This is a genomic window from Streptomyces sp. NPDC127108 (assembly GCF_042677545.1).
Lineage (GTDB): Bacteria > Actinomycetota > Actinomycetes > Streptomycetales > Streptomycetaceae > Streptomyces.
This window is the reverse complement of sequence record NZ_JBHXTE010000016.1, coordinates 115343-171860: the sequence shown is the minus strand read 5'-3', so window position 1 is coordinate 171860 and position 56518 is coordinate 115343. Positions and strand designations below refer to the sequence as shown.

50 protein-coding genes and 4 pseudogenes (2 of these 54 cut by a window edge) are annotated in these 56518 nt (G+C 70.7%); 31 read left to right on the top strand and 23 right to left on the bottom strand.

What is annotated here, in order from left to right:
• Together ACFVHO_RS15810 and ACFVHO_RS15805 are read right to left on the bottom strand one after the other, a co-directional pair.
• Nucleotides 1–1350 carry the 5' portion of an amino acid permease gene (locus tag ACFVHO_RS15810; protein ID WP_385713873.1) on the bottom strand. It extends 177 nt beyond the left edge of the window, so 1350 of the gene's 1527 nt are visible here — the first part of the coding sequence; it begins with the start codon at nt 1348–1350; its stop codon lies off the left edge, out of view.
• A 109-nt stretch (nt 1351–1459) separates the two neighbouring features.
• Nucleotides 1460–2467 carry a hypothetical protein gene (locus ACFVHO_RS15805; RefSeq protein ID WP_385713872.1) on the bottom strand — a complete coding sequence of 336 codons (1008 nt, stop codon included), beginning with the start codon at nt 2465–2467 and terminating at the stop codon, nt 1460–1462.
• 331 nt (nt 2468–2798) lie between these two features.
• Here ACFVHO_RS15805 and ACFVHO_RS15800 point away from each other — a divergent pair, with 331 nt between their 5' ends.
• Nucleotides 2799–3299, top strand: a complete 501-nt coding sequence (locus tag ACFVHO_RS15800; protein ID WP_385713870.1) for a DUF2637 domain-containing protein — start codon at nt 2799–2801, stop codon at nt 3297–3299.
• Between the two features lie 256 nt (nt 3300–3555).
• On the opposite strand, the gene ACFVHO_RS15795 is transcribed toward ACFVHO_RS15800, so the two are convergent.
• Nucleotides 3556–3918, bottom strand: coding sequence for an ANTAR domain-containing protein (locus ACFVHO_RS15795; RefSeq protein WP_385713868.1), 363 nt, complete (start codon nt 3916–3918; stop codon nt 3556–3558).
• A gap of 701 nt (nt 3919–4619) precedes the next feature.
• Between ACFVHO_RS15795 and ACFVHO_RS15790 the strand changes: the two genes are divergently transcribed.
• The 6 genes from ACFVHO_RS15790 (at nt 4620) to ACFVHO_RS15765 (ending at nt 8816) form a co-directional block, all read left to right on the top strand.
• Nucleotides 4620–4988, top strand: a complete 369-nt coding sequence (locus tag ACFVHO_RS15790) for a VOC family protein (RefSeq protein WP_385713867.1) — start codon at nt 4620–4622, stop codon at nt 4986–4988.
• 210 nt (nt 4989–5198) lie between these two features.
• On the top strand, nt 5199–5660 hold the full coding sequence (locus ACFVHO_RS15785; protein ID WP_385713865.1) for a monovalent cation/H+ antiporter complex subunit F: 462 nt from the start codon (nt 5199–5201) through the stop codon (nt 5658–5660).
• Nucleotides 5661–5687: 27 nt separating this feature from the next.
• Entirely contained in the window at nt 5688–5957 is a 270-nt protein-coding gene (locus ACFVHO_RS15780; protein ID WP_385713863.1) for a Na(+)/H(+) antiporter subunit B, read from the top strand.
• Nucleotides 5954–6715, top strand: a complete 762-nt coding sequence (locus ACFVHO_RS15775) for an MnhB domain-containing protein (protein ID WP_385713861.1) — start codon at nt 5954–5956, stop codon at nt 6713–6715. The genes ACFVHO_RS15780 and ACFVHO_RS15775 overlap by 4 nt, the downstream gene beginning before the upstream one ends.
• Nucleotides 6712–7062 (top strand): sodium:proton antiporter, encoded by a 351-nt coding sequence (locus tag ACFVHO_RS15770; RefSeq protein ID WP_385713859.1) that lies wholly within the window; start codon nt 6712–6714, stop codon nt 7060–7062. The genes ACFVHO_RS15775 and ACFVHO_RS15770 overlap by 4 nt, the downstream gene beginning before the upstream one ends.
• A complete protein-coding gene (locus ACFVHO_RS15765) occupies nt 7059–8816 on the top strand; it encodes a complex I subunit 5 family protein (RefSeq protein WP_385713857.1) in 1758 nt (585 codons plus the stop codon). Before ACFVHO_RS15770 ends, ACFVHO_RS15765 begins: the two co-directional genes overlap by 4 nt.
• A 61-nt stretch (nt 8817–8877) precedes the next feature.
• Here the strand turns inward: ACFVHO_RS15765 and ACFVHO_RS15760 are convergent, their stop codons facing one another.
• Nucleotides 8878–9204 carry a plasmid stabilization protein gene (locus ACFVHO_RS15760; protein ID WP_385713855.1) on the bottom strand — a complete coding sequence of 109 codons (327 nt, stop codon included), beginning with the start codon at nt 9202–9204 and terminating at the stop codon, nt 8878–8880.
• 84 nt (nt 9205–9288) lie between these two features.
• Nucleotides 9289–9651, bottom strand: a pseudogene (locus ACFVHO_RS15755) (polysulfide reductase); the annotation flags it as partial.
• A gap of 247 nt (nt 9652–9898) precedes the next feature.
• On the opposite strand from ACFVHO_RS15755, the gene ACFVHO_RS15750 reads away from it, so the two are divergent.
• Nucleotides 9899–10534, top strand: coding sequence for a chemotaxis protein CheB (locus ACFVHO_RS15750; RefSeq protein WP_385713854.1), 636 nt, complete (start codon nt 9899–9901; stop codon nt 10532–10534).
• A gap of 260 nt (nt 10535–10794) precedes the next feature.
• Nucleotides 10795–12618 carry a thiamine pyrophosphate-requiring protein gene (locus tag ACFVHO_RS15745; RefSeq protein WP_385713852.1) on the top strand — a complete coding sequence of 608 codons (1824 nt, stop codon included), beginning with the start codon at nt 10795–10797 and terminating at the stop codon, nt 12616–12618.
• A 791-nt stretch (nt 12619–13409) separates the two neighbouring features.
• On the opposite strand, the gene ACFVHO_RS15740 is transcribed toward ACFVHO_RS15745, so the two are convergent.
• The gene (locus tag ACFVHO_RS15740; protein WP_385713850.1) at nt 13410–13826 is read right to left on the bottom strand and encodes a CBS domain-containing protein; all 417 of its coding nucleotides are present in this window, start codon (nt 13824–13826) and stop codon (nt 13410–13412) included.
• Nucleotides 13827–14138: 312 nt separating this feature from the next.
• Between ACFVHO_RS15740 and ACFVHO_RS15735 the strand changes: the two genes are divergently transcribed.
• Nucleotides 14139–16241: a catalase gene (locus tag ACFVHO_RS15735; RefSeq protein ID WP_385713848.1), complete on the top strand. Its 2103-nt coding sequence runs from the start codon at nt 14139–14141 to the stop codon at nt 16239–16241.
• 237 nt (nt 16242–16478) lie between these two features.
• On the opposite strand, the gene ACFVHO_RS15730 is transcribed toward ACFVHO_RS15735, so the two are convergent.
• The 5 genes from ACFVHO_RS15730 to ACFVHO_RS15710 form a co-directional block, all read right to left on the bottom strand.
• On the bottom strand, nt 16479–16937 hold the full coding sequence (locus tag ACFVHO_RS15730) for a GNAT family N-acetyltransferase (protein ID WP_385713846.1): 459 nt from the start codon (nt 16935–16937) through the stop codon (nt 16479–16481).
• A gap of 163 nt (nt 16938–17100) precedes the next feature.
• Nucleotides 17101–17487 carry a hypothetical protein gene (locus ACFVHO_RS15725; protein ID WP_385713844.1) on the bottom strand — a complete coding sequence of 129 codons (387 nt, stop codon included), beginning with the start codon at nt 17485–17487 and terminating at the stop codon, nt 17101–17103.
• A gap of 118 nt (nt 17488–17605) precedes the next feature.
• Nucleotides 17606–18397 carry a SigB/SigF/SigG family RNA polymerase sigma factor gene (locus tag ACFVHO_RS15720; protein WP_385713842.1) on the bottom strand — a complete coding sequence of 264 codons (792 nt, stop codon included), beginning with the start codon at nt 18395–18397 and terminating at the stop codon, nt 17606–17608.
• A gap of 167 nt (nt 18398–18564) precedes the next feature.
• Nucleotides 18565–19230: an HAD family hydrolase gene (locus ACFVHO_RS15715; protein ID WP_385713840.1), complete on the bottom strand. Its 666-nt coding sequence runs from the start codon at nt 19228–19230 to the stop codon at nt 18565–18567.
• 390 nt (nt 19231–19620) lie between these two features.
• Complete coding sequence (locus ACFVHO_RS15710; RefSeq protein WP_385713838.1) at nt 19621–19776, bottom strand: DUF6131 family protein; 156 nt, start codon at nt 19774–19776, stop codon at nt 19621–19623.
• A 194-nt stretch (nt 19777–19970) separates the two neighbouring features.
• On the opposite strand from ACFVHO_RS15710, the gene ACFVHO_RS15705 reads away from it, so the two are divergent.
• Complete coding sequence (locus tag ACFVHO_RS15705; protein ID WP_385713837.1) at nt 19971–20384, top strand: hypothetical protein; 414 nt, start codon at nt 19971–19973, stop codon at nt 20382–20384.
• Nucleotides 20385–20468: 84 nt separating this feature from the next.
• Nucleotides 20469–21158 (top strand): DUF6766 family protein, encoded by a 690-nt coding sequence (locus ACFVHO_RS15700; RefSeq protein WP_385713836.1) that lies wholly within the window; start codon nt 20469–20471, stop codon nt 21156–21158.
• Here the strand turns inward: ACFVHO_RS15700 and ACFVHO_RS15695 are convergent.
• The gene (locus ACFVHO_RS15695) at nt 21128–22411 is read right to left on the bottom strand and encodes a cytochrome P450 (protein WP_385713834.1); all 1284 of its coding nucleotides are present in this window, start codon (nt 22409–22411) and stop codon (nt 21128–21130) included. The two genes, ACFVHO_RS15700 and ACFVHO_RS15695, sit on opposite strands and share 31 nt — an antisense overlap.
• Before the next feature lie 1022 nt (nt 22412–23433).
• Here ACFVHO_RS15695 and ACFVHO_RS15690 point away from each other — a divergent pair.
• Together ACFVHO_RS15690 and ACFVHO_RS15685 are read left to right on the top strand one after the other, a co-directional pair.
• The gene (locus ACFVHO_RS15690) at nt 23434–23853 is read left to right on the top strand and encodes a CBS domain-containing protein (RefSeq protein WP_385713832.1); all 420 of its coding nucleotides are present in this window, start codon (nt 23434–23436) and stop codon (nt 23851–23853) included.
• 69 nt (nt 23854–23922) lie between these two features.
• Nucleotides 23923–24483, top strand: a complete 561-nt coding sequence (locus ACFVHO_RS15685) for a hemerythrin domain-containing protein (RefSeq protein ID WP_385713831.1) — start codon at nt 23923–23925, stop codon at nt 24481–24483.
• A 121-nt stretch (nt 24484–24604) separates the two neighbouring features.
• Here the strand turns inward: ACFVHO_RS15685 and ACFVHO_RS15680 are convergent, their stop codons facing one another.
• Nucleotides 24605–24847 carry a DUF6479 family protein gene (locus ACFVHO_RS15680; RefSeq protein WP_385713830.1) on the bottom strand — a complete coding sequence of 81 codons (243 nt, stop codon included), beginning with the start codon at nt 24845–24847 and terminating at the stop codon, nt 24605–24607.
• A 162-nt stretch (nt 24848–25009) separates the two neighbouring features.
• Between ACFVHO_RS15680 and ACFVHO_RS15675 the strand changes: the two genes are divergently transcribed.
• From ACFVHO_RS15675 to ACFVHO_RS15665, 3 genes are all read left to right on the top strand, one after another.
• Complete coding sequence (locus tag ACFVHO_RS15675; protein ID WP_385713829.1) at nt 25010–25237, top strand: DUF5133 domain-containing protein; 228 nt, start codon at nt 25010–25012, stop codon at nt 25235–25237.
• 117 nt (nt 25238–25354) lie between these two features.
• Complete coding sequence (locus ACFVHO_RS15670) at nt 25355–25756, top strand: VOC family protein (RefSeq protein ID WP_385713827.1); 402 nt, start codon at nt 25355–25357, stop codon at nt 25754–25756.
• A gap of 9 nt (nt 25757–25765) precedes the next feature.
• Complete coding sequence (locus ACFVHO_RS15665) at nt 25766–26299, top strand: DUF6328 family protein (RefSeq protein ID WP_385713825.1); 534 nt, start codon at nt 25766–25768, stop codon at nt 26297–26299.
• Between the two features lie 105 nt (nt 26300–26404).
• Here ACFVHO_RS15665 and ACFVHO_RS15660 read toward each other — a convergent pair whose 3' ends face one another.
• From ACFVHO_RS15660 to ACFVHO_RS15650, 3 genes and pseudogenes are all read right to left on the bottom strand, one after another.
• Nucleotides 26405–26848, bottom strand: a complete 444-nt coding sequence (locus tag ACFVHO_RS15660) for a DUF2267 domain-containing protein (protein ID WP_385713823.1) — start codon at nt 26846–26848, stop codon at nt 26405–26407.
• A 70-nt stretch (nt 26849–26918) separates the two neighbouring features.
• Nucleotides 26919–27313, bottom strand: a pseudogene (locus ACFVHO_RS15655) (DUF2267 domain-containing protein).
• Between the two features lie 103 nt (nt 27314–27416).
• Nucleotides 27417–27848: an Hsp20/alpha crystallin family protein gene (locus ACFVHO_RS15650; RefSeq protein WP_385713821.1), complete on the bottom strand. Its 432-nt coding sequence runs from the start codon at nt 27846–27848 to the stop codon at nt 27417–27419.
• A gap of 128 nt (nt 27849–27976) precedes the next feature.
• Here ACFVHO_RS15650 and ACFVHO_RS15645 point away from each other — a divergent pair, with 128 nt between their 5' ends.
• From ACFVHO_RS15645 to ACFVHO_RS15625, 5 genes are all read left to right on the top strand, one after another.
• Nucleotides 27977–28606 carry a type III effector protein gene (locus tag ACFVHO_RS15645; RefSeq protein ID WP_385713819.1) on the top strand — a complete coding sequence of 210 codons (630 nt, stop codon included), beginning with the start codon at nt 27977–27979 and terminating at the stop codon, nt 28604–28606.
• Nucleotides 28607–28981: 375 nt separating this feature from the next.
• Complete coding sequence (locus tag ACFVHO_RS15640; RefSeq protein ID WP_385713817.1) at nt 28982–30448, top strand: aminotransferase class I/II-fold pyridoxal phosphate-dependent enzyme; 1467 nt, start codon at nt 28982–28984, stop codon at nt 30446–30448.
• A 674-nt stretch (nt 30449–31122) separates the two neighbouring features.
• The gene (locus ACFVHO_RS15635) at nt 31123–32079 is read left to right on the top strand and encodes a TIGR03557 family F420-dependent LLM class oxidoreductase (protein WP_385713815.1); all 957 of its coding nucleotides are present in this window, start codon (nt 31123–31125) and stop codon (nt 32077–32079) included.
• 471 nt (nt 32080–32550) lie between these two features.
• On the top strand, nt 32551–32982 hold the full coding sequence (locus ACFVHO_RS15630) for a flavodoxin family protein (RefSeq protein ID WP_385713814.1): 432 nt from the start codon (nt 32551–32553) through the stop codon (nt 32980–32982).
• Nucleotides 32983–33022: 40 nt separating this feature from the next.
• A complete protein-coding gene (locus ACFVHO_RS15625; protein WP_385713812.1) occupies nt 33023–33589 on the top strand; it encodes a type 1 glutamine amidotransferase domain-containing protein in 567 nt (188 codons plus the stop codon).
• Between the two features lie 985 nt (nt 33590–34574).
• On the opposite strand, the gene ACFVHO_RS15620 is transcribed toward ACFVHO_RS15625, so the two are convergent.
• Complete coding sequence (locus ACFVHO_RS15620) at nt 34575–34721, bottom strand: hypothetical protein (protein WP_385713810.1); 147 nt, start codon at nt 34719–34721, stop codon at nt 34575–34577.
• 13 nt (nt 34722–34734) lie between these two features.
• On the opposite strand from ACFVHO_RS15620, the gene ACFVHO_RS15615 reads away from it, so the two are divergent.
• Nucleotides 34735–34914 (top strand): hypothetical protein, encoded by a 180-nt coding sequence (locus tag ACFVHO_RS15615; RefSeq protein WP_385713809.1) that lies wholly within the window; start codon nt 34735–34737, stop codon nt 34912–34914.
• A 265-nt stretch (nt 34915–35179) separates the two neighbouring features.
• Here the strand turns inward: ACFVHO_RS15615 and ACFVHO_RS15610 are convergent, their stop codons facing one another.
• The 4 genes from ACFVHO_RS15610 to ACFVHO_RS15595 all read right to left on the bottom strand — a co-directional run bounded on the left by ACFVHO_RS15610 (nt 35180) and on the right by ACFVHO_RS15595 (nt 38632).
• Nucleotides 35180–36367 carry a serine hydrolase domain-containing protein gene (locus tag ACFVHO_RS15610; RefSeq protein WP_385713807.1) on the bottom strand — a complete coding sequence of 396 codons (1188 nt, stop codon included), beginning with the start codon at nt 36365–36367 and terminating at the stop codon, nt 35180–35182.
• A gap of 20 nt (nt 36368–36387) precedes the next feature.
• Nucleotides 36388–37194 carry a DUF6545 domain-containing protein gene (locus ACFVHO_RS15605; protein ID WP_385713806.1) on the bottom strand — a complete coding sequence of 269 codons (807 nt, stop codon included), beginning with the start codon at nt 37192–37194 and terminating at the stop codon, nt 36388–36390.
• 166 nt (nt 37195–37360) lie between these two features.
• Entirely contained in the window at nt 37361–37699 is a 339-nt protein-coding gene (locus ACFVHO_RS15600; RefSeq protein ID WP_385713804.1) for a hypothetical protein, read from the bottom strand.
• Nucleotides 37700–38206: 507 nt separating this feature from the next.
• Nucleotides 38207–38632, bottom strand: a complete 426-nt coding sequence (locus ACFVHO_RS15595) for a helix-turn-helix domain-containing protein (protein ID WP_385713802.1) — start codon at nt 38630–38632, stop codon at nt 38207–38209.
• A 737-nt stretch (nt 38633–39369) separates the two neighbouring features.
• Here ACFVHO_RS15595 and ACFVHO_RS15590 point away from each other — a divergent pair.
• The 4 genes and pseudogenes from ACFVHO_RS15590 to ACFVHO_RS15575 form a co-directional block, all read left to right on the top strand.
• Nucleotides 39370–40446, top strand: a complete 1077-nt coding sequence (locus ACFVHO_RS15590) for an alanine dehydrogenase (protein ID WP_385713801.1) — start codon at nt 39370–39372, stop codon at nt 40444–40446.
• 219 nt (nt 40447–40665) lie between these two features.
• On the top strand, nt 40666–42105 hold the full coding sequence (locus ACFVHO_RS15585; RefSeq protein WP_385713799.1) for an FGGY family carbohydrate kinase: 1440 nt from the start codon (nt 40666–40668) through the stop codon (nt 42103–42105).
• Between the two features lie 155 nt (nt 42106–42260).
• Nucleotides 42261–43631, top strand: coding sequence for an FAD-dependent oxidoreductase (locus ACFVHO_RS15580; protein ID WP_385713891.1), 1371 nt, complete (start codon nt 42261–42263; stop codon nt 43629–43631).
• A gap of 34 nt (nt 43632–43665) precedes the next feature.
• Nucleotides 43666–44643: pseudogene (locus ACFVHO_RS15575) on the top strand (FAD-dependent oxidoreductase); the annotation flags it as partial.
• A gap of 53 nt (nt 44644–44696) precedes the next feature.
• Here the strand turns inward: ACFVHO_RS15575 and ACFVHO_RS15570 are convergent.
• Nucleotides 44697–45008, bottom strand: a complete 312-nt coding sequence (locus tag ACFVHO_RS15570) for a hypothetical protein (RefSeq protein WP_385713797.1) — start codon at nt 45006–45008, stop codon at nt 44697–44699.
• A 154-nt stretch (nt 45009–45162) separates the two neighbouring features.
• On the opposite strand from ACFVHO_RS15570, the gene ACFVHO_RS15565 reads away from it, so the two are divergent.
• On the top strand, nt 45163–45981 hold the full coding sequence (locus ACFVHO_RS15565) for a BTAD domain-containing putative transcriptional regulator (protein WP_385713795.1): 819 nt from the start codon (nt 45163–45165) through the stop codon (nt 45979–45981).
• Nucleotides 45982–46011: 30 nt separating this feature from the next.
• On the opposite strand, the gene ACFVHO_RS15560 is transcribed toward ACFVHO_RS15565, so the two are convergent.
• Nucleotides 46012–47538: an AMP-binding protein gene (locus ACFVHO_RS15560; protein WP_385713793.1), complete on the bottom strand. Its 1527-nt coding sequence runs from the start codon at nt 47536–47538 to the stop codon at nt 46012–46014.
• A 358-nt stretch (nt 47539–47896) separates the two neighbouring features.
• Here ACFVHO_RS15560 and ACFVHO_RS15555 point away from each other — a divergent pair, with 358 nt between their 5' ends.
• From ACFVHO_RS15555 to ACFVHO_RS15545, 3 genes and pseudogenes are all read left to right on the top strand, one after another.
• Complete coding sequence (locus ACFVHO_RS15555) at nt 47897–48910, top strand: 4-aminobenzoate N-oxygenase (protein WP_385713791.1); 1014 nt, start codon at nt 47897–47899, stop codon at nt 48908–48910.
• Nucleotides 48911–48961: 51 nt separating this feature from the next.
• Entirely contained in the window at nt 48962–50026 is a 1065-nt protein-coding gene (gene aroF, locus ACFVHO_RS15550; RefSeq protein WP_385713790.1) for a 3-deoxy-7-phosphoheptulonate synthase, read from the top strand.
• Nucleotides 50027–50306: 280 nt separating this feature from the next.
• Nucleotides 50307–56518 (top strand): annotated as a pseudogene (locus ACFVHO_RS15545) (type I polyketide synthase); its annotated part runs 88 nt beyond the window's last position; the annotation flags it as partial.

Below are 56518 nucleotides of genomic sequence, written 5' to 3'. Positions count from 1 at the left end.
GAACAGGACGGTCACGAAGCCGACCCAGACCACCGCGATCCAGCCGACCGGCTTGCTCCACTTGCCGAGGTTCCACGGGCCCGGCTGGAAGCGGTCGCCCGCCCGCAGGCGCAGGAGGACCGGGATCGCGTACGCGGGCGTGATGCCGATGACGTTGATGGCCGTGACCGCGCCGTACGCCGTCTTGGAGTACAGCGAAGGCAGCGCGATGACGGCGGCGAGGCCCACCGACAGCCACACGGCGGGCACCGGCGTCTGCGTCTTGGGGCTGACCTTGCGCCAGAGCTTCGAGCCGGGCAGGGCGTTGTCACGGCTGAACGCGAACACCATGCGGCTGGCCGCGGCCGTCTCGGCGTTGCCGCAGAACAGCTGCGCCACGATCACGATGAGCATCAGGGCGGTGGCGCCGGACGTGCCGAGCCCGTCGATGAAGATCTGCGCCGGGGGCACGCCGGTCGCGCTCTCCTGGGTGCCGACGTAGTCCTGGATCGCGAAGGTGAGACCGGCGAGCAGCACGAAACCGGCGATCCAGGAGACCCAGATGGCCCGCACGATGCCCCGGGCCGCCGTCACCGAGGCGTTGGAGGTCTCCTCCGACAGGTGCGCCGACGCGTCGTACCCGGAGAACGTGTACTGCGCGAGGAGCAGACCGATCATCGCCACGTACATCGGGCTCGACCAGCCCGTGTCGTTGACGAACTCGCCGAAGACGAACGACGGCGACTGGTGGCTGTCAGGGACGATCGCGAGGACACCGACGATCACCGCGACACCGGCCAGGTGCCACCACACGGAGATGGAGTTGAAGAGGCTGACCAGGCGCACGTTGAAGAGGTTCAGGAGCGCGTGCAGGAGCAGGATGCACAGGAAGATGACGAACGTGGATCCGGCCGTCGGGGTGAAGTCCGTGTGCATGCTCAGCAGCGCGCCGCTGAACAGGGCCGCGCCGTAGTCGATGCCGGCGATCGCGCCGAGCAGGCCGAGCAGGTTCAGCCAGCCCGTGTACCAGCCCCAGCGGCGCCCGCCGAGCCGGTCCGCCATGTAGTAGAGCGCACCCGACGTCGGGTAGGCGCTGGTGACCTCCGCGAGGGCGAGACCCACGAACAGCACCATCAGACCGACGCCCGCCCAGCCCCACATCATCACCGCGGGGCCGCCGGTGCCGAGGCCGAACCCGTACAGCGTCATGCAGCCGGACAGGATGGATATGACGGAGAAGCTGATGGCGAAGTTGCCGAACCCGCCCATGCGGCGGGCCAGGACGGGCTGGTAGCCGAGCTCTCGTAGCCGTTGTTCCTCGTCGGGGAGCGCTGGCGCCGGGACGGAGCTCGACACGGTGGTGCGGGACACGGGTGAACCTCCGGGGGAAGAGCGGGGGGTGCGGGGGTGCGGGGGGTGGGGTCTCTGCGAATGCGCGGGAGGGGAGGAGGGGGAATCGACCGAGGGGCAGCCGGGAGGGTCAGCCGTGCGGGCCGGTGCCCGGGCCGCGCGCCGCGTGGTAGCAGCGCACGCGGGCCTGGACGAAGGCCTCCGCCGCCGCGTCCGCGTCACCGGGCGCCTGCGTGCGGTACGTCCACGGCACGGTCGTGTAGAAGGGGTCGAGCGCCTCGAACACCCGGACCGCGTCGTGGAACTGGTGGGCTCCCCACAGCGCGTGCGCCAGGTGGTTCAGGTCGAGCAGCGACGTCGACTCCGGCCGCGCGTGGTCGAACCACAGCTGGAGCGCCCTGAGCGCGCTGCGCGTGGCGTCCTCCCCGACCCAGTGCAGGTCCAGGGCACGCTCGTTGCCGCCCTCGCGGCGGTAGCGCTCCACGCGCGCGTACAGCGGCAGCACATGCAGCGCCGAACCCGCGGGGGCCGCGGCGGACGCCCAGTGCACGAAGTTCACCGCCTCGGTGAGCGGCGCCCCGGGCCTGCGGTTGTACGCGAACTGGAGCATGCGGTGGTACGCCTCGCGGTTGCCGGGGTCGCGCTTCTCGGCCTCGGCGAGGATGTGCCAGGGGCCGGGGAACAGCATCGGCTCCGGCGCGGCCACCCGGTGCTCGTCCCACCGCTGGCCCTCGTCGAGCTGGGCGAGGGCGAGCAGACAGATCCACGGGACGGGGTCCTCCGGCGTGGTCTGCGAGGCGACCCGGCAGGCGTCGTTGGCCTCCCGCCACAGCTCGTTGGTGTGGCGGTGGCCCGCGCGGTGCGCGCGCAGGGCGCGCTCCACCGTGACGCGGGTGTGCAGGACCGTCGCGGCGACGCTGCGCGGCTCCTCGGCGAGCCAGGCGCGCACCACGTCGGAACCGGCGACGGCCGCGGCCAGGATCTGCGTCCGCTGCGTCCACAGTCCCCAGTCGGGGGTCTCGGTGAGCAGGTTCCTCGTCGACACCCAGCGGCCTGCCTTGAGGTCCTGGAGCACGGCACGCAGGGGAGCGTCGTGACCGGCCGGGTGATACACCGGGCGGGCTAACGGCATCGGCATGGGTCCTCTGGGCTCTGGCTGAGCGGGTGGGGGGTGTTCCGCGACGGACGAAGGGGTGAACGGGGAGTTAACGCGGTGTACGGGGCGGGGCGGATGCTGTTGTGGGGGTGTACGGGTCGGTGAAGTGGTGTGCGAGTTACTGATGTTGCTCGGCGGTCAGTGTAGGGCGGAGTCTTCCGATTACCGGTCGGTCCCCGGATCTTTCTTGACCAAGTTGTGTCAACACGGCGCGCCGGTGTGAACGTTGCGTACCTTGTGGGTCGTTTGCGTCGGCGGCACCGCGCTACTGGCCCCCATTCATGACCAGTTGGAGAGGAAGGAGGAGCCACGGATGACGATCGCCGAGCACGACCGCACGCTGCCGTACGTCAGCATCCGCGGAGTGACCGACTTCCGAACAACAGGACGTGGTGGGGGACCGGTTGGGAGATCCACTCCCGTGCCGGGGAGGAACGGGTCGGCGAAGGAACTTCATGTGGACTCTCGGGTACTCCCGCCCCAGCAGCCTGGGGGACTTGCCCTGGAGTCATGGCTTCGGCGCCTGTGTGCCTTAGCCGTGGTGACCGTCGCCGCCAACGCCTCGTACGTTCACCAACGGGAGTTTGCCGTGCAGGCCGGGGCGGATGAGGTGAGTGCCGCGTTGTGGCCGCTCTCGGTCGAGCCGTTGGCTCATCGGCAGGACGGCGGCGGGCCGCCTGTGGGCGATGAGGCGGAGGCGCGGGGACAGGCCAGTGGGAGCGAGCGGCAACGAGGTGACCCGCTGCTCGATCAAGCCCGGCGTTTGGAAGCACAGATGAGCCGACCACGAGGGCCTGATAGCAAGGTGGTTTAAGGAGCGAGTGGGGGTAGTGATGGGGGCCCGAACAGCCCCGCAGCAAGGTGTCACGTATGGACCCCGGATTCGGCAGCGGCCCCGGGGACGACCCCGAGGTGTACGAGCCCAACCAACCCGCGGTCGAGGCCGCCCCGCCGTACGTTTTCTGTTGGTAGTCGATGGCGAGATGACTGCGACTTCGCTTGACGGCAGTACCGGCCTTGCGGTGGCGAAGGTCACGCGTCGCATACGCATCTGCGAGCTGTGTCCGTGATCACTCGCTGACCTGCGACCTGTCCTGTGCCGCCCGCTCCCTCTTGCGCACGTCGAGCTGGCGCTCCAACTCGCCGCGCAGCGCATCATCAAGGCTCCCGGTCCGCCCCCACTCGACGATGCGCTCGGCAACGATACGGAGTTTGACGTTGGTTTGCATGGAGACCTCTCGCAGGACGTCCCATGCTTCGGCCGGCGACAGCTGGCCAAGAGCCAGCACGACGCCGATGGCCTGGTCGACCGTCTCGTGCGAGGTGACCGCATGCTTGAGATGCTGGACCTCGTCGCGGAGTTCCACGACCTGCTCGGCCGTGACTTCGTCCTTGTTGGAGCCATGTCCAAGGTGGCCGGCATCGGTAGGCAAGGAGGGCCTCCACGGGGACTGGGGGGAAGCGGCCTGCATCCACAGAATCCTTGATCAACGAACCCAGTGCAACACTCTTACGCTGCATCGAGGAGAGTCCTTCCCCGTGGACGCGTCTGTTGGCTGATTGTTCGCTGTGCGGTTCTCTCCGTGACCCGCCGTAGTGGTGTGCGACCCTGCGGCGGTGATCCGGGCGCCTCCTGTATGGCTCGTCCGTAGCGGGGCACCCGGGAGGTGCATCACAGGTTTGGGCGAGCCCTGCCCGCCTCCGTGAGCTAGGGCGCTGTCGACCCCTGTGCGGTCCGGCTCTTGTCCGCGTACGTCTCGGCTCCGCAGAGGCCGGTGCCGTCGTGGAGACGGAACTGGACGTGATCGCGGAGTGGTTGTACGTCACACAGCGGCTAGTTCCTCTTGGCTGTGAGGCGCCTATCCGCTGGGACGACTTCCTCCTTCCGCTCCTGGACGGATCCTGAGCACCTTTCCCAAGGACCCGCCCGATCATCGACACGCAGGCGTCCGGGTGGGGCCGTTGAAGTGGGAGTACGTGGAAGAGTGTGTTCTCGGCAGCCGCCCGCGCAGGGTCTGGAAGCGGCTTTGACATGGTGCCTCGGTTTTCGCATCGAACCGCTGTGTGCGAGCCCCGGCTCAGGGCACCCGTAGCCGGCGAAAGACGTGTCACAGACGTGGACAAGGAGAACACCGTGCCCGTAGCCACATACTGTCTCGTCGCTGTGGACTGCCCTGATCCTTCTGCCCTGGCGGCCTTCTACGCCGCCCTCCTCGGGGGAGAGATCAAGCAGGACGGGGAAGATTGGTACGACCTGTACGTCCCGGGCGGCCATCGCATCGCCTTCCAACGAGCCGAGGGGCACCAGCCGCCCCAGTGGCCCCGCGCGGACGACTCCCAGCAACTGCATCTCGACTTTCACGTCACGGACATGGCAGCGGCAGAGAGCCAGGCACTGTCGCTCGGCGCCATGCCACTGGACCTGGACGACCAGGACGGGCAGCGCGGTTTCCGCGTCTATGCCGACCCTGCGGGCCACCCGTTCTGCCTGTGCCGCGCCTGACACCCTCCCCGCGTACGACATGAGAACGGCGTGGTGGCGCGCCGGAGCTCTCCGCACCGGTGCGGAGTTCCTGTCCTGGTGGGTGGTTCTTGTCGCACTGTGGATCGTTCTGATCAGTGGCGTCGATGTGATGGAGCTGACAGTCGGGGTCGGCTGCGCACTGGCCGGGGCGTCGGCAGCCACAGCGGCTCGGCGTGCGGCGGGCTCCGAATGAACGCCTGGCTCTGGTGCGGGGCCGCGCTCCTGGGAGCGGGGGTGCCCGCCGTGGTCTGGGGGGTGGCGTCCGGCCCGCTGGCCCGCCGGGTGCTGGTCCAGAACGCGGGCAGCACCGTCGTCGCACTCGCCTTCCTCCTGATCGCGCAGGGCTACGGGCGCCCCTCCTACGTCGATCTCTCCCTGGTCCTGTCCTTGCTCGGCCCCGCGGGCACGCTCGTGTACGTGCGTCTGCTGGCCGACGACTTGCCCGTCGGCAGGCCGCGCGGGGCTACGGCGGTGACGGCTCTGTGCGTGGCGGGCTCCCTGACGGTGACGGTCGCCGTGTGCGCGGCGACCCCCTTCGGCAGGCCGATGCTCAAGCTCCTTCTCATCGGGACCCTGGTGTCCTTCGGCAACGTGATCGCCTCGCGGGCGCTGTCCGTGGGTGTGGTGAAGAAAGCGGACGCGGCGCGATGAGCGGCGCGAACTCAGAGGTGAATCGTTTTGGGCAACGATGTGATCGTCTCCCTGTGTCTCTTGCTGGTCGCCGCGTCGGCGACGGTGGCGGTCGCGGTGCGGGAGCCGGCCCGGCAGGCGCTGGTGCTCGCGGTGCTGGGCCTGTCCCTTGCGGCGCTCTTCACCGTCCTGCAGGCACCGGACGTGGCACTGTCCCAACTGGCCGTCGGGTCCGTGCTGACGCCCCTGATGATCCTGCTGTCCGTCCGTAAGGTCAGACGCCGTGGGCACCCGGCCGGTGACAGGACCGAGCGGTGAGCATCCGTATGCGGCGGTGGGTCCTGGGCATCGGGGGGATCGGTCTGGCGTCGCTGCTCGTCGCCGCGTTCGTGCGACTGCCACGGTTCGGTGGCGATCGACACCCGTACGGTGATCGTGCGACCGGCGAAGCCCTCGGCCGACGCACCGCGAACGTGGTCTCGTCGGTCAATTTCGACCTGCGTGCGTTCGACACGTTGGGCGAGCAGTCCATCCTCTTCGCCGCCGTCCTGGGGACCGTCGTCCTGCTCCGTCAGACCCGCGACGAGGACCGTGTGCCGCCGGGCTCCGTCGCCGTCGACCGTTGGGTTCGGCGCTACGCGCTGGTGGCCCTCCCCATGGTCCTGGTGGTCGGTCTGTATGTGGTCGCCCACGGCCAGTTGAGCCCGGGCGGCGGTTTCCAAGGAGGCGTGATCGTGGCCACCGCCGTCCACCTTCTTTACGTCGGGGTGGACTACCGGGCTCTCGAACGGATCCGGCCGGTGGCCCTGTACGAGGTGGGTGACGCGGTCGGCGAAGCCGCCTTCCTCCTCGTCGGCGTTGCCGCCCTGATCGGAGGTTCCGCCTTCCTGGCCAACACCCTTCTGCCGTACGGGACGTTCAACACCTTGTCGTCGGGCGGGATCGTGCCCCTGTTGAATCTGGCAGTCGGCATCGAAGTGGCCTGTGCGGTGGTCGTGTTGGTGTCCCGCTTCCTCGACCAGGCAGTGGAGATCACCGATGCCCCCTCCCACGCGGGGGAGACGGGCACGGCGTGACCCACACATGGCCCTACGTGATCGCCGGGTGGATCTTCCTCGTCGGCTGCTACGGACTGGCCACGAGCCGGCACCTGGTGCACGCCGTCGGCTGCCTGACCGTCTGCCAGTCCGCGACGTACGTGCTGCTCCTGGCCGTCGGCTACCGCGAGGGCGGCACCGCACCGGTCCACTCCGACATGGCTCCGCGTTCGCGCCCGCTGGTCGATCCCGTGGTGCAGGCGCTCGCTCTCACCGACGTGGTCGTGGGAGCCACGGTCACCGCCCTGCTTCTGGCGCTCGTGATCCAGGTGGCCAAACGGCACGGCACCACCGATCCGGACGAACTGTCCGAGCTGCGCGGATGAGCCGACTGCTGCCTCTGCTCGTGGTCCTGCCGCTGCTGGGCGCCGCCCTCCTTGTCGCGGTCGGCCGCCTGCTGCCACGGGCCGTCACCGACGGGATCGCCGCCGCGGTGGCCCTCTCGACCGCGGTGCTCGCCGCCCTGCTCCTCAAGGACTCCTCACCGGGCGTCACGGAATGGGGCGGGGGATGGGAGCCCGTCGACGGGAAGAGCGTGGGCATCGTGCTGGTCGGCGATGCCCCGGGCACGGGACTCGCCACGCTCGTCTCCCTGCTGACCGTGGCCGTACTCGCCTACTCCTGGCACTACTTCGACGAAGTGCCGAAGGGGCACAAGGGAGCATTCCCGTCGCTCGTGCTGCTCTTCCAAGCGGGCATGTGCGGATTCGCGCTGACGGGTGACCTCTTCAACGCCTTCGTCTTCTTCGAGTTGATGAGCGTCGTCGCGTACGCCCTGACGGGCTACCGGGTGGAGGAGCCCAAGGCCGTTCAAGGAGCCCTCACGTTCGGTGTCATCAACTCCCTGGGCGCGTACGCGACGTTGATGGGGATCACGATGCTGTACGCCCGCACGGGCGAGCTGGGCATGCGGCAGATCGGCGACGCGCTCCGCGGCACAGGCCCCCCGGACGCACTCGTCCTGGGCGCGTTCGTTCTGGTGATGACCGGGCTGCTCGTGAAGGCCGCTGCCGTGCCCTTCCACTTCTGGCTGCCGGATGCCCACGCCGTGGCGCCGACTCCGGTCTGCATGCTGCTGTCCGGAGTCATGGTCGAACTCGGCGTCTACGGTGTCTGGCGCGTCTACGCCACCGTCTTCGCGGGGCCCGGTGGGCTGCCCGCGGCCGACTTCACCCATTGCCTCGTCGGTCTGGGGACGGTCACGGCCCTGCTCGGTGCGCTGCTGTGCTGGCAGCAGCACCACCTCAAGCGACTGCTCGCGTACTCGACGATCGCCCACACGGGGCTCTTCCTCGTGGGGATCGGTCTCCTGCGGCCCGAGCCGACCGCAGGAGTCGCCCTCTACGTGCTGGGACACGCGGGCGCCAAGGCTGCGCTGTTCGCGTGCACCGGCATCCTGTTGGACCGGTACGGCAGCGTGGACGAACGTGAACTGCACGGCAAGGGGAAGGAGTTGCCGGTCGTCGCCGCGCTCTACGGCATGGCCGCGCTGGCCCTGACGGGCTTGCCGCCCTTCGGTACAGGCCTGGGGAAGGGCGTGATCGAGGAGGCCTCGGGGGGAGCGGCCACCGTGCTGTTCCTCGTTGTCTCCGTCGTCACGGGCTCAGCTGTGCTGCGCGCCGGGGCGCGGGTGTTTCTGGGCGCGGGCCCGCGGCCGGACCCCTCGTCGTCACCCGCGTCCACCTCCGGGGACGAGGAGCCCGAGACACGCGCACCCCTGGGGCGGCGGGTTCCTCTGCCGATGGTGGCCGTGCCCGGAGCGCTGCTGGCGGGCGCGCTGGCCGTGGGGCTCGTGCACGCCGTGGCCGCAGGGGCCGGCCAGGCGTTCGGCGGCCCGCAAGCCCCCGTACCGCACTGGACGCCCGCCACCCTGCTCAGCGGCGCGCTGTCCACGGCGTGCGCGGCAGGGTGCGCCGCCCTCGCCGTGCGGCGGACGGTGCCGACGGAGCCGTACGCGTGGGCAGCACCTCTGCGGCGACTGCACTCGGGGCACATCGGGGACTACGTCGCCTGGTTCGTGCTGGGCACGGCCGCACTCGGCGCGTTGGCGCTGCCGGGCATCGTGGGCCTCCAGCCCTGAGGCGGTGGCCTCGGCGAGCCGGGGCCGGGTCGTGGGCGTGCACCCGCGCGGCATGCTGCGCTCAGCGGTCGACGGCCTTGGCCAGTTCCGCCTTGTTCATCGACGAACGGCCCTTGACGCCCTTGCGTTGCGCCTCGGCGTAGAGCTGGTCCTTGGTGGGCCCCTGGGCTCCCTGGTGTGAGCGTTCACCGCCGCGCTGTGATGCCGACTTGGGGTCTTTGGTGGAGGTGCAGCTGGCCGTGCGGGATTCACCGGCACGGGCCCGTTCCTTGTTCACTGTGCGCGCGGCGATCTCCTTGGCCCTCTTCGTGGATTCGCCCCGCTGCTGCGCGCTTTCCTTGATGTGCTCGTACTGACGTTCCCTCTTGCGGTTCGATCCTGCGGGCATGACACGTCCTTCCGTCGAGTGATGCTCTTCTCCAAGGGGCTCACAGTGCGGGGCTCCGCGCTACGTGACTGCCTGTAGCGGCGGTCACGGTTCGCGCTGTTCCCTGCGTGCGCGCTGTGGTTCCACGGTGTACTTCGGGTCCTGGGCGGATGCCACTCCCGCCGCGAACACCCCGAAACGCGTGCACGCGGAGCCCGTGAGAAGCGCCAGGCCCGAGGCGATCGCGGCCGGTCGCCGGCCGCCAAGGACGGCGGCGAGCGACGCCCCCGCGAGGGTGAGCGCCTGGGCCGTACGCAGGAGAGTGCCCGCCCTGCCCTGCCGATATGTCGCGGCGACCGCACCGAGACGCCGCTCGGCCGCCTTCGTCGCCACGGTGTCCGCGAGTGCGGCGAGCCCGGCGGCGCTGCGGGCCGGCGTGTTCTCCCGGACCGGACCGACGACCAGAGCCGTGTGCGCTCCGATGTCACGGCGCTTCCACTACCGTGCCCTTCCGCACGCCACGCGACCGCGCACTGGGTACCTGGCTGGGCACGCGCCAAACGCGCGGGGGCCTCTGAAAAAGTCCGGCCCAGCTCAGAAGCACCGCGCGACGTTCGTTCACGCAGAGCCAGGGAGCGTCTCACTGACGTTTATGTGGCCCGTCCCGCGGTAGTCGGACGCGAACGGCCGGACCTGTGGGGGTGTGAGCAGCGCTATGGACGAGGACAGCCAGGGAGCGTCGGAGGACGACGCCCGCGCCCCCTTCGCCACCGTGCTGGTGGCCTCCTCCGCCGGGGGCATTCCTGCCCTGCGGACCCTCCTGGGCGGGCTGGATGCCGCGCTGCCGGTGCCCGTGCTGGTGGCCCAGCACCTGCACCGTTCCCGTGAGACCCGCATCACCGCCATCCTGTCCCGGGCCACCGCCTTGACCGTCACCTTGGCCCAGGGCGGGGAAACTCCCCTGGCCGGGACGGTCTATATCGCCCCGCCCGACCGGCACCTGTGTGTGCGCAGCACCGGCAGACTCGGCCTGACGCAGGAGGGCCGGGTCCACTCCGCACGCCCGGCCGCCGACCCCCTCTTCGCATCGGCCGCGCAGACGTACGGGCCACGCGTCATCGCCTGCGTCCTGACCGGGGCCGACGATGACGGCGCCCAAGGCGTGAAAGCGGTCAGGACGCAGGGCGGCACCGTCATCGTGCAGGACCCCGAGACGGCCGAATTCCACGGCATGCCCCGCGCCGCCATCACAACGGGCCAGGTGGACCACGTGCTGCCTCTGGACGCCATCGCACCGGCCCTCAGCCGTCTCCTCCGCATCCCCGGCCCCGAGCGGCGCCTCCCTTCGTGAGCAGTGGTGCCGCCCGATGCGTGGCGCGCATGGGGCTCGGTGTGCGGGGTACCGGGCTCAGGACGCGCTACCCGGGCGGGTCCCCCTAGCGGCAAGAGCTCGCCGCCCGGACCCTCGCCCCGACCACCGCGGGGCGTCCGGTCATCGCCCGTGCCGCGGCCGCCGCCGTCGGCACTGCGGCCCTCGCCGTCCGTGCCCGGCGGCCATCGAGGAACGACGGCGCACCCGCCCCGATCCCGCTGGACAGAAAGGTGATTTCTGTGTCGACAAAAGTCTCCGACTACCTGCTGCAACGCCTGCGGGAGTGGAACGTGGAGCATGTCTTCGCCTACCCCGGCGACGGCATCAACGGACTGCTCGCCGCCTGGGGCCGCGCGACGAACACACCGCGGTTCATTCAGGCCCGGCACGAGGAGATGGCCGCGTTCCAAGCCGTCGGCTACGCCAAGTTCTCCGGCAGGGTGGGCGTCTGCGCGGCGACCTCCGGGCCCGGCGCCATCCATCTGCTCAACGGGCTGTACGACGCCAAGCTCGACCACGTCCCGGTGGTCGCGATCGTCGGACAGACCAACCGCAGCGCGCTGGGCGGCTCCTACCAGCAAGAGGTCGACCTGCTCAGCCTCTACAAGGACGTCGCGGGCGACTACTGCGAGATGGTCACCGTCCCCGAACAGCTCCCCAATGTCCTGGACCGGGCGATGCGCACCGCCTACGCCCGCCGCACCGTCACCGCGGTCATCGTCCCCGCCGATGTGCAGGAGCTGGATTACTCCCCGCCCGCGCATGCCTTCAAGATGGTCCCCTCAAGCCTGGGCATGGCCGAGTACGCCCCCGTCCCGGCGGACCACGCGATCACCGAGGCCGCCGAGGTCCTCAACGCCGGCGAGAAGGTGGCGATCCTCATCGGGCAGGGCGCGCGAGGCGCTCGGGCCGAGGTCGAGCAGACCGCCGACGTCCTGGCGGCCGGGGTCGCCAAGGCATTGCTGGGCAAGGACGCGCTCCCCGACGACCTGCCGTATGTGACCGGCGCGATCGGCCTGTTGGGGACCCGGTCCAGTTACGAGATGATGCGGGACTGCGACACGCTCCTGGTCATCGGATCGAGTTTTCCCTACACCCAGTTCATGCCCGATCTGGACCAGGCCCGCGCGGTCCAGATCGACATCGATCCGCACCTGGTCGGGATGCGCTACCCCTTCGAGGTCAACCTGGTCGGTGACGCGCACGAGACCCTCAAGCGGCTGCTGCCCCGGCTCACGCCGAAGAAGCACGGAAAATGGCGGCGGAAGATCGAGAAGGACACCGCACGCTGGTGGGAGGTCATGCAGCGGCGCGCCGCTGTCGACGCCGACCCCGTCAACCCCGAGTACGTCGTGCACGCGCTGGACTCCCTACTGCCCGATGACGTGATCCTGACTGCCGACTCGGGCTCCGCCGCCAACTGGTACGCCCGCCACCTGCGGCTTCGCGGTGCGATGCGCGGCTCGCTGTCCGGCACCCTGGCCACCATGGGGCCCGGCGTCCCGTACGCCATCGGCGCCAAGTTCGCCCACCCGCAGCGGCCGGCCATCGCCCTCGTCGGCGACGGCGCGATGCAGATGAACGGCATGAGCGAACTGATCACCGCTGCCAAGTACTGGGAGCAGTGGGAGAATCCGCAGCTGGTCGTGGCCGTGCTGAACAACCAGGATCTGAACCAGGTGACCTGGGAGATGCGGGCCATGTCGGGCGCCCCGCAGTTCCTGCCGTCCCAGGGCATCCCGGATGTCCCCTACGCCGATTTCGCCCGGTCCATCGGGCTTGGCGGCCTCCGCGTGGAGAAGCCCGGTGATGTGGCGGACGCCTGGCACCAGGCGCTGTCCGCCCGTCGGCCCTTCGTGCTCGACTTCCGCACCGACCCCGCCGTGCCGCCCATTCCGCCGCATGCCTCCCTCGATGAGATCGAGGCCGCGGCCACCTCCATCCTCAAGGGGGACAGCGACCGCGCAGGCATGGTCCGGCAGGGCTTCAAGGCCAAGGTGCAGGAGATGCTGCCGGGCGGTCGGCACCGGCCCGAGCGGCCGGGCGCGGACGAGGGCCAGTGAACCGCCGGGCACGGACAGAAGGGAAGCGCGACGGGGCCGACTGACGGCCCATCCGGCACGCCGCCCGGCACCGGACGTGCTGTCCGGCCCTCCGGCAGTCGAGGAGCGGCCGGTCACGGCGACAGAGGAATTCGGCAATGTCGCAGACCGTGGTCATCACGGGCGCGAGCGTCGGGGGCAGCCGGGCCACGGCCCGCCTCTTCGGTGCCCGAGGGGCCCGCATCGCCTTGCCGGCCCGCGGGAAGGCGGGCCATCCCGCTGCAGTCCGCCTACTGCGGCGCCGAGCACGCCATCAACGGCTTCACCTCGGCGGTGCGCACAGAACCCCCGCGCCGGCACAGCCGGGTGAGCCTGACGGTGGTACGACTGCCCGCTGTCTCTGATCCAACCGCTTGGCGCCCGCCCTGCTCGACCGCTATCCGGCCCGCACCGGATTCGACGCCCAGCAGACCGGCGCAGTCCACGAGCCGACCGCCGACGGCACCCTCCCGGACGGCAACCTCTGGAGCCGGCGGACGATGCAGGCGGTCGCGATCACGGCGCCCATGGGGCCTTCGACGACCGCGCGGCCGACCACTCCCTGCAGGCGGCGCTCGCCCGCCATCCCGCCCGCACCACCACGGTCGCGCCACCGGGCGGGGCGACGGTGAGCACACTGCCTGCACCGGCTCCCCGCCCGAGCGCCCGATGTCATCCGCCCTTCACGCAGGGCCTCACGGAGGGCCGCTCACAGGGCTGGACGGACGACACCCCTGTGTGCTCTGCGCATGCTCTGCCCCGTCGAGCGGCCGCTACTCGCTGGAGAGGGCTTCCAGCAGGTCGCCGACCTGGGGGTCGGGCAGCGCGCGGGCGACGTCCGCTTGGGCGACGATGCCGACCAGACGTTGCTTGTCGATGACGGGGAGGCGGCGCACCTTGTGCGTGGTCATGGTGCGCAGGATCTCCTCGACGCGGTCGTCCGCGCCGATGGTGACCACTTCGCCCTGGGAGAGGTCACCGGCGGTGACCTTCCCGGGGTCCTGGTCGGCGCCGAGTACCTTGATGACGATGTCGCGGTCGGTGACCATGCCCTTGAGGCGGTCGTCGGTTCCACAGATCGGCAGCGCGCCGACCCCCAGTTCGGTCATCTTCCGGGCGGCCTGCAGCACACTTTCCTGTTCGCCGATGCATTCGGCGCCAGGCGTCATGATCTCTCGTGCGGTGGTCACGTTGTTCCTCCCGTCGTGGGTGTGGTCTTGCGCCCCGGGCAAGTACCCCGGAGACCCACGGCAAACCGGCCCCCGGGCGCCCGCGCTTTCACGAAACGGGTGCCGTGGTCCGCAGCCGGTTTTGTGAGGGTTCCCGGGGGATACCCGGCGGGCTGTCCGTTGTCCGCCGCAGGAGCGCATCCCGCCCGTGACAGCGGGTCCCCACGCCGTCATCACGCGCCGCAGGCCGGACGGCCTCAGGTTGTTCTGCGCGGCGTTCACCCCCGCGTTCGCCACCACCCAGGCCACCGGAATCGAAGCAAGGAGTCCCCGATGACGTCCCAGAACCGCAAACAGTCCCAGCGCGACGCCTACCGGGCCGCCGATCCGGCAGACGGCCCGCTCACCACGGACCAAGGGGTCCCAGTGGGCCACACCGACGACTCGCTGACCGCAGGGGAACGCGGCCCGACTCTCATGGAGGACTTCCACTTCCGCGAGAAGATCACCCGCTTCGACCATGAGCGCATTCCCGAGCGGGTGGTGCACGCGCGCGGTGCGGGCGCGTACGGATTCTTCGAACCGTACGCGTCCTGTGCGGAGTTCACCCGGGCCGCCTTCCTCCAGGACCCCTCCGTGCGCACTCCGGTCTTCGTTCGCTTCTCCACCGTGCAGGGCCCGCGCGGCTCCGCCGACACCGTGCGCGACGTCCGCGGTTTCGCGACCAAGTTCTACACCGCGGAGGGTAATTACGACCTGGTCGGCAACAACTTCCCGGTCTTCTTCATCCAGGACGGGATCAAGTTCCCCGACTTCGTCCACGCCCTCAAGCCCGAACCGCACAATGAGATTCCCACCGGCGCCTCCGCGCACGACACCCTGTGGGACTTCGTCTCCCTTCAGCCGGAGACGCTGCACGCCATCATGTGGCTGATGTCGGACCGCGCCATCCCGCGCAGCTACCGCATGATGCAGGGCTTCGGTGTCCACACCTTCCGCTTCGTGGACGCGGCCGGGCGCGGCACGTTCGTGAAGTTCCACTGGAAGCCGAAGCTGGGCGTGCACTCACTGGTGTGGGACGAAGCCCAGGAGTGCCAGGGCCGCGACCCGGACTTCAACCGCCGCGACCTGTGGCAGGCGATCGAGAACGGAGAATTCCCGGAATGGGAACTGGGCGTACAACTGGTCGCCGAGGAGGACGAGTTCGCCTTCCCCTACGACCTGCTGGACGCCACGAAGATTCTCCCTGAGGAGCAGGTGCCGGTCCGCCCCATCGGCCGGATGGTGCTCGACCGCAACCCCGACAACTTCTTCGCCGAGACCGAGCAGGTCGCCTTCCACACCGCCAACCTCGTTCCCGGCATCGACTTCACCAACGACCCGCTCCTCCAGGCCCGGAACTTCTCCTACCTGGACACCCAGCTGTTGCGTCTCGGCGGCCCCAACTTCGCCCAGATGCCCGTCAACCAGCCCGTCGCCCCGGTCCGCAGCAACCAGCGCGACGGCTTCCACCAGCACGCGATCCACAGCGGCACCAGCTACACACCCAACTCCCTGGGCGGCGGCTGTCCGGCCCTCGCCAGTACCGAGCAAGGTGCCTTCACCCACTTCACCGAACGCGTCGACGGCGCCAAGATCCGCCGCCGCAGCCCCGGCTTCACCGACCACCACAGCCAGGCAGCGCTCTTCTGGCACAGCATGGCCGACTGGGAACAGCGGCACATCGTCGACGCTTTCCGCTTCGAACTGGGCAAGGTGGCGGCCCGGCACGTCAGGCGGCGCACCGTCGCCGAACTGGCGCATGTGGACCACGCGCTGGCCGCTTCGGTCGCCGAGGGGATCGGCGTGCCCCTGCCCGAACGCGACCCGGCCGCAGCCGAGCGCAAGGCGTCCTCTCCCGCCCTCTCGTTGGAGAGCCTGCGCGGCGACGGCTCCATTCGCACCCGCCAGGTCGCCGTACTCGTGGGCGAAGGCGTGGACGCCGCCCAACTCGACGTCGTGCGAGCGGGGTTGGAGGAACAGGGAGCGGTGGTGGAAGCCCTGGCCGCCATGGACGGCAAGGTGACGGCAGCCGACGGGGACTCGTACACCGTGGACCGCGCGCTGCCCACCGTCGCCTCGGTCCTCTACGACGCGGTCCTGATACCGGGCGGACCGGCCCGTCCGGCGCCGTGGCCCGACGCGGCGTCCCTGCGGTTCCTGCGGGATGCCTACCGGCATGGAAAACCCATCGGCGCAATCGGCTCCGGCGTCGGCGCGCTCAGCCAGCTGGACCTGGAGGGACTGCGGACCGCCTCCGAGCCCGGGCGGCCCGTCAGTGACCACGGGGTGGTCACTGACACCTCCACCGGACCGGACGCCCGGGAGTTCACCCGAGCCCTGGCAGGGGCCATGGCCGCCCACCGGCACTGGAGCCGGCCACCGCTCCAGCACTAGGACTTGCCACCGCTACCGCGCCAGGACTTGCCTGACGATTGATCTTGCGGCAGGTCGAGGTGAGTCGACAGGTGGTCCATGGGGTTCCGCGGCGGTTGCGGACCAGGGCGTCGCCGCCGCGATCCCCGAGCGGCGCGACCGAGCCGCCGACCGCGGACGACGCGGAACCCTCGGCGGCCGGCCACCCGCCTTCGACACCGGATCAGCCGATACTGGATCAGCGAACCGGCTCGCTGATCATTTGTCACGCACGGCCAACGCCGGCGGGCGCACCATGAACACGTCCACCGGATCCGCGGTCTCGCGTGTGAATCCGAGCCGCTCGTACAGTCGCTGGGCCCGACTGCCTTGCAGCACGTTCAGCCGGACGACGGTGCCCTCGCGGTCACACCGCTCCAGCAGCTCACGCAGCATGGCAGTACCGATGCCGCTGCCCTGCAGGTGGGGAGCCAGGTAAAAGTGCTCCAGCCAGTGGGCGTCCTCGCCGGGCCGCAGCGACACGCAGCCGGCGAACAGGCCATCCACCTCGATCACCCAGGTGTGCGCCGGAGCGAACCCATCCCGCAGCCGCTGCCGCACTCGCTGCTCGTCGTAGCGCCCGAGCCGCTCCAGATCCGCCCGCAGCGCCACGGCCCGCAGCTCGGCCACCGGCTCGACGTCCGCTGTCGAAGCCGGCCGGATCTCCCAGTCCCCCATGATCGCCAGGCTACCGCGCCAAGCTCTTCCCGCTCTCGCCTGCACGACTCGGCTGCCTGATCCATTGCCGGACAGGCCCTGCCGCCGTGCCCCGGTCCTCGCGCACGTTGAGTCACCGCCACCATGCGTGCGTGCGACCTCGGCGGTGCCGCGTCGCCCGGCCTCAGTGCTGCTCCGTCGCCAGCCAGGCCGCGAGACCCAGCATGGCCACGCCCGTCAGGCCGTCCAACAAGCGCCGGGCACGCCGGGCGAGGAGCGGAACCGCCACGCCCTCGGCGCCGCGTGGCAGGAACTGCGGCAGGAACACGGTGAACAGGATGAGCGCTTTCGGGTTCGTAGCCGCCACAAGGAACTCCTGCCAGGCCAGCCGCCACGACGAGCGAACGGGGCGGCTGCCGGTCGCATCGGCGGTCCGACCGACCTCTGCTTCATCGGCGTTCCGAGCGGCCTCTGCTTCGGCGCCCCCGCGGCCCGCCGCGACCGCCGCCACCATCAACGCGAAATGCGGTGAAACGGCCGAGGGAGGCGCTGACAGCGGGAGCCAGGCCATGCCGGAGCCCATTGCGCAGCGTCAGAAGCTGATTCGCTCCGGGTGTGGCGGCCGGCAGCAGGGCCGAGGGAACGAACGTCGTCCACTCCACACCGGTGGTCACGACGCTGCGAGCGCGTCAGGCGGCTCGCCGGTGCGATGGGCCGTCGGCGTAGCTGCGGACCTGTGCGCAGCTGCGGGTGATCAGGCGGGACACGTGCATCTGGGAGATGCCCATCCGCTCGGCGATGTGGGACTGGGTCATGTCCTCGAAGAAGCGGAGGTACAGGATGGTGCGCTCGCGGTCGGGGAGGTTCCTCAGGCCGTCCTTGGCGGCTTCGCGGTCGAGGGCGAGGTCGTAGCCGAGCTCGTCCTCGCCGAGGGTGTCGGACAGGCTGAACCCGTCGTCGGACGTGCCGACCTCGGCGTCCAGGGACAGTGCGCTGTAGCTCTCCAGGGCCTCCAGGCCGGTACGGACGTCGTCGAGGGTCAGCCCGGCTCCCGCGGCGATCTCCTCGATGCCGGGTTCGGTGGTGTGGCAGGGCCGGTCCATCAGTTCGCGGCGTGTGCTGCGGACCTTGTTGCGCAGGTCCTGCACGCGCCGGGGGACGTGCAGGTCCCAGGAGTGGTCGCGGAAGTGGCGGCGCAGTTCGCCGGTGATGGTCGGCACGGCGTACGGCTCGAAGGGGCCGCGCTCGGGCTCGTACCGGTCGACGGCTTTGACCAGGCCCACTGCCGCGACCTGGCGCAGGTCCTCCTGGTTCTCTCCCTTGTTGCGGAAGCGTCCTGCGATGCGGTGGGCCATCGGCAGCCAGGCCTCGACCAGCTCCGTGCTCAACAGGTCGTGTTCCGGGCCCGACGAGGTCCTCGCCAGTCGTGCGAAGGTCTGCTGGGTATCAGGGGCGTCGTCGTGCCTGTGGCGAGTAGCCATCAGGGGGTCCTCCTCAAGACGTGCTGTCAACGAGGTGACCGCGAGAAGCGCGTGGACCGGTGTCCGGGCACACTGCTCCCCGCAGCTGCGCCTGTGGTCCCAAGCACTCCATTCCGCTTGCCCTGCCTTGACGCGAGCAAACAGTGCGGGTTCGGACTGCGGATATCTCAGCCCCGCCCGAACGCGCTGCTGTCGAGGTTCCTCAGCAGGTCGGCCGTGTCGCTGTAGATCTCCTGAGCTCCTGCCTCCTCCAGTTCCGCTCGGCACACTCCGCCGCTCAGTACGGCGACGGGAAGGACGCCCGCGCGTCGCCCCGCCCGCATGTCCCAGACCGAGTCGCCGACGAAGACGCTGCCCCGGGCCCGCGCTCCCACCAGGTCCAGGGCGTGGTGAATCGGGTCGGGGGCCGGTTTGCCCGTGTCCACGTCGTCGGCGCTCGCGGTCTCGCTGATCGCCTCGTCCGCGTCGATCGCCGCCTTGAGCGCCGTGAGTTCGGGGCCGCTCGCCGAGGTGGCGAGTACGACGGGCCAGCCGTCCGCGTGCAGCCGCAGCAGCAGGTCGCGAGCGCCGTCGAAGGGGGTGAGGCGCTCGTGCCAGGTGCCGTAGAGCGCTTTGTGGACGGTGCTGATGGCGGAGTCCTCGTCCCGGTCCCGGCCCTTGCCGAGGAGGTGCTCCAGGAGGTCGGTGGAGCCGAGGCCGATGGCGCCGTGCACCGACGTCATGGAGACAGGATGTCCTGCCTGGCGCAACGCCTCCCACCAGCAGACGGTGTGCAGGTGGTTGGTGTCCACGAGAGTGCCGTCCACGTCGAAGACGGCAGCGCGTTCACGCACGGTGTGTCTCCTTGCAGCTGTGTGTCGTAGTCGGCCGGGGATGCGGCAGTGCACGGGCACTCTGTCGCCGGCGGGGGGGGAGAGAGCCCGGGTGCAGGGCCCGCGTGCCGCGGCGGAGCAGGCCCGGTCGACGACCGCCCGGCCGGACGACCGCCTGGAGCGGGAGCGCGGTGTCGTCGTGCAGCGCTCACCACGCTGGGGGGCATGGGTGCCCGTGCCGATACCGGGTCGTACGCCGTGGTCGGCGACGCGAGCCGTCTCGGCCGCCGCGCCCAGCTTCTCGAATTATCGAAATCACGCAGTACCTGCTCGGAAAGCAGCCGAATACTTCCGTGGCGGTCCGGGTGCCCCTGACCGCCATGGTGAATCACTTCGCCATGCCGCTTTACGTCACCAGTAGTGCCGTCGGCCGCGGAAAGCGTGGCCCATACCGCCGAGAATCCACAGCACGGCGCCGACCGCTACCAGGATGATCCCGATGGTCCACAGAATGCCGATGCCGGCCACCAAACCGATGATCAGCAGGATTACGCCGAGAACAATCATGACGCCTCCTAGTAACCAGAAGGCCCCTCATACCAGTTTCCTCCCGCACGTGTACTCCGTGCAAACTCCGGCGAGCGGGAGCTCGGCACTCGGCAGTGGTGAGCCTCAGAGATATGAGGGCCAGGCGTGTCGAACGCGGAGATGGCCTCTCCCACACAGGATGATCACGCAGAGTCTCGTCGCCGGGAGGCAGGGTGAGATGTGACCGCGGAAGCTGGATCCTGGCATCTGCTCTGGCCCTGGCCTGTGCCATGAGCGGTTGCGGCGCGGTCGATGCGCGGCGAGAGGCCGCCCGAGCCGTGGTGACCCGCTTCGAGCAGGCCGTCCGCGAAGGCGATGCCGCTTCGCTGTGCGGGGCTCTGGCGCCGGGCCCTCGAGAGGAGCTGGAGCTCTCCCGGCAGGCGTCGTGCGCTGATTCCGTGCTGGGTGAAGACCTGCCCTACGGAGGCGCCGGTCGACACGTCGATGTCCACGGCCGACAAGCCCGCGTCGTGCTGGAGAAGGACACCGTGTTCCTCTCGCAGTTTCCCGATGGCTGGAAGGTCGTGGCTGCGGGCTGCAGGCCCCAGGGAGATCGGCCGTACCAGTGCTCGATGAAGGGGAGTTGATCCCGTGCGGATCATGTTCGTGATCTGCCTGGGCGTGGTTGTGCTGGGCATCGCGTATTTCACCACGGTGGGAGCGTTGCAGCGATGACATCGAAGGTGCGGACCTTCGTGCGGGAGAACGGTCTGTCGCTGGCCTTCGGCACCGCTTTCCTGCTCGCCCTGGCCGGACAAGCCTTTGCCGGGCATGCCGAGTTCAACAGTGAGCTCAGGGTGGACGGCCTGGCTCCGATCGGCCTGGCCGACTATCTGGCGACCTCGGATTTCGCTGTCGACGTCACCGAGAACTGGCAGTCGGAGTACCTCCAGTTCTTCTTGTTCATCTTCGGCACGGTGTGGCTGCTGCAACGCGGCTCACCGGAGTCCAAGGAGATGGACCGAGCGGGCACCGAGACCGACAAGCAACAGCGGATCGGACGCTACGCGCGATCGGACTCGCCCCGTTGGGCCAGCGCGGGGGGCTGGCGCCAGAGTGTGTACTCGCGCTCCCTAGGTGTGTTGATGGCCGGGCTGTTTCTGCTGTCCTGGATCGCACAGTCGGTGGCCGGAGCCGCCGCTTACAACGAACAACGCCTGCGGCAGTTGCAGCAGCCGATCGGATGGGGCGAGTACGTCCTGGGCGCCGACTTCTGGAGCCGCAGCCTGCAGAACTGGCAGTCCGAGCTGCTCGCCGTGGCATCGATGGCCATCTTCTCCGTCCATCTGCGCCAACGGGGCTCGCCCGAATCGAAGCCGGTCGGATCGCCTCACAAGTCCACCGGCGTGGAAGGCGGCTGAACCTTGTCCGGATCGACCACGTCCGAGAGGACCATCCCGCTGCGCGGCCGCGTGGGGATGCGGCGCAGCGGGATGGTCAGGTCCTGGGCGGGCACTTCGTAGGACAGCCGGGCGAGGCTCGGGACGAGCGTGGCGAGGAGAGCCAGCGTCACGTCCTCGCCCGGGCAGCGGTGCCCGGTGGCGGGGTCGCCGCCGCCCTGCGGGACGAGCGCGTCGCGGTCCGGCAACCGGCCCAGGAAGCGGTCCGGGTCGAAGGAGTACGGGGCGGGCCACACCTTCTCGTCGTGGTTGAGACCGTAGAGGTCGAGCAGCACCATCGTCCCGGCTGGCACTCGCCGGCCCCGCCACTGCGCCTCGTCGGTGGAAAGGCCCGCGACGAACGGCGCGAAGGGATAGAACCGGCGTACCTCCTGAGCGAACGCCATGGCCTCTTCGGCGCCGCCCGCCGCGAGGCGTCGGCGGTGCTCGGGCCAGCGGTGCAGGGCGTGCGCGGCGAAGGTGACGAACCAACTGACGGCTACGGTCGGCCGGATGACATTGAGGACTTCCACGGCGGCCGTGTGCGGGTCGAGCAGGGTGCCGTCCGAGTCCCGGTGGCGGGCCACCACGGAGAGCGCGGTCGGGGCGCCGTCCGGGTGCGCGGTTGCCGACACCGGGGTGCGTTCCCGCTCGGCCCGCACGAGGTCGGCGACGCGTGCTTCCTGGCGTTTGCGGGCGCGGCGGGCCCGGAAGTGCCGGGGGCCCGCGGTGGCGAAGCCATCGACCATCGCCACCAGGTCGTCGGCTGTCCGCCGAACGACGTCCGCCTCATCCGGTAGCGCCACTCCGGCCCAGGCGCAGACGGATCGGGTCAAGACCTCGGAGGCTTCGTCGAACACCACTACCTGGTCCCTGTCCGCCCAGTCAGCCGCCGTACTGTCCCACTCCGCCGCAGCTCGCTCGGCCAGGCTGCGTACCGCACCGGGGTCCTTGAGCGCGGACAGGAACATCGCCTTGCGGGTGCGGTGGGACTCCCCGTCGAGGGTGTGCACGGCGCCGCGGCCGAAGAGGGTGTCGAGGAGGGCGCTCGGCAGGGCGTCCTGTCGTACGACGTTTCGCTCGTCGTAGAACCAGCGCACCGCTTCCCTGCCGTGGAGGGCGAGGGCACGTCGGCCGGCCAGTCGGGTCCACAGAGGGTCGCCTCGGCTGCGCCGCCGCAGGTCCGGCAGCCAGGCATAGCCCTGGACGAGGAGGGGGAGGGTGCTGTCGATCATCAGATCTGTCCTTCCGGTGCCCCGTGGGGAGTCGGAGCCGGGCGAGTACCCCTTGAGCGACGCCACAGTCCGCGGACCGGCGCTCGTCCCCGCCACCCGTTCCACGCGGCCTTGCGCCCGTGAGCCACGTCGCAACGCCGTGTTCAGCGACCAGGGAGGGGCGTCTGCCCGGCGGAATGGTTTCTCTCCAGGAGGGGTGGGGACCCGTACGGGCGACCGGCGGGGATCCCGCCAGGGTCACGAGCAGAGGATCACCAGAAGAGGTGTATGCACCATGGAGCCCGCGTTGGCACGTGTGATCGACCGTACATCGCAGGAGGACCGGTTCCGCTGTGAGCAGGAGCCGAAGGCGACCGCCCGCGCGGGTGACGGGCCGTTCGCTCATGGGCCGTGCGTGGCCACGGATCAGTCGGATCCGGAAGCGCACATCATCCGCAGCGTCAACTGAAGAATCACTCGCAGCGGCAACGGAGGAAACCCCTATGGAAAGGCCGTGTTCGGCATGATCGCCGCGCGCGCCGTGGACGAAGCCCATGCGCTTGCGCTCGTCGATCGGCAAGGGCCTCGGCGATGGAGGGGATCTCGTCCGGCAGCCCTGGGACGGCACCAGGGGCTACCGGTCCTCCCTGCCGCCCCTGCCACGACTCGCTGCGCGCGCCTCGTGGCCTTGTCGCTGTTTCTGTCGCCGCCCTTCAGCTCGCAGCCGTTCGTCGCCCAGCGCGATGCCGTCAGCCTCCCTCTTGCGGCCGAGCAGCCGCGTGAGTGCTGACTTCAGCCAACCCATGCGTTGCCACCTGTTCCTTTCGGCCGACCAGGTCGGTTCGGTCGGCGTGTGTAGCCCCCGGGTGCCCGAGCGGGGGCCTTCTACACGCGGGTCTCCTGACCCGGGACTCCTGCCGAAGTCCGCTCGTGCCGTCAGGCCCTCTGGCGGGCGGAGCCGGGCATTCCGATGGTGCGAATGGAGCACATCGCCCCGGGTACCCGGGGCGCGGAACCTGGCGAAAGAGGACGAAGGAGGACGCATGGCTCAGCACGTACGCGACATCATGACGGGCGCACCGGCGGCCGTCGAACCGCTCACTTCCGTACGGGATGTGGCCCGACTCATGCGCGATCAAGACCTCGGGGCCGTCCTGGTGATGGAGGGGGACGAACTTCGTGGGCTGGTCAGCGATCGGGACCTGGTGGTCCGGGTGCTCGGCGAAGGCGCCGACCCGGACAGGACAACGGTCGTCAGCGTGTGCAGCGAGGAAGTCGTCACCGTCGGCTCGGACGAGCGTCTGGGTCTGGTCGTGGAACGAATGCGTGAGCATTCGATCCGCAGGGTTCCGGTGGTCGACGGCGGCAAGGTGGTGGGAATTGTCGCCCTCGGTGACCTGGCCATGGAACGGGACCCGGAGTCGGCGCTGGCAGACATCAGCGCGGCGCGCCCCAACCGGTAGCGACCGGGTCGGCAAGCGCATCACACCGGACAGTGACAGCGAAACAGTGACACCGAAGGGAGCCCTGCCATGGGGCACGGCGGAAACGTGATCATGGAACTCACCATCGACCACCACGAGGTCGAAGAGTTCTTCGCGAAGATCGAATCTCAGCCGGTCGGCGACGAGCAGCGCCGGAAGCTGGCCGACGAACTGACCATCGAGCTGGTGCGCCACTCCGTCGCCGAGGAAGTCCATCTGTACCCGGCGGTGCGCGAGCATGTTCCGGGCGGGGACGAGATCGCGGACAAGGAGATCGCGGACCACGCGAGGGTGGAACAGCTCCTCAAGGACCTGGAAGGCCTCGATGCGACGGACCCGGACTTCGACCACTTGGTGGCCCGGTTGAAACTCGAAGTAAGCGAGCACGTCCGCGACGAGGAGGCCCGGCTTTTCCCGCTGCTCGTCGCGGCCTGGACCCCGGAGGGCCTGGACGAACTGGGAGACAAGGTCCGCTCCGCGAAAAACACGGCCCCCACGCGTCCGCACCCCGCCGGACCGTCCACGCCGCCCGGCAACAAACTGCTGGGCCCTGGCCTGGGACTGGTGGATCGGGCCCGCGACCTGCTCACCGGCCGCGGCAAGAGCTGACGACGGGCCTCGCGAGGCCCAGCTCGTGCAGTTCGTGCGGCCGATGTCGCGTTCGGCGGCGGCGCCACGAACGTCGGTGCCGTCGCGGAGGCGCTCACGCCCTGCCGCTCATGACCTCTGGTCAGCGCTGGGGGTTTCCCTGGTCGGGGTCGTCGTCGGGGGTCTGCCAGGTGTCACCGCGCTGAGTCTCTGCGCCGGGTGGCCTGCCGCCGTGGGCGGGTGTGCTGCGGGTGCGGCGGGCGGCGCGGCGGCGGCCTGCGACGAACATGGCGAGGAGGCCGAGGACCACGACGACGCCGACGACGATGAGGGCCAGCGAGGCGCCGCCGGAGGCAGCCAGGACGGTATGACTCTGTGGGTGCATTGAGGTGGTGTACCCGAAAGCCGGCGGAAATCGCAGAGCCAGACAGGTGAGAATCCCGGAGCCGGACATCGCCCCCTCGCACCGGGGGCGTGCGCGCGCGAAGTGGGGGTACAGGGGTGGCGGCACAGTTCGACGCCGTGCGAGACAATCGAAGGAGTCACCATGCTGATGGCGCACCCCGCTGTTCTGGCCAACCTCGTCGAGCAGTACGACACCCTGCGTGTCCTGCAGGCGGAGAACGGTACCGAAGACGTGCGGAACCGCATGGACGACATCGCCTACACGCTGTGCGTGAGTACCGGCACCCGGGACATCGACGTGGCCCTCATTGCGGCGCGGCACCGGCTGCCGGGGGCGAACGTCGATGACGACTCCCTGCTCGCCTTCTGAGGTGGGCTTGCACCGAGCGGATGTCCGGCGCGGTGCGATCGGGCCACGGCGTTTGCGCGCGGTTCCGGTTTGTCGGGTGCCGCCTCGGACACTCGATGCACGAGCGAAGGAGGCGGCATGGGACTGATCACCGAGGGCACGATCGTGCTTGACTGCTCGAATCCGGAGGAACTCGCCCAGTTCTACCTGAAGTTGCTCAACGCCGAGCCATGCCCGGACACCAGTGGCAGCCGCACCGACATCCAGGCGCCCAGCGGGCTGCGCATGGGGTTCCGTCTGGATCTGAACGCCACCCCGCCCAGCTGGCCCAGGCCCGAGGGTTCGCTCCAGGCCCATGTCGACTTCCTCGTCGACTCCGGCGACCTCGATGAGGTCGAACGCCACATCGTGGGCCTGGGCGGTACTCCGATCGACGCGTCGGGCCGTGGCGGGCCCACGGAGGCACGTCTGTTCTCGGATCCGGCAGGCCACTCCTTCACGGTCCGTGCGTCCCAGCGGCACGGGCCGAAGGTCGACTGACCCCGAGTCATGGGAGAAACACGGCGGGAGCTGTGGCCTCGGGGTGGTCGCCGTGAGTCCGTCGAACAGCGAGCAGATCGCATGTGGGTGGACCTCGTCCAGGAGATGCGGGTAGCCCTCACCGGGGTGCAGATCCTCTTCGGGTTCCTGCTCACCGTGGTCTTCACCTCACGTTTCCCGGATCTGTCCGCCACCGACCGCACGATCTACGTGACCACGGTCCTGCTCGGCTCGGCCTCGACCGGCGCACTGATCGGGCCGGTCGCGTTCCACCGGCTGGTCAGCGGGCGGCGGATAAAACCGCAGGCGGTGCGCTGGGCATCTCGTCTCACCATGGTCGGGCTCGTCCTGCTCCTCTGCACGCTGACCTCGGCGCTCCTGCTGGTTCTGCGGGTGGCGATGCATGACGGGCTCGTACCGGTCCTCGTCGGGATCATCCTCTTCTGGTACGTGCTGTGCTGGTTCCTGTTGCCCCTCTGGGCCAGAGGTCGCTATACACGGGCCGAGACGGACGACCGTGACGTGTCGGCGCCTCGTTCATGACCCGGGGTGGCATCCGCGTGCGCTCGAAACTGCTCAACGACGCCCGTCGCGGTACGGGCCTCGGGAAGCGCGGCGCGGGCTTCTGCGATGACTCCGCGTGCCCGCTCAGGAGGCCGGGGCGAGTTCGGCGCGGCCGAACAGCAGGGCGTAGCCGTTGGGAAGCTGGTCCAGGATGCGGGTGATCAGGTCGGCGGAGGCATGTGCTGTGACGGCGGCGAAGACGGAGCCGGTGTCCCAGCGGGTGGTGGCCAGGGAGGCGCCGGAGCGGGCGGCGAGGTCCTTGACGAAGGCCCAGCCGGTCAGCGGCTGGGGGTCGGGGATCTGCGCGGTCAGGACGCGTGCGGCCTCCAGGGGCAGGCAGGCGGCCAGATCGACGCGTTCGTCGCCGGTCAGCTGACGCCCGAGCCCTCCCAGGACGAGCCGGACGGCTTCCTCGACCCTCTCCCGGGTGGGATAGGCGCCCTCATAGCGGACCTTCTCCAGCATCTGCTCGTACGCCGTCCCGTACGGCTGCTGGGGCTCTTGAGGTGCGCGTACGTCGGTGATCACTGCGGTGCATGCCTTTCATCGGAGCCGGGACGGGGGGCGCCCAGGGGTGTGGCACCACCCCAGGTCTTGGTCAGGTGGGTTGTGGACGGCCGAAGAGGAGGTCGTAGCCGGCGGGGAGTTGGAGCAGGATCTGCCCCATCAGGTCGTCGCCGGCGGTGTCGGCGACCGTGGACAAGACGGCGCTGACGTCCCAGGTCGCGGTCTGCTCGGTGGCGCCTTCGATCCAGGCCGCGGTCGCGCGGACGAACCGTTCGGGGGGCAGCGGTTCGGCGCTCTGCAGCGGGTTGAGCAGGATCAGGGCGAAGCCCTCCGGCAGGCGTGCGGCGAGCTTGGCCCGGACCTCGCCGACCAGGTGCGCGCCGAGCAGGGCGAGGACACGCGGGCCGCCCGCTCCGCTTCCTGCACGGTCTCGTACTCACCGCGTTCTCTCACATGGTCGAGGAACGCTTCGCGTCGCAGAGTCATCTCGGCCGCCCCTTTCCTGTTCGGACTGTCCAGGGGTGCGGAGGACGGGGGGATGAGGGGGAGATCGGGTGCCTGTCCTCCGCACCCGTTCGGCCGGCCGCTGTCAGCCGGAGATCTCCCTGCGGTCGGCGCCGACGCCGATGGAGATCTTGCGGGGCTTGGCGCGCTCGGCGATCGGGATGCGCAGGGTGAGCACGCCCGCGTCGTAGTCGGCCTTGATGTGCTCGGTGTCGAGGGTGTCGGCGAGCACGATCTGGCGGGAGAAGACGCCCAGCGGCCGCTCGGACAGCTCCATCTGTACTTCGTCGGCCTTCGCCACCGGGCGCCGCTCGGCCTTGACGGTGAGCATGTTCCGCTCCACATCGACGTCGATCGCGTCCGCAGCGACACCGGGGAGGTCGAAGGCCACCACGTACTCGTCGCCCTCGCGGTAGGCGTCCATCGGCATCGCCGACGGCTTCGACCAGGTGCCCGGGCCCATCAGCTGTTGCGCCAGGCGGTCCAGCTCACGGAAGGGATCAGTGCGCATCAACATCGTGAAACACCTCCAGCGGGTCGTAGGCAGTTGCTGCCAATGCGCTGCACTGACACCGTTGTAACATGTCATCCAATGGATGACAAACATGATGTCGTCGACGTGATGACACCGATGAGGGAGGTGCCGTGACCACAGCAGATCAGCCGTCCACCACCAGCACCGACGCCCACAGCCCGGCGTCGTTTCTCGCTGCCGCGGCGGCCCTGAACGCCATCAACGACGCCCTGCGCACAGCCCAGCACGAGACCCCTGGGGGCCCCGGCGCCGAGCCGGGTGCGGAGCAGGCCCTGGCCTCCCTGATGCTGCTGCGGCAGGTCCGCGAACAGCTCGCCGGATGGGAGACCGGTCTGATCGAAACCGCCCGTGACGCGGGCGCCAGCTGGGCCGACCTCGCCCAGCCCCTCGGCGTCACCAGCCGCCAGGCCGCCGAGCGCCGCTACCTGCGCGGCCGCCCCGGCCCCGCCGGAACCACCGGCGAACAGCGCGTCACCGCCACCCGCCAGGCCCGGGCCACCAAGCGCACCACCGCCACCTGGGCCCGCCACAACGCCGCCGATCTGCGCCGCCTCGCGGGCCAGATCACCGCCCTCACCGACCTGCCCGCCGCCGCCCGCCGCCCGCTCAGCGACCTGCACGCTGCTCTCGCCCACAACGATCCCGCCGACCTCATCGCCCCGCTGACCGCGACTCGCCCTCACCTGGCCGCCACCCACCCCGACCTCGCCGCCCAACTCGACCGCCTCGCACCCCCCTGACCCCGCGCGGCGCGGGGCTGGCGAGTCGGGGGGGGCAGAGGGCAGAGGCTCCGGTTCGTGCCGGGTCCGCCCCCGGCGGCCACCAGTGACGGAGGCCTTGCGGTCACGAGTAACTGAGGCTTCCCGGAGTGCTGGAACTTCCATGGGCGCACCCTCGGCCGAAAGCGCCTGCTCGAACCGGCGAGTCCATGTGAGCTGCCAGCGCTCGAAGTGCCCCGCCTCGGCCCGAGCACGCTCGCGCGTACAGGGTGGGCATCGTGCCGAAGGGGGTCGGGCCTTGTCCGCTCTGCCTGCGGTGGCGTCGGATCCCGTCAGGGGGGCGATGGCGGCTCGGCCGTCTGTTAAGGGTGCTGGGAGCTGGGGAACCCAGTCGGTATGTCGCTGGACCATTCGCGAGCCCCCGTGCTGGAAGCTGTCGACGCCTACCGTCGGCGGGGCATGCTGTCGTTCTCGCCGCCGGGGCACAAGCAGGGACGGGGAGTGGACCCTGCCGTCCGGCTCGTGCTGGGGGAGTCGGTCTTCGAGCACGATCTGCTGGCGACAGGCGGTCTGGACGACCGGCGGCTGCGGGGCGGCTACCTTCAGGAAGCCGAGCAACTGATGGCCGATGCCGTCCACGCCGAGCACACGTTCTTCACCACGTGCGGAAGTTCCCTATCGGTCAAGGCGGCCATGCTGGCGGTGGCGGGCCCGGAACAGCAGTTGTTGATCGGCCGGGACGCCCACAAATCGGTGGTGGCGGCGCTGATCCTGGCGGGGATCGAGCCCGTGTGGGTGGAGCCGCGCTGGGACGAGGAGCGCCATCTGGCTCACCCTCCCGCCGCGCGGGACTACGCGGATGCCTTCGCAGCTCACCCCGGCGCCAGGGGCGCTATGGTGACCAGCCCCACGCCGTACGGAAGCAGTGCGGACCTGCGTGGCATCGCCGAGGTGTGTCACGGGCGGGGCCGCCCGCTCATCGTGGACGAGGCATGGGGCGCCCATCTGCCCTTTCACTCGGACCTGCCCACGTGGGCCATGGACGCGGGCGCGGACGTCTGCGTGACGAGCATTCACAAAATGGGCAGTGGCCTGGAACAGGGGTCGGTCTTCCATCTGCAGGGAGACCTCGTCAAGGCCGAGGCACTGAAGAACCGGGCGGACCTCCTGGGAACCACGAGCCCTTCCGTGCTCATCTACGCGGCCCTGGACGGCTGGCGTCGGCAGATGGCGCTGAACGGCCATGCTCTGATCAGCCACGCGCTGAAGACCGCAGGTGAACTCCGCGCAGGCATCGAGGAGATCGAGGGCCTGCACGTCAACGATGGGCGTGACTTCTGCGGGCCCGGGCTTGCCGACGACTTCGACCCCCTCCCGGTCGTCGTGGACCTTTCCGCCCGCAACGTGTCGGGGTACCGGGTGGCGGACTGGCTGCGCGAGCGGCGTTCCATCAGCGTGCACCTGGCCGACCACCGGCGTATCAATGTCCAGATCACGCATGCCGACGGTCCCGCCACCACAAGGCCTCTGCTGGAGGCACTGCGCGCGGTCGTCCGCGCGTCGGCGGACTGGGACGAGGAGCCGCAGGTGGCGGTGCCCTCTGCAGCGGGGCTGCGGATGGAGCAGGCATGTCTGCCGCGCGACGCCTTCTTCGCCCGCACGGAAGACGTGCCGCTCAGCGCGGCTCCAGGTCGCGTCGCGGCGGAGATGGTGACGCCGTACCCGCCGGGCATTCCGGCGATCCTGCCCGGCGAACGGCTGACGGAGCCTGCCCTCGCCTACCTGCGGACTGGTGTGAAAGCCGGCATGAATCTGCCGGACGCCGCTGACCCCGAGTTCCGTACCGTCCGCGTGGTCAAGTGAACGTGGCACGTCAAGTCTTCCGGTCGTGACCTCACACATGGGAGCCAGGACATCAGCGAGGTGTGCTTCGGTGGGTGGGGGTCTCGTACTGCTCTGGGACTGCTTGCTCAGGCCGTAGCCGGGGCGTTTCACGAGGGCCGATCACGAGGAATGTGGTGGCCGGTGGCGGTGATCCAGGTATGCGGGGCCCCTGGCGGGGTCTGCTGTCGCCCCAGGACCCGCCGGGGCCCAGGCCGCGTCGGAGCCTCGGTTTCCGTAGGCAGGCCGTGGGAACCCGGCCCCCGCAGCAAGATCCTTACGGACATCGAAAGGAACGTCGGCATGATGGGACGAACGACCACGCCCGGGGTGGCATTCGGGCCCGGACGCGACCCTCCGCAAGGGGCCGCCTCCGGCCATGGTGGGACGGCGGCGCAGTCGCCCGCTCGGCGCCGAGCAGTGCCCGTACGCGGCCGTCGGGAGCAGCCTGCCGCAGCGCAAAGGTCATGACTTGTCGTCCGAGCTGGGGGTACTCGGGTTACTCCATCCCGCTCGTGTGGCGACCCTGATCGCGTGCGCGCAGGCTGATAGGGGCGGCGCGAGGGGCGTGCGGGGTACCACGAGACCCGCTTGAGGCCGCGAAAAGTCCGAGATCTTCGGCGTCGCGCGGGTCATGCAGCGAGGAGACGCAGGCGATGACACGTTTTGGCTATTTCTTGGCGAGCGAGGAGTTCACGCCCGCCGAGTTGCTGGAGCAGGCACGAGCCGCCGAACAGGCGGGATTCACCGGCTTGGCGATTTCGGACCACTTCCACCCGTGGACGGATGAGCAGGGGCAGAGTCCTTTTGTGTGGTCGATGATCGGTGCGCTCGCCCAGGTGACGTCACTGCCGGTGACGACGTTCGTGACCTGCCCCACCGTCCGTATGCATCCGGCGGTCAATGCTCAGGCAGTCGCTACCTCGGGTGTGCTCACCGGCGGCCGCTTCCGGTTCGGTGTGGGCAGCGGTGAGGCGCTCAACGAGCACATCCTGGGTGATGCGTGGCCGGCGGTGGACGTCCGTCTGGAGATGCTGGAGGAGGCCGTCCACATCGTCCGGATCCTGCAGAGCGGGGATGAGATCACGCACCGCGGCAAGCACTACACGGTGGAGAACGCCCGGCTGTACACCGTGCCGGACGAGCCCGTGCCGATCCACGTGTCCGGGTTCGGGCCCAAGGCCGCGGCGTTGGCCGGGCGGATCGGGGACGGGTTCGTGACGATGACGCCGGACACCGATCTGGTGGGGCAGTTCCGGCGTGCGGGAGGCGGGCAGAAGCCCGTGCTCGGGGGCGTGAAGGTGTGCTGGGGCACCGACCGTGACCAGGCGGTCAAGACGGCTCACCGGCTGTGGCCGACCCAGTTCCTGCCGGGGGAGCTGGGGCAGGTGCTGTCGGACCCGGCGCACTTCGAGCAGGCGGCGACGCTCGTGACCGAGGAGGCCGTCGCCGAGGGCATGGTGTGCGGCGACGACGTGGACGAGCACGTCGCAGCTGTCAAGGCGTACCCGGAGGCCGGGTTCGACGAGGTGTACGTCGGCCAGATCGGGCCCGACCAGCAGGGCTTCTTCGACTTCTACCGCAGTGAGGTCCTGCCGCGGCTGGCGGACTGATGTCGTCGACGACGGCACGGCCCCATGCCCCGGCGCCGCCGCGCGCCCCCGCCCGCATCCTTGCCCCGTACGGCGTCTACGCACCCCAGGCCGACGCGTGGCTGCTGCTGCACGCCCTGGGGGACGAGGACGTCGCGGGGCGCAGCGTGCTGGAGATCGGCACGGGCACGGGGGCGGCGGCCGTGAAGGCCGCACGGTGCGGGGCCCGCGTCACCGCCGCCGCCCTCGCCACGGTCAACCTGATGTCCCTGTTGGGCCTGCACCGTTCGTTGCGTGGCGCCCTGGCGGGCTGCTGCGCTACGAGCCGGAACTCGACACCGACGTCGCGTTCGGCGTGCGCGCCACCGTCCTTCTCGAGGACCGCCTCGCCGCGAGCCTGCTCGCCGCGTGGCACCAGGGGCGCAGTGCCCTGCGCACCCCGTTGCCCGACTGACCAGTCCCTCCCGCCCACGTTCAAGGAGAAGCCTTCTTATGCGCGCCCTTTCGCTGGTCTGTACGCTCAGCGCCTCGCCCGCCCCGTCCAGCAGCCAGTTGCTCTCGGGCCAAGTGGCAGCCGAGCTCGACAAGTTGGGGGTGGCGACCGAGACGGTCCGTGTCGCCGACCATGACGTCCGTCCCGGCATCGGGACGGACATGGGGGAGGGTGACGCCTGGCCGGCGTTGCGCGACAAGGTGCTCCAGGCCGACATCGTCCCGATCGCCACCCCGATCTGGCTGGGGCACCCCTCCAGTATCTGCCAGCGGGTCCTGGAACGGCTGAACGTCGATTCGTCGGAGACCGACGACCAAGGGCGCCCCCTCATGTACGGCAAGGTGGCCGTGGCCGACACGACGCACACACTCGCCGTCAACGCCGTCCACCTCGCTCAGCTCCTGAGGAACCATCCGTACCCGAGCGGCTGACCCGCAGCCGGCATCGCCATCGCACAGAAGGGCAACTCCCATGACAGGCCCACGACTCGAAGGCCGTAGCGTTCTGGCCCTCGTCACCAACTACGGCGTCGAACAGGACGAACTGTTCGTCCCGCTGCGGAAGTTGCGCGCGGCCGGTGCCGACGTCACCGTCGCCGCGGTCAGCACGGACCCCGTCCAGACGCTGCAAGGGGACAAGGACCCCGGGGAGAGCATGGACCCGGACGTCTCCCACGAAGCCCTCGGCGCCGCCCCGCACGACCTCCTGCTCATCCCCGGCGGCACGCTCAACGCCGACCACCTGCGCCTGGAGACGGCCGCCGTCGACACCGTGAAGGCCTTCGCCGCGAACGGCCGCCCGATCGCCGCCATCTGTCACGGGCCATGGGCGCTGGTCGAGGCCGACGTACTGCGGGGAAAGGTCCTCACCTCGTACCCGTCCCTGCGGACCGACATCACCAACGCCGGCGCCAAGAGCTGGGTGGACGAGGCCGTCGTCGTCGATCCGGACGGCGACTACCCGCTGATCACTTCCCGTACGCCGAAGGACCTCGACGCCTTCGTCCCGGCCATCTGCGAGCAGTTGGAAGGGAGTTGACGGCTCCGGGTCCCATTTCGGCCGGTGGACGGCGGGCCCGCCCCAGATGGTCCAGCCGTGGCAGTGCCACGCCAGAGGAGATCGCTGACTGGTTTTCCTGTCAAGTTCTGCGTGTTGAGCTGACGTGGCAACGCGGGCGCTCAGGCCGCACTTCCTCTGACGGGCGGACCGGTGCCCGAGTCACGCATGGGGAGCCTTCAGCGGGAGATATCGAGGTCGTCCTCGCCGACGAAGCAGTGCCCGCACACATCCGGTCGCTCGTCAGGCTGCTCGGTGAGAGCAACGTGAAGCTGGTCGACGGTAGCTGTCACTACGCGTGCTCCACGACCTAGCCCTGGTGTTCTAGGGCGGTGAATATGGGGCATGACGGTCTGGCAGCGAGTGTGCTGGTGGGGGCTTGCTCCGCGCGAGGCGGGCGCGGCGGTGGGCCTGTTGATGTGGGTGACGGCCGCGCACCCAGAGGGGTCCGGTCAAGCCTGGGGCGTCGTCGGGTCGGCGGCTGGGGTCGCCGCACTGGGGGTGGCACTGTGGCAGCTACGCACGCCAAGCACGCCCCGCCCCCCGGCAGTACCCCCCGCCTCCCCACCGCCGGGGACGATGGAGGCGGTGACTGGGGAGCGGGGGCGATTGTGGCGCGGAGGAGCGTGACCGGCTCCTCGACCCGCTACACCGCACCGACAGCCGCAGCAGGGCCACGCAGCACGGCGCCGGGAATAGCGGGCAGCTACGGCGCCATCGTCGTCGCGGGCGGGAATACCGACGACTCACACACCGAGTACAGGCCATGACGTGGAAACGCAGGAAACAGCCGCAGCCATCGATGAGACCCGCCGGACCGCACGGAAGTGACGGCGCGATCGTCGTCGGCGGCGACGTGACCGGCTCGTCGACGCGAACCGTCAAGGCGGAGCAAGCGTTCGTGCTCCCGCCCGAGGCGTACACCCCGATTCCCGCCGATGCTGCGGACGGCGGAGTCTCGAACATCTCACCCGGGCTGTTCGTCGGCCGCCTCGACGAACTGCACGCACTGGAGGAGGCGTTCGCCCGGCCCGGGAAGGCTGTTGTGCACGCGGTGCACGGACTGTGCGGGGTCGGCGAAACAGCTGATCGCCTCGGGGATCGAGCCGCGCAAGGTTCAGGCTCGTATGCGACACGCACACCTGGCCGAGACGCTGGACACGTACGGCTACCTGGTGTGGGAGGTGGACTGGGAGCACGCCCCTGCCTCGTTCGAAGAGCTGTACGGCACGCCGGCCCATCCAGGGCTGCCGGAAGCCGCGTTGGTGCCCAGGGCGGCACGGCAGCGGTACGGCCGGAGCGGTTGAGAGGATGGGGGTTGGGGTCATGATCGCCGAAGCACGTACATACGGTGCTGATGTCTCGAACGTTCAGAGGCAGTTGGCGTTCGGCTCATGTGCACGCGATGTGCCCGGGTGCGCGGCGTGCTGCCAATGCTTGCAGCTCACGCGGCATTTTGCGGCATATCGAATGTGTCCGTTGCGTACATTCCGACTCGTTTGCCCTCGCGGCACCAGCATGTGCACTCGCTGTGCACTGCCGGCGGCCGCGTGCACGTCCACCCGGCGATCGTCAGGCAGGTTTCCCCTCTTGACTCGCCACACCACTGGAAGGCTCGCGGGAACCCCGAAGGGATCCAGAAGGGTCCAGTGACCTGTAGGCGGCTTGTAGGAGCTCCTGGCCACGGGGGTCCGTGAGGCCGAGGTGGGTCATCTGGTTCATCACGTAGGCGATGGTCATGCGTGCGTTGAGGTCGTTGACGACCAGCGATCCCCCTCTTCCGCCCCAGTAGCAGGTGCGGAGACCGCCTGTACGGACCGGCGCGTCGTCCGAGCTCAGGGCGTAGCCGATACCAAAGCGCAGGGGGATACCGAGCACAAGATCGATACCGTGGGATTGCTCATCGAACACTGCGCGGCGAGTGGCTTCGGAGAGAAGGGGCGCTTGGGAGGCATGGCCGCTGGAGGTGAGTACCGATTGCACAGCGGCCACAGAGCGTGCGTTTCCGTAGCCCGCTGCGGCCGGGATCTCGGCGCGGTGCCACTGAGTGCTCCAAGTGTCCTGGGCCGTCACGTATGCGCCGACGGGGATGGTTACCCGTGGGTTGGCAGCAGGAGCGGGCCCGGATGCGGGGATGACCTCGGAGACACGCTGATCGTCTTCAGGTGCGAGGCCGATGTGGAAATCGGCGTCCAGCGGGGCAGCGAGCTGCTCTGCGAAGAACGTGCCGATTGACTGCCGGCAGATACGGCGAACAACCTCGCCGAGCAGAAATCCATGGGTGAAGCGATGGTAGCCGGACGCTGTGCCAGGTTGCCAACGGGGCGACTGGCGTGCCAGCAAGGTGGTGGATTTCTCCCAATCGCACAGGTCGTCGAGTGTCATCGGCTGATCCCAGTCGGGGAGCCCGGCGGTGTGGCTGAGCAGGTGCCGGATCTCGATGCGGTTCTTTCCTGCGACGCCGAACTCGGGCCAGTATTTCGTGACCGGTGCGAACAGATCGAGTTCGTTACGGTCGGCGAGAACGAGAGCGCACAGTGCGGTCATCGTCTTCGTGGTGGACCACACGTTGGTGATGGTGTCACGCTGCCATGGTTGGGTACGTTCTCGGTCGGCGTACCCACCCCAGAGGTCGACAACAGGTTCGCCGTCGAGGTAGATCGCCACAGAGGCACCGACGTCCGCTCCGCTGTGCAGAGAGCCCGCGAAGGTCTCCCGTACTGCGCTGAACTGGTCGCTGCAGATGCCGTGAATTTCCATGTCGGACGAGATCTCCGGTCTCAGTGTTTCTCGATTGAGTGACTCAGGTGAGCGGCGATTCGGCGGATCTGGGGTGAAGCATCCGCCTTGGCCACCTTGCGCAGGAACTCGATTTCGCCGGGCAAGTCCGTACCCCCGAGGACCGGCGCGGTCAGATCGCCGCGTAGTGGGGGTGTGCCTTCAGCCTTCATGCGTCGGGGGATGCGTAACCAACAGGCGGTCACACGGGCGTCCTCCTCGGCGGGCGGCGCGCCTTCGCGTTCCAGGCGGATCCGGACCTCGGTCAGTATCGCGTGGGGGATGTGGGCACGTAGATCGAGAATCGCGTCACGAATCTCGATCACTGTCCGATAGAGGCGCAGGTCCAGCGGGCCGGAATGCTGCAGGAGAGCAAGGCTGCGTTGGCGGGTCTGCGCCAAGCTGACGTCGGGCACCGCGTTGACCAAGTCTCGCCATAACGGCCACAGTTGCCATAGGGTCCGTACCCGCCTGAGCGCGACGGCCGCTGAGGCCCCCAGGGGCACGCAGATCGCGCTCGCCCTTGAGAAGGCATAACAGCCCGGCAGAAGTGGAGTGATCGGAGGAATCCAGGAGTGTCGAACACCGATGTATGCCGCACTGAGTAGCCAGTAGCTTCCGGCAAATGCTGCACTGAGCCCGAAGAGTCGTAATCCGATGAACCGTAGAGCCCGTACGTGTGACGGCCTCGCACTGCGAGGAGCACGAAGTCCAGCACAGCGGCAGAGGTGAGGACGCCGAACAGGTTCCGGGCCAAAGCGGTTAGGTGCGTGGGGCCGGTGGCTTGGTGCAAGAGCTCGGTGAACCATGGCAGATGGAGCGTGAGTGCAGCTGCGGCGCCTAAGACCGCCAGCCACAGCGGGCGTTGCTTGCTTGACCGCACGGCGGCCGGAGCTCGTAGTCCCAGCGCAACCCACATGCACGCGACGCCTGCGGTCTCCAAGTCTGTTCCGAAGCTCTGGAGTTGACTGAGCGTCATATCCGACTTTGAGCCTGAGTGATTCCCAAGGCCCCGCCCAGCGTCCCTTGTGCGGAGGGAAGTGGGGGAGTGGCGCGGTCGATCCGAGTGGCGATGATCAGGCTCGCCGTCATCTCGGCTTCTTGTTCCTGAATTTCGGAATATTCCGTACGCGCCAACATGTCTCGAACGAGTGCCGGATTCAGATCAGGAAACATCAATCGGGCGGTAGCTTCATCGAGAGGGGAACTGCTGCGGTGGCCACAAATTATGTGAGCCAGCTCATGTGCGATGATGTGTTCCTGATGAGGACGTGTAGTCTTGGCTTCGAAAATGATGAAGTCGGCTGAGTCCAAGGCTATCCAAAGTCCGCACGGTTGCGCGGCCCGCATGGCGACCGGGGCCAAATGGAGCGGACGGCCGCGCTGCTCGCTCAGAAGAGCACATAACTCGGCAATGTCGCATGATGCGGGAAGTGTCAACGCGGCCAGTCGGGCTTCACAACTACGGCGCAGGCGCGCAAGATTGCGATGGTGGCTGTGTCTCATCATCGGCGACACCAGGCACGCCTACTCAACGAGGGAAGATGAGGGGGCGTGGGCGGAGACGGCGCGCTCTCTGCCGGCGCAGAGGAATCCCTCAACCGGAACCCTCTTCTTCGGCTCCGAGGGCGGACCATGCGGTACTGGTTCAGCATTCTTCCCTCCTTTCTCTCGTGGTTATTAAGTTGTGGCCGCGTAGGCGCCTGGAGCTGCGGGGCCGGATCCGTCGACTCGGCGGAGGCGGCGAATCAGGGATTCTGGTCTGCGTGCGGGCTCGTGGGCAACCTGGTCAGCTTCTTCCGTCTGCGCGGCACGCATGCGTCACTCCTCCACAGGGGGTAGTCCCTGCAGCCTTCTCACCTGATCGAGCATGGCTGTGATCGCATCAAGGCTGTCCTGTTGCAGGCCCATCGCTCGTAGGGCGACTCCGCGGACACCTGCTTGACCCAGCATCTCCAACCCTACGAGCTGGGCGTTCACTCGCTCCGCGTGGTCAGGGTCTACGAAGTAGGCCGGCGAAACGCCGAAGAACTCCGCGAGCGCTGACAGGAGTTCCTGTGAGGGGTGTGTGCGCGAGCCGTTTCGCAGCGCTGATAGATAGCTCCCGCTGACGCGTATGTGAGGGTGCCTCTTCTTGATCGCGTCGGCAACCTCGTTGTTTGTCCACCGCCTCCCCTGGGGGCGGCTTCTGGAAAACAGGCTGTCCAGGCATGTGGCAAGTTTCGACTGCTCTGACGCCCCAGTCATGCTGCCCTCCTGTGGCCGTATGTGTCCCTGCCCCCAAGCGTCCCCGTGCGACGGGCAGTTGAACTCTACTACGCCTTGTCATCTGATAGTTGACGATCCTCTGCGGGCGTGGAAGCATGCCAAGAAATCGACCAGTGGGCGAATTGCGGTGCATATTTCAACTATTGGTGGATGATCTGGTGGAGGCTGGACGGTTCTTCGGTCGCTGTGTGACCCGGACCTCTTGACGCCTCTGTGCGTCAAGTGCTGTGAGCGAGGTGACTGCGCTGATTGCGTTCCATGCCCGCCCAGGAGTCATGCCGCCCGGATTCGACTTCGCCTCGGTGGCCCGGCTCGTCACCGCGATCAGCAAGAGGCGTGTCGGGGCGCAGGTTCTCCGTTCCCGGCCGGGTGGTGCCGCTCCCTCCGGGCGGCCCGTTGGTGTCGAGGTGGCACACGCGAGGCGCGAGGACGTCATGGCGTCGGCCCGCACGGACTGCCGGGGCCGCATGACAGCGCGCAGCGAACGCGCCGTGTGCTTCATCCTGATAGGCCGTGCCAGCGCTCTGCGGCAGACCGGGCGGGATCTCGTGATAGCCACCCCGCCCCGGTGCCCAGACCACGCCGCAGAACAAGCTCAAGTGCCCCATGGCACGCCATCAGACCGACACCGACACATCCGGCGCTTCAACACCTGGCCGCCCTGAGAGCCAGCGCCGCTCACCTGTGATCCTGCACCTTCGAACGGAGAAACCGGCGTGCCCAAACTCACGGTCGGCGTCATCGCGGCATCCCACAAGGACAGCGACCAGCGCCTCCCCGTCCACCCCCAGCACTTGGCCGTTCTGGAGGCCGAGGTCCGCAGCCATCTGTACTTCGAAGCGGGCTACGGCACCGCCTTCGGCGCGACAGACCGCCACCTGGCGCGCCAGTCCGGCGGCACCTTCACACGCGCAGAGATCTTCTCCAAGTGCGATGTGATCCTCCTGCACAAGCCATCACTCCCCGACCTCACGGCACTGCGGGAGCGACAACTCCTCTGGGGGTCTCCTTACTTCGCGCAGGTCGACAACGCCCTCCGGGCAACCGTCGACCGACGGCTTGCCCTCATCACAGCCGAACCCACGACGCATGGGCCGCGCAGCAGTTCCTTCGACTCGCTGATGGGCTCGCAGCTGGATGAAATGGCGGGATACAGCTCGGTGACGAACGCCCTCACGTGTATCGGCAGGACCGGCCACTGGGGCCTGCCACTGCGCGCGGTGGTCATCGGCCACGAGGCTGCCGGCAAGGGAGCCCTCAAGGCCTTACGGGCACAGGGCCTCACCGACATCACGCTCGTCACCACATGCTTCCCGGCCACCCTCGACGAGCCGCTCGACGCAGTGCGCAAGGCCCAGCTGGTGGTCGACGACAACGGAAGACTCCACGCTGTCTCGGCCACACACCAGACCGAACTGGCTGAGCTGCTCGCGTGCCACGATGTCATCGTCGACTGCCTCCGCCAGGACACCCGCGCACCCTTGACGTTCCTGACCAAGGACCAGACGGCCATGCTGGAGCCAGGAACGCTCATCGTGGATGTCTCACGCGACCACGGGACGGGCTTCGGCTGGGCAAGACCGACCACGCTCACCCACCCCCTGTACCAAGTGACCGACTGCGTCCGGTACTACGCCGTCAAAGACAGCCCCGCGCACCTGTGGAACTCGGCGACCTGGCTGCTCAGCACAGCGATCCTGCCCTACCTCGGCCGAGTGATAAGAGGTGAGGCGCACTGGGACCTCGGCACGACACCCGACCGAGCCGTCGAAGTCCGCAGCGGCGCGCTCTGACGGACTCCTGCGCATAGGGGTCACCGCTGACATCGGGCGTGGCGTCACCTCGCGTACGACTGGTCACCGCCCGCCGGTCAACAACACCACCGATTGCGGCATTTGGCGCATGCGCCGACCCTTGACGGCCCCGCGCCCCCTGTAGCAGGCTTCCGCGGTGATCAAGACTGACCGCGGCCCGTGCCCCGCCGCCCGCCCGCCCCGCCGCGGAGCGCGGCGATGACCGGCCCGGTGCTCGCCGTCGACCAGGGCACATCCGGCACCAAGGCGCTCGTCGTCTGCCCGGAGCGCGGTGTGATCGGCTCCGGCACCGCGCCCGTGCGCCCCCGCCATCTGCCCGGCGGCCGCGTCGAGGTCGCGCCCGACGACCTGCTGACCTCCGTGCTCGACGCCGGTCGCGAGGCGCTCGCCCGCGCGGGCGAGCCGGTCGCCGCCGTGGGACTCGCCAACCAGGGCGAGACGGTGCTGGCCTGGGACCCGGAGTCCGGTGAGCCGCTGACCGACGCCCTGGTGTGGCAGGACCGGCGCGCCGAGGACCTGTGCGCGGAGCTCGCCGAGCACGCGGACGAGTTGAAGTCGCTCACCGGCCTGCCGCTCGACCCCTACTTCGCCGCCCCCAAGATGGCGTGGATACGCCGCCACCTCACCCCGCGCGGCGTGGTCACGACCAGCGACGCCTGGCTGACGCACCGCCTCACCGGCGCCTTCGTGACCGACGCGGCCACCGCGGGCCGCACCCAGCTCCTCGACCTGGACTCCGCGACCTGGTCGCCGCGCGCCCTCGACGTCTTCGGACTCGGCGCCGAACGGCTGCCGCGCGTCGTCGACGCCGCCGAGCCGGTCGGCACCACCACGGCGTTCGGCGCCGCGATCCCGCTGACCGGGCTCCTCGTCGACCAGCAGGCGGCGCTCCTCGCCCAGGACGTCACCGAGCCCGGCAGCGCCAAGTGCACCTACGGCACCGGGGCGTTCCTGCTCGCCCAGACCGGCACGAGCCCGCGCCGGGGCGACTCCGGCCTTGTCGCGTGCGTCGCCTGGCGCCTGGACGGCAACAGCAGCTACTGCCTCGACGGGCAGGTCTACACCGCCGCGTCCGCCGTGCGCTGGCTCACCGACCTCGGCGTCATCGGCGGCGCGCAGGACATCGACCCGATCGGCTCGGCCGTCCCCGACACCGGCGGCGTCACGTTCGTGCCCGCGCTCGCCGGGCTCGCGGCGCCCTGGTGGCGCGGCGACCTGCGCGGCTCCCTGACCGGCCTCGGCCTGGACACCACGGCCGGACACCTGGTGCGGGCGCTGTGCGAGGGCGTCACGGCGCAGGTCGCCGAGCTCGCCGACGCGGTGGCCGCCGACCTCGGCGAGCCGCTGCGGAGCCTGCGCGTCGACGGCGGCCTGACCCGCTCGGACCTGCTCATGCAGACCCAGGCCGACCTGCTCCAACTGCCCGTGGAGGTCTCGGCACTGCCCGACGTCACGGCCCTCGGCGTGGGCGCGGTCGCCCGTCTCGGCCTCGACCCGGCGCTCACCCTGCGCGACGTCGTGCCCGACTGGCGCCCGGCCGCCGTCTACGAACCGAGGATCGGCGCCGACGAGGCGGCCGCCCGCCGAGAGGCGTTCCGCGCGCAGGTGGCGGTCCTCACCGAACGCACACCGTCGTGAGCGGGGCCGGGGCGCCCGGGAGCGGCGGACCCGGCCGCGTCACCCGCGCCGGAAGCCTGCCGCCCGCGCCCGCCGCGTCGGGGCGGGCATCGGCATCGGCGTCGGCGTCGGCGCACGAGGCTTATGAGGCCCACGAGGCCTACGACGTCACCGTCATCGGCGCCGGAGTCGTCGGCACCGCCATCGCCCGCGAACTGGCCTGCCACTCCCTCCGCGTCGCCGTCGTGGAGGCGGCGGACGACGTGGGCGAGGGCACGTCCAAGGCCAACACGGCCATCCTGCACACCGGGTTCGACGCCGTGCCGGGCTCCCTGGAGGCCCGCCTGGTCCGGGAGGGACAGCGCCGCCTCACCGCGTACGCAGCCGAGTGCGGCATCCCCGTGGAGCGGGTCGGCGCGCTCCTGGTCGCCTGGGACGAGGAGCAACTGGCCGCCCTGCCCGCCCTCCGGGCCAAGGCCGAGCGCAACGGCTACGACCGGACGGCCCTCCTCGACGCAGCCGAGCTGCGCGCCCGCGAACCGCGCCTCGGCCCCGGCGCCCTCGGCGCCCTCGCGGTGCCGGACGAGAGCATCATCTGTCCCTGGACGACCCCCCTCGCGTACGCCACCCAGGCCGTGCGCTCCGGCGTGGACCTGCACCTCGACTGCCGCCTGACGGACGCCGGTGCGGACCCGCCCGGCGACGGCCCCCGCGTGCTCACCACGAGCCGCGGCGAACTGCGCACCCGCTACCTCGTCAACGCCGCGGGTCTGCACGCCGACACCGTCGACCGCATGCTCGGCCACGACACGTTCACGGTCACCCCGCGCCGCGGCCAGCTCATCGTCTTCGACAAGCTCGCCCGCGATCTCGTGCACCACATCCTGCTGCCGGTGCCGACGGCGCTCGGCAAGGGCGTCCTGGTCGCCCCGACGGTGTACGGGAACGTACTCCTCGGTCCGACGGCGGAGGACCTGGACGACAAGCGGGCCACCGGCACCACGGCCGACGGGCTCGCCTCCCTGCGCGAGCGCGGCGCACGCATCCTGCCGGACCTCCTGGACGAGGACGTCACCGCCGCCTACGCGGGACTGCGCGCGGCGACCGAGGACGACGACTACCGGATCCACCCCTGGCCCGAGCAGCGCTACGTCACCGTCGGCGGCATCCGCTCCACCGGTCTGACCGCGTCCATGGCCATCGCCGCGCACGTCACCGGTGTGCTCGCGGACTGCGGCCTCGACCTCGGCGCGCCCCGTGAGTTGGCGCCCGTCACCATGCCCAACCTCGGCGAGCGCTTCCCGCGCCCCTATGAGCGGGCCGACCTGATCGAGGCGGACCCCGCGTACGGCACCCTCGTCTGCCACTGTGAGCGCGTCTCCCTCGGGGAGATCCGCGACGCCCTGGCGAGCACCGTGCCGCCTGCCTCCATGGACGGCCTCCGCCGTCGTACCAGGGCCCGCGGCGGCCGCTGCCAGGGTTTCTACTGCGGCGCCGCGGTCCGTTCCCTGCTCGGAGGGCGCGAGAGCGTGGAGACACGACGATGAGGGTGATGAGTGTGATCAGGGCGGGGGCACCGCGATGAGGCGCGAGCGCACTGTGGACGTGCTGATCGTCGGCGCCGGTCCCGCCGGGCTCGCGGCCGCCGCCGGGCTCGCGGCGGCGGGTGTGGGCCGCGTCGAGGTCTTGGAGCGCGAGGAGCAGGCGGGCGGCGTGCCCCGCCACTGCCACCACGGAGGCTTCGGCGCCCGCACCTTCGCCGGACTGACGGGACCCGGCACGAGCGGGCCGCGGTACGCGCGCGCCCGCGTCGACGCGGCCCGCAGGGCGGGCGTCCGCGTGCGCACCGGCGTCACCGCCACCGGCTGGGCAGGACCCCTCACCCTCGACACGACCTCGCCCGGCGGCCTGGAACGCCTCACCGCGCGGGCCGTCGTCCTCGCCACCGGTGCCCGCGAACGCCCGCGCGCCGCACGCCTCGTGCCCGGCGGCCGGGCCGCGGGCGTCTACACCACCGGTGAACTCCAGCAGGCCGTCCACCTGTACGGACAGGACGTCGGCACGCGGGCCGTGGTGGTGGGCGCCGAACCCGTCGCGTACGCGGCGCTCGACACGGTCCGGCGCGCGGGGGTCGCCGTGGCCGCCCAGGTGACGGCGGCGGAACGGCACGGCGGCACGCCCTGGCGCGCGGCCGGGTCCCGGCTGTGGCACGGCGTTCCGCTGCTCACCGGCGCGGTGGTCACCGAACTCGTCGGCAGGGGGCGGATTTCCGCCGTACGGCTGCGGCACCGCACCGGGCTCTCGGCCCAACTGCCCTGCGACACCGTCGTCTTCACGGGTGACTTCGTACCCGATCACGAACTGGCACGCCGGGGCGGGGTCCCGCTCGCCCCCGGCACGCGGGGGCCCGCGATCGACGCGGACTTCCGTACGGAAGTCCCCGGCGTCTTCGCGGTCGGGAATGTGGCGCACGCCGTCGAGCCCGCGGCCGCGGTGGCCGCTGAGGCGTGGCGGGCCGCCGGGTCGGTGCGCCGATATCTTCTCTCCGGACACTGGCCGTGCGTGGTGCGCGGGGTGTGAAGACCGTCGGCGTCTTCCTGGCCGAATCACCGTTACTGATCTGAAGAATCGTTATTCGGCAACATGATGGAAAAGGTTGTTTCTTCAAGCGCGTTGCTGACCTGAATTGCACGCCCGACTTTAATGATCGGCGCGCGAATGTGTGCGGGTTTGATCGAGGCGCGCGGCGCCCGCGCGTGGAGCGATGATCCACGGGGCGTAATCCCAAGATCCGCAACAAGGTTGCGTAACGTTCCAACGTAGCCCAGGCCCGAGCGGCGGTGGAACCGCGTCTTTGCGCCATCAGGACAGGTCGTTGGCAAAAGCGAGCAAAGGGAGTGCGTCAAAGAGTAACGCGCGGTCATAGTGGGGAATGTCTCCCTCTCTTTACTCATGCGGCACACACGAAAAGTCCAGGCGTGGCTCGGCCAACCTGGACCGGTGTGTTGACGTCATTCTGACCAGCAGTTGGGGAGACCGGTGGCCATTGAAAAACAGTGTTGCCAGGGGGAGAGCGTGATGTCTGTGAAAACTGTTACGCATTTGACAGGTGAGTTGTCATTCAACATCCTCGGGCCACTGGCGGTGTGGGCACCCGCGGGCCCCCTGCCCCTCGGCCCGGCGCGACAACGTGCCGTGCTGTCAACTCTGTTGCTGGCACCCGGGCAAGTGGTGGGCGCGGAACGGCTCACCGAGGCGATCTGGCCCGCCGGACCACCTGGCAACGTGGTTGCCAGCCTGCACAGCTACGTCTCCCATCTGCGCCGTCAACTGGAACCTGACTGCCCGCCCCGGGGACGCAACCGGATCCTGCGCAGGGAGTCGCACGGATACGTCCTCGCCGTGGAGCGGGACCGCGTCGACGCCTGCCGCTTCGAGACCCAACTGCGCGACGGACGCGGGCTCTTGCGCAACGGCAGGTACGCGGAGGCGAGCCGTGCCCTCGGTGCGTCGCTGGCCCTGTGGCGCGGCGCGCCCTACGCGGAGCTAGGTGACTACGAACCGGCCGTGCGCGAGGCGGCCCGCCTGGAGGAGCTGCGCCTGATGACCTGGGAGGCGCTGTGGGAGGCCGAGCTGGCCTGGGGCCGGGACAACGGCACCGCGGTGGCCGAACTCGCCGCGCTCAGCGCGCGGTACCCCAACCGGGAACGCCTCGGCTGGCTCCTGATGGTCGCGCTCTGCGAGGTGGGCCGGCAGGCCGAGGCGGTGCGGGTCTACCACCGCATCCGGCGGGCCCTCGCGCAGGAGCTCGGCGTGGACCCGGGACGGGAGCTGCGGGTGCTGTTCACACGGATCCTCCGTGACGAGTCCGTCGGACGGATGTGCCTGCAGCACTGACGGCACCCGCCGGGGCAGGGCCGGGCGTCGTCAGTTGATGCGCCGGTCCTGACCGATCCAGTACGGCTCCCTGAGCCTGCTCTTGCGCACCTTGCCGTTGGTGGTGCGGGGCAGGGCGCCCGCGAAGTCCACGGACGTGGGCGCCTTGTAGCGGGCCAGGTGCCGCTTGCAGTGGGCGATCAGCTCCTCCTCGGTGAGCGCGGCTCCCGCGGCTCCTCGTGCGGGCACCACCACCGCCTTGACGGTCTCGCCCCAGCGCTCGTCCGGCACCCCGATCACGGCGGCCTCGGCGACCGCCGGATGGCCGAGGAGGCAGTCCTCCACCTCCACCGAGGACACGCTCTCACCTCCGGTGACGATGACGTCCTTCAGCCGGTCGAACAGGACGAGATGCCCCTCGTCGTCGAACTCCCCCACGTCACCGGTGCGGAACCACCCCTCGTCCCGGGCCGCTTCGTCGGCCGCCGCGTCCTGCCAGTAGCCGTCGAGCACCATGTTGGAGCGGGCGAGGACCTCGCCCCGCGCCCCGGTACGGAGCCGTACGCCCAGAGCCGGAGCCCCCGCCCTCGTCAGGCCCCCGCTCCCGGGCGCGCCCGGCGGGCGCCGGTTGAAGGTGAGCATCGTCGTCTCCGTCAGGCCGTACACCTGGTGGAACTCCCAGCCGAGCTCGTGCTCCACCTGGCACACCAGGCGCTCGCTGACGGGCGCGCCCGCGCACACCACGCGCACGCTGCCCCGGCCCGGGACCTCGCCCGGCCAGCTCCGCGCCGCCCGCAGCACGGCGTCCCACACGGCGGGCGCCCCGAACGCGAGGGTCACCCCGTGCTCCTGGACCCGCCGCAGGATCTCCGCGCCGTCGATGCGGCGCTGCAGCACCTGCTTGGCGCCGAGCCCCGCGAGCAGGAACGGCACCCCCCAGCCGTTGCAGTGGAACGTGGGCAGGGTGTGCAGATACACGTCCTGCTCCCAGATCCGGGCGTGCACGCCGAACGTCATCGCGTTGAGCCAGATGTTGCGGTGCGTCAGGGCGACGCCCTTGGGGCGCGCGGACGTCCCCGAGGTGTAGTTGAGGGTCGCGACGGCGTTCTCGTCGGGCCGCGACCACGGGCGCGGCGCCACGTCGTACCGCATGACCTGGGCGTCGGTCTGCTCGCCGAGGACGAAGCGCTTCGGCCCCTCGACCGAGCCGAGCGCGGCCTCGACGTCGGGGTCGACGAACACGACCGAGGCGTCGCACTGCCGCACGATGTACGCGATCTCCTCGGGCGTGAGCCGGTAGTTCACCGGTACGCAGATCCGGCCGCTCGCCGGGATCGCGTAGAGCAGCTCAAGGAGCCGGGCCGAGTTGGGGCTCACGACGGCCACCCGCTCGCCCTCGCCGATGCCGAGCGCGTCGAGCCCCGCCTGCCAGGCCCGCACCCGCCGCAGCAGCTCGCCGTACGTCGTCGTCGGCACCGGGCCGGCCGGCTGGTCCGGCTCGTCGACGAGCGCGACCCGGGTGGCGGCGGCCGTCTCGGCGCGGTCGAGGAAGTCGGCCATGGTGAGCGGAACGAGCATGAGACGTCCTCACGGTGGCGTCGCCCGGCACGGTGCCGGGGACTGGGCAGACGGCATACGGACGACGGACGACGGACGACGGAGAAGGTCCGAGACTCTGGAGAACCGGAACTCCGGAGAAGCGGGAAAAGCTGGAAGAGGGCTCCTGGGAAGACGCGGCGCGTCGGGTGCGCTCCGCGCGCGGGGGACACCCCCGGGGGCGTCCGGGCCCGCGTCACCGCGGCGCCCGCCTCATCGTGGCATCCCGCGTCCGCATCCAGAAGTCCGTCCGGGCGGTGCCCAAGTCGCGTTCAAGAAACCGCCAAGAGCGGCCGGTGACGATGCAGCCGCATCGCGGACCACGAGGCCGGGAGGGCTGATGCGCGAGGAGTCGGGCTTGATGACCACCTGGGCGGCCAGAGGGTGGGCCGAGGAGGACGGCATCGGCAGCGAGACCCTGCGCCGCCTCGTGGCCGCCTGGCCGCGGCGGGCCGCGGTCACGACGAGCCCCGGCGCCCTCGACGAGCCGGGCGGGTACGACGCCGGGCTGCCGGACTACCCGCTGCGGATGGTGCCGTTCGCCGAACACCCCCGGTTCCTCGCGGCCGCCCCCGAACGCCGCGAGCGGGTCCTGACGGGCCTGTGGATCGGCTACAACGAACGGGTCATCGCCACCGAACACCTCATAGCGGAGCCCGCGTTCGACCTCGTCATGCGCGGTGTCTTCCCCGGCAGCGACCACCCGCTGATGCGCCAGGGCGTGCAGCAGGCCGTCGTCGACGAGAGCTTCCACACGTACATGCACATGCTCGCCATCTCCCGCACCCGGGAGCTGCGCGGCGTGCGCAGCCGGCCCGAGCAGCCCGAACTCGTCACCTACCGGCGGCTGCGCGCGGTGCTCGCGGCGATGCCGGAGCAGTGGGAGCGCGACGTCGCCGTCCTGGTGTGGGGCGCGGTGGCCGAGACCTGCATCAACTCCCTGCTCGCGCTGCTCGCCAGGGACGACTCGATCCAGCCCCTGCACTCCCTGATCACCACGCTGCACCTGCGGGACGAGACGGCACACGGCTCGATCGTCATCGAGGTCGTCCGGGAGCTGTACGCCCGCATGAACGCCGGGCAGCGCGCCGTCCTGGTGCGCTGTCTGCCGCTCGCCCTGGAGGCGTTCGCCGAGCAGGACCTCTCCACGATCCGGCTCGAACTGGTCACCGCGGGCATCGAGGGCGCCGACGAGATCGTGGCCGACCTGCGCGCGACGCCGTCGGGGCGGCGCCTCGTCCGCGACTTCTCCGGCGCCCAGCGGATGGCCGAGCAGCTGGGCATCGCCGACGCGGTCGACTTCGACTTCCCCGAACGGCCCGAGTGGTCGCCCGGCGTCGGGCGGCAGCGATGAGGCTCCCGGACCCGGCCCCGCACCGCCGCCACGGCGCAGAAAGGTGACCCGATGATCGTTGCCCGCCTCCATCCCGACGTGCCGATCGACGAGCGGAGCCGACTGACCTCGGCGTGGCGCCACCGCGGCCACCGGTCGTTCCACTGCCGGGCCGGACGCCACACCCTGGTCACCTTCCCCGACCTCGCCGCGGCCTCGCCGGAGGGCCGGGAGTTCATGGACCTGCTGCGCGCCACCAGCGGGGTCGAGTCGGTCGTCGACAGCACCGACGCGCCGCCGCTCGGCAGCCTGGCCGCCACGGGCGAGCCGAGCGCCGTACGGGTGTCGGACGACTGCACCGTGGGCGGCGGGCGCTTCACCTGGATCGCCGGGCCGTGCGCCGTGGAGAGCGAGGCCCAACTACTCGGCGTGGCACGGGCCGTGCGGAAGCGGGGCGCGCACCTGCTGCGGGGCGGCGCGTTCAAGCCCCGCACCTCGCCGTACGCGTTCCAGGGGATCGGCAAGGACGGCCTCGACCTGCTCCGCGAGGCGTCCGCCGAGACCGGGCTCGGCGTCGTCACGGAGGTCGTGGACGCCGCGCACGTCGAGGCCGTCGCCGAGGTCGCGCACGTCCTGCAGATCGGCTCCCGCAACGCGCAGAACTTCGCGCTGCTCCACGAAGTGGCGCTCACCGGCCGCCCGGTGCTCCTGAAGCGCGGCTTCGGCTGCACGGTCCCGGAGTGGCTGAACGGCGCCGAGTACCTGCTCGCGGCGGGCAACGGCAAGGTGCTGCTCTGCGAGCGCGGCGTCCGCGCCCACGGCGACTCGACCCGGTTCACCCTGGACATCAGCGCGGTGCCGCTGGCGAAGCGGCTCAGCCACCTTCCCGTGATCGTCGACCCCAGCCACGCGTGCGGCCGCAGCGACCTGGTGGCCCCGCTCGCCGCGGCCGCCGCCGCTGCCGGGGCCGACGGCGTCATGGTCGACGTCGACGGGGCCGGGCACGCGGCGTTGTGCGACGGGGAACAGGCCATCACGCCGGAGGCGTTCGGGGCGCTCGTCGAGCGGACCGACCGGATGCTGCACAGCCTCGACGCGGCGGAGCCGGACGCGGCGCGGGCGCTGGCGCGGCGATGAGCCCGGCGTCGTCCGGGAGCGCCCCGCACAGCCCGGACACCCCGACGGCTGCGTGCCGTCCCGCGATGACACCGACGGCGACCAAGCCGCCTGCGGCGGTCATGCCGGTCACGCCGCCTGTGCCGGTCACGCCGACCGTGCTGGTCACGCTGCCTGTGCCAGTCGCGCCGATCACAACCCCGCCCGGCCCGACGGCGTACGGGACGTCCCGTAGCGCCGTCGCACCCGTTCCCGGCCGCCGTACCCCGCCAGGAAGGAAGCAATGATGGAGTGGACCGAGGGACGCGACCGGTCGCTGCGAGAGCGCCTCACCGCCGCGCGCGACGCGGAGCGGCGCCGGATCCTCCTCGACCTGATCCGCACGCACGCCTCCGCCTCCCTGGACCGCGCCGAGCAGGTGCCGCTCGACCCCGGCCGGGCCTTCGGCGCCCAGGGCATCCGGGGGCGGGCCGCGGCCCGGCTGCGGGAGCGGCTGAGCGAGGCCACGGGCGGCGCCCTCTCGGCGACCGCCCTCTTCGACCACCCGACGCCCGGCGCCCTCGCCGAGCACCTGTGCGCCCTGCTGCTCGGTGAGCGTGCCGCATCCGGCCCCGGCGCGGGGACCGGCCCGTCCGCGGGGCAGGACGAGCCGATCGCGATCGTCGGCATGGGCTGCCGACTGCCCGGCGACGTGGCGTCGCCGGACGACCTGTGGCGCCTGGTGCGCTCGGAGACCGACGCGATCTCCGAGTTCCCGACCGACCGCGGCTGGACCGTGGCGTACGACCCGGACCCCGACCACATCGGCACGACGTGCACCCGGCACGCCGGATTCCTCTACGACGCGGCCGACTTCGACGCCGGGTTCTTCGCGATCAGCCCGGGCGAGGCCGTCACCATCGACCCGCAGCACCGGCTGCTCCTGGAGACGTCCTGGGAGGCCGTCGAGCGGGCCAGGATCGACCCGTCCACGCTGCGCGGCAGCAGGACCGGCGTGTTCGTCGGCATCATGTACAGCGAGTACGGCGCCCGCATCCGGCACGTGCCGCCGAGCGCCGAGGGCTACCGCGTCGTGGGCAGCATGCCCAGCGTCGCCTCGGGGCGGCTCGCCTACACCCTCGGCCTGGAAGGCCCCGCGGTCACCGTCGACACCGCCTGCTCCTCCTCGCTCGTGGCCGTCCACCTCGCCGCCCAGTCGCTGCGCGAGGGCGAGTGCACGCTCGCCGTGGCCGGTGGCGTCACCGTGATGGCCACGCCCTGGGGCTACGTCGAGTTCAGCAGGCAGCGCGGGCTCGCCCCCGACGGGCGCTGCCGGTCGTTCTCCGCCGACGCGGCCGGGAGCAGCTGGTCCGAGGGCGTCGGCGTGCTGGTCCTCGAACGGCTCCGTGACGCCGAGCGCAACGGGCACCGCGTCCTGGCCGTGGTGCGGGGCTCCGCCGTCAACCAGGACGGCGCGTCGAACGGCCTGACGGCGCCCAACGGCCCGGCCCAGCAGCGGGTGATCCGCCAGGCCCTGGCGCACGCGGGCCTGTCCACGGCGGACGTGGACTGCGTGGACGCGCACGGCGCGGGCACCCAGCTGGGCGACCCGATCGAGGCGCAGGCGCTGCTCGCCACGTACGGCAAGGATCGGCCGGACGACCGGCCGCTGTGGCTGGGCTCGCTCAAGTCCAACGTCGGCCACACGCAGGCCGCGGCCGGGGTGGCGGGCGTCATCAAGATGGTGATGGCGATGCGCCACGCCGAACTGCCGCGCAGCCTGCACATCGCCGAGCCGACTCCGCACGTGGACTGGTCCTCGGGCGCGGTCCGGCTCCTGACGGAGACCACGCCCTGGCCGAAGGTCGACCGGCCGCGCCGCACGGCGGTCTCCTCGTTCGGCGTGGGCGGTACGAACGCGCACATCATCCTGGAGCAGGCGCCACCGGAGGCCGTCGGGAGCCCTGGGGCGGGCGAGGGGGAGGGGGGCGTCGCGGGTGCCTCGGACGCTTCGGACGCCCTGGACGCGTCGGGCGCGTCGGGGGCGTCGGGCGTGGGGAGCACACGTGGCACGGGCCGGACGGAGCACGCTGGCCACGTGAGCCACGTGGGCCGTACAGAGCACGCGGACCACTTGGGCCGTGCGGTACACGCGGGCCCCACGGAAGACCTCGCCGACGCCGGACCCCGCCCCCTGCCCTGGCTCGTCTCCGGCGTCGGGACGGCGGGCCTGCGCGCCCAGGCCCGGCGTGTGGCGGAGTTCCTTGCACCGGACCCGAATACGCCGGGCTCGGGCGCACCGGGCTCGCACGCACCGGGCTCGCGCGCACCGGGCTCGCACGCGTCGGGCTCGGACGCACCGGACCCGGACGTGGATGTGCCGGACGCGGACCTGGCGTACTCGCTGGCGCGTTCGCGCGCGGCTCTCGCGGACCGAGCCGTCGTCGTGGCCGCGGACCGGGCCGGGGCCCAGGCGGCCCTCGCCGCGCTCGCGGACGGGGAGCAGGGCCCGCACGCGGCGCTGGGCACGGCGACCGCACGCGACCGCGTCGCGTTCGTGTTCCCCGGGCAGGGCTCCCAGTGGCCGGGCATGGCGGCGGAACTGATGCGTACGTCACCGGTGTTCCGGGAGTCGATCGAGGCCTGCGCCGAGCAGCTCGCGCCGCACGTCGACTGGTCGCTGACGAAGGTCCTGCGGGGCGAGTCCGGCGCACCCACCCTGGACCGCGTCGATGTCGTGCAGCCCGCGCTGTTCGCGGTGATGGTCTCCCTCGCCGCGCTGTGGCGGTCCTTCGGCGTGGAACCGGCCGCGGTCGTCGGGCACTCGCAGGGCGAGATCGCGGCGGCCCACGTCGCGGGCGCGCTCTCCCTGGAGGACGCGGCGCGCGTCGTCGCCGTCCGCAGCCGGGCCCTGCGGGTCCTGGCCGGGCGCGGCGGCATGGTCTCGGTGGTCGCCCCCGTCGACCAGGTGCGCCGCAGCATCGCGCCGTGGGGCGGTGCCGTGTCCGTGGCGGCGGTCAACGGGCCGCGGTCCGTGGTGATCTCCGGGGAACCGGCGGCGCTCGACGAGGCGCTCGCGGCGTTCGACGCGGGCGGGGTGCGCGCTCGCCGGATCGACGTGGACTACGCGTCGCACTCGGCGCAGATCGACGAGATCCGCGAGACCCTCCTGACGGCGCTGGACGGCGTCAGGCCGCGCCCGGCGACCGTGCCGTTCTACTCGACCGTGTCCGGCGAACCGGTCGACACGACGGCCCTGGACGTCGCGTACTGGGTGCGCAACCTCCGCGAGACCGTCCAGTTCCACCGCACGGTGGAGCGGCTGCTCGACGACGGCCACAGCACGTACGTCGAGATGAGCCCGCACCCCGTGCTCACCGTCGCCGTCGAGGAGACCGCCGAGGCGGTGGGCCCCGAGCGCGCCGGTGACGTCCTGACCGTCGAGTCGCTGCGGCGCAACGAGGGCGACCTGGCGCGGCTGCTCACCGCGGTCGGCGAGGCCCACGTCCACGGCGTCGCCGTCGACTGGCAGGCGGCGTTCGGCCACGCCGGGCCCCGCCTGACGGACGTCCCGACGTACGCCTTCCAGCGGTCCCGCTACTGGCTGGAGGACGCGGCCGCGCCGGAGGCCGACGTGTCGACGGCCGGTCTGGACGGCGTCGACCACCCGCTGCTCGGCGCCGCCGTCCCGCTGGCCGACGGGACCGGGGGTCTGCTCTGCACTGGGACGCTGTCCGCGCGGACCCACCCGTGGCTCGCCGATCACGCCGTCGCCGACATCCTCGTCGTACCGGGCACCGCGCTGGTGGAGGCGGCGCTGCAGGCGGGTGCGCAGGCGGGCTGCGACGTCCTCGAAGAGCTGGTCCTCGAAGCCCCGTTGATCCTGCCGGAGGAGGGCACGGTCCGGCTCCAGCTCGCCGTCGGCGGACCGGACGACTCCGGGCGGCGCGGCCTCACCCTGCACTCCCGGGCGGGCGACGCCCCCGCCGACGCGCCCTGGACCCGGCACGCCGAGGGCACCCTGACGCACGGCGGCCAGCACCCGCCGAAGCCATCGGCACAGTGGCCGCCGACCGGCGCGCGGGAGATCGAACTGGACGACTGCTACCGGGAGTTGGCCAAGTCCGGGCTCCACTACGGTGGCGCGTTCCAGGGGTTGGTGCGCTGCTGGCGCCTCGACGAGGGTGACGGCGGCGTCAGTGCAGGTGCAGGTGCAGGTGCAGGTGCAGGTGCCGGTGCTGACGGCGGACCGGGCGCCGCTCCGGCATCCGAGCTGTACGCCGAAGTCGAACTCCCCGCCTGCGCGGGCGGCGCCGACCGCTACGCCCTGCACCCCGCCCTCTTCGACGCCGCCCTGCACGCCGCGGCCCTTGTCGCGGCGCCCGGCGCCGCCCCCGGCGAGACCGTGACCCGGCTGCCGTTCTCCTGGAGCGGCGTGAGCGTGCACGCCACCGGCGCCACCCGGCTGCGCGCCCACCTCCGCCTCACCGGATCCGGTGCCCTGTCCGTCACCGCCACGGACCCCGCCGGGCACCCGGTCGTGACGGTGGAGAACCTCGGCATGCGTCCGGTGGCCGCCGAGTCCCTGCGCCGGGCCGCGGCCACCGCCGACGCCTCGCTGCTGCGCCTGGAGTGGCGGCCCGCGGCACCGCATGCGCCGCGCGACCCGGAACCGGCCCGCTGGGCGTGGGTCGGGGCCGGGGCAGCCGAGGCGGACGACACGCTCGCGGCACGGGGCGTCCAGTGCGCCCGCCACCTCGACCCGGCGGCGCTGCGGGCCCACTTGGACACCGGCGGCGGCGCCCCCGACGTCCTCGTACTCGCGGAGCTTCCGGAGGTCGTGGCGGCCGAGGGCCTAGCGGCGGGAGGCCGGGACCGTACGGCCGCTGGGGACCTGGTGGCTGCTGGGGACCAGATGGCCGCTGGGGACGAGGTGGCCGATCGGGACCGTATGGTCACCCAGGACCCCGACACGGCCACCCAGGCCCGCACGGCTACCCAGAATCCCGACCTGCCCACCGCCGCCCACCGCGCCGTCCGCCGCGTCCTCGCCGCCCTCCAGGACTGGCTCGCCGACGAACGCCTCGCGGACACGCGCCTCGTCGTCCTCACCCGGGGCGCGGTCGCCCCGACACCCGGCACGCCGCCGGACCCCGCACTCGCCGCGGTCTGGGGCCTCGTCGCCTCGGCGCAGTCGGAGCACCCGGGCCGCGTCCGTCTGGTCGACGTCGACGGCCTCGACACCTCCCGGTCCGCGCTCGTCGACGCGGTGTCCGGCGACGCCGACCAAGTCGCCGTGCGGGACGGGTCGTTGCTCGTGCCGAGGCTCGCGCGCCTTGCGGCCGCCGCGCCCGGCGGCGGTGCGGCCTGGCGTACGGACGGGACGGTCCTGGTGACCGGCGGCCTCGGCACGCTGGGGCGTCTCGTGGTGCGGCACCTGGTGGTGACGCACGGGGTGCGGTGCCTCGTCGTGGTGTCGCGGTCCGGTGAATCGGCCGAGGGCGCCCCCGAGTTCGTACGGGAACTGCGTGCCGAGGGCGCCGACATCGACGTCGTGCGGGGTGACGTGGGGGACCGGGCCGTGCTCGCGGGCGCCCTGGAGACGATCCCGGCCGAGCGTCCCCTGACGGCCGTGGTGCACCTGGCCGGAGTACTGGACGACGGTCTCCTCGCGGACCAGACGCCGGAGCGCGTCGACCGGGTGCTTCGGCCCAAGGTGGACGGGGCCTGGCACCTGCACGAGCTGACGGCGGGCACGGACGTGGCGTTCGTCGCGTTCTCGTCCGTGTCGAGCGTCCTCGGACCCGCCGGGCAGGCCGGGTACGCGGCGGCCAACGCGTTCGTGGACGCGCTGATGGCGGCCCGCGGGGACGCGGGGCTCACGGGCCTTTCGCTGGGCTGGGGCCTGTGGGAGTCCCGGTCGGGCCTCACGGCGGGACTGGGGGAGACCGACCTGCGGCGGATGGCCCGGTCGGGCGTCAAACCGCTCGCCGACGACCAGGGGCTCGCCCTGCTGGACCTCGCCCGCGCCACCGGCGAACCCGTCGTCTTCCCCCTGCGCCTGGACCCGACGGGCCTGCGCGGCGGCCCCGGCGGCGACGTACCGCCGCTGCTGCGCGGACTCGCCCCCGCCCCCGTCCGCCGCGCCACCGTCGGCACCGCCGACATCGGGGCCGAGCCGGACGGCGACGCCCTGGCCACCCGCCTCGCGGGGCTCCCCGAGGGCGAACAGGACGCCCTCCTCCTCGACCTGGTGCGCAGCCACGTCGCGGCCGTCCTCGGCTACGACGACCCGCTGACCGTCGGCGAACGGCGCCCGTTCGCCGACATCGGGTTCGACTCCCTGCGCGCCCTGCAACTGCGCAACCGCCTCGGCGGCGCCACCGCCCTGCGCCTCTCACCCACCCTCGTCTTCGACTACCCGACACCGCTCGCCCTCGGCCAGCACCTGCGCACCCTGCTCCTCCCGGACGCGCCGCCACCGCCGCCGACCCGCCCGGACGCCGGTCCCGGTGCCGCGGACGCGCCCGCCCC

Coding starts and splice junctions, on each gene's coding strand:
- ACFVHO_RS15805 (WP_385713872.1), bottom strand. CDS start 2,467: ATGCCGATGCCGTTAGCCCGCCCGGTGTATCACCCGGCCGGTCACGAC.
- ACFVHO_RS15800 (WP_385713870.1), top strand. CDS start 2,799: ATGACGATCGCCGAGCACGACCGCACGCTGCCGTACGTCAGCATCCGC.
- ACFVHO_RS15785 (WP_385713865.1), top strand. CDS start 5,199: ATGAACGCCTGGCTCTGGTGCGGGGCCGCGCTCCTGGGAGCGGGGGTG.
- ACFVHO_RS15765 (WP_385713857.1), top strand. CDS start 7,059: ATGAGCCGACTGCTGCCTCTGCTCGTGGTCCTGCCGCTGCTGGGCGCC.
- ACFVHO_RS15760 (WP_385713855.1), bottom strand. CDS start 9,204: ATGCCCGCAGGATCGAACCGCAAGAGGGAACGTCAGTACGAGCACATC.
- ACFVHO_RS15750 (WP_385713854.1), top strand. CDS start 9,899: ATGGACGAGGACAGCCAGGGAGCGTCGGAGGACGACGCCCGCGCCCCC.
- ACFVHO_RS15735 (WP_385713848.1), top strand. CDS start 14,139: ATGACGTCCCAGAACCGCAAACAGTCCCAGCGCGACGCCTACCGGGCC.
- ACFVHO_RS15730 (WP_385713846.1), bottom strand. CDS start 16,937: ATGGGGGACTGGGAGATCCGGCCGGCTTCGACAGCGGACGTCGAGCCG.
- ACFVHO_RS15725 (WP_385713844.1), bottom strand. CDS start 17,487: ATGGCCTGGCTCCCGCTGTCAGCGCCTCCCTCGGCCGTTTCACCGCAT.
- ACFVHO_RS15720 (WP_385713842.1), bottom strand. CDS start 18,397: ATGGCTACTCGCCACAGGCACGACGACGCCCCTGATACCCAGCAGACC.
- ACFVHO_RS15710 (WP_385713838.1), bottom strand. CDS start 19,776: ATGATTGTTCTCGGCGTAATCCTGCTGATCATCGGTTTGGTGGCCGGC.
- ACFVHO_RS15700 (WP_385713836.1), top strand. CDS start 20,469: ATGACATCGAAGGTGCGGACCTTCGTGCGGGAGAACGGTCTGTCGCTG.
- ACFVHO_RS15695 (WP_385713834.1), bottom strand. CDS start 22,411: ATGATCGACAGCACCCTCCCCCTCCTCGTCCAGGGCTATGCCTGGCTG.
- ACFVHO_RS15690 (WP_385713832.1), top strand. CDS start 23,434: ATGGCTCAGCACGTACGCGACATCATGACGGGCGCACCGGCGGCCGTC.
- ACFVHO_RS15685 (WP_385713831.1), top strand. CDS start 23,923: ATGGGGCACGGCGGAAACGTGATCATGGAACTCACCATCGACCACCAC.
- ACFVHO_RS15680 (WP_385713830.1), bottom strand. CDS start 24,847: ATGCACCCACAGAGTCATACCGTCCTGGCTGCCTCCGGCGGCGCCTCG.
- ACFVHO_RS15675 (WP_385713829.1), top strand. CDS start 25,010: ATGCTGATGGCGCACCCCGCTGTTCTGGCCAACCTCGTCGAGCAGTAC.
- ACFVHO_RS15670 (WP_385713827.1), top strand. CDS start 25,355: ATGGGACTGATCACCGAGGGCACGATCGTGCTTGACTGCTCGAATCCG.
- ACFVHO_RS15665 (WP_385713825.1), top strand. CDS start 25,766: ATGGGAGAAACACGGCGGGAGCTGTGGCCTCGGGGTGGTCGCCGTGAG.
- ACFVHO_RS15650 (WP_385713821.1), bottom strand. CDS start 27,848: ATGTTGATGCGCACTGATCCCTTCCGTGAGCTGGACCGCCTGGCGCAA.
- ACFVHO_RS15640 (WP_385713817.1), top strand. CDS start 28,982: ATGTCGCTGGACCATTCGCGAGCCCCCGTGCTGGAAGCTGTCGACGCC.
- ACFVHO_RS15635 (WP_385713815.1), top strand. CDS start 31,123: ATGACACGTTTTGGCTATTTCTTGGCGAGCGAGGAGTTCACGCCCGCC.
- ACFVHO_RS15630 (WP_385713814.1), top strand. CDS start 32,551: ATGCGCGCCCTTTCGCTGGTCTGTACGCTCAGCGCCTCGCCCGCCCCG.
- ACFVHO_RS15625 (WP_385713812.1), top strand. CDS start 33,023: ATGACAGGCCCACGACTCGAAGGCCGTAGCGTTCTGGCCCTCGTCACC.
- ACFVHO_RS15615 (WP_385713809.1), top strand. CDS start 34,735: ATGCGACACGCACACCTGGCCGAGACGCTGGACACGTACGGCTACCTG.
- ACFVHO_RS15610 (WP_385713807.1), bottom strand. CDS start 36,367: ATGGAAATTCACGGCATCTGCAGCGACCAGTTCAGCGCAGTACGGGAG.
- ACFVHO_RS15605 (WP_385713806.1), bottom strand. CDS start 37,194: ATGGTTCACCGAGCTCTTGCACCAAGCCACCGGCCCCACGCACCTAAC.
- ACFVHO_RS15595 (WP_385713802.1), bottom strand. CDS start 38,632: ATGACTGGGGCGTCAGAGCAGTCGAAACTTGCCACATGCCTGGACAGC.
- ACFVHO_RS15585 (WP_385713799.1), top strand. CDS start 40,666: ATGACCGGCCCGGTGCTCGCCGTCGACCAGGGCACATCCGGCACCAAG.
- ACFVHO_RS15570 (WP_385713797.1), bottom strand. CDS start 45,008: ATGACCGCGCGTTACTCTTTGACGCACTCCCTTTGCTCGCTTTTGCCA.
- ACFVHO_RS15565 (WP_385713795.1), top strand. CDS start 45,163: ATGTCTGTGAAAACTGTTACGCATTTGACAGGTGAGTTGTCATTCAAC.
- ACFVHO_RS15560 (WP_385713793.1), bottom strand. CDS start 47,538: ATGCTCGTTCCGCTCACCATGGCCGACTTCCTCGACCGCGCCGAGACG.
- ACFVHO_RS15555 (WP_385713791.1), top strand. CDS start 47,897: ATGCGCGAGGAGTCGGGCTTGATGACCACCTGGGCGGCCAGAGGGTGG.
- aroF (WP_385713790.1), top strand. CDS start 48,962: ATGATCGTTGCCCGCCTCCATCCCGACGTGCCGATCGACGAGCGGAGC.